The organism is Marisediminitalea lipolytica, assembly GCF_001758465.1.
Taxonomy (GTDB): domain Bacteria; phylum Pseudomonadota; class Gammaproteobacteria; order Enterobacterales; family Alteromonadaceae; genus Alteromonas; species Alteromonas lipolytica.
This window is the reverse complement of sequence record NZ_MJIC01000009.1, coordinates 288,358-346,028: the sequence shown is the minus strand read 5'-3', so window position 1 is coordinate 346,028 and position 57,671 is coordinate 288,358. Positions and strand designations below refer to the sequence as shown.

Genomic DNA, 57,671 nt, shown 5'->3' with positions numbered 1-57,671 from the left:
AAAGACGCCCGGCAATAACGCTAATTCCTACTAATCCGGCATAACCAGCAGCTTCGCCAACGGTCAGACCTTTATCCGTTAAAATTGGCACAAGGTTGGTGATCACACCGGAAATCCCTACAGCGACACATAATAAGGCAATACACAGCGCCCAAAGCTTGTAGCCTTTTAATGCTTGTTTGAGCGTTAAGCCAGTTTTAGGCGCTGGCGCACTTTCTGACTCACGACTTTGCTGCTGAGGCTTACCTGCATGACCAAATTCAAAGAAAAACAGCAAGAGTGGAACAAAAGAAATAACCAGTACTGTGACGCCTAATAATGCGTAAGCATTGCGCCAGCCATATTCTCCAATGAGCCAGGCAGCGTATTTAGGCGCAACGGCTGCGGCGATACCCGTTCCCATTAACGTCAGCCCTAAAGCGAGTCCTCTGGAGCGATCAAACCACTGATTAACCACCTTGGTCCAGGTTATAGGCAGCGTGCCTGCAGCCAATACAGACATCACAACCCACCCGGCATAGAAGGACCGCACGTCGTTGCCGACAAAAGATAATCCGACCAGGCTTAATGTGAACAAAGGCATTGAAGTAAGTGCAACGGCTCTTGCGCCAAATCTATCTATCAGCATACCTGTCAAAGGGGCAGTAAAAATAGCTGCTAATATCATGATGCTGATACCGATTTGAATTTCTCCCCGCGACCACGGCATATCAGTATCAATCGCTGCGACAAAGACGCTGTTGGTATAGAAACACACTGACGAAATACCGCATCCGGCACCAATCAATGATGCAATCAACGCTTTGTAGCCCTGTTTAAACTCTTGCAGAGATGACGATGAGTCCGGCGCAATTGCAGTGCTTTCAACCGACATGGCAAATCCTTCTAAGCAATTCAGATAGGCGGGATCCGGTGGTTAGAACCGAAACCATAAAACTTTTAAGTTATCGAAACCACGTCTGAAGTCTATGACATTTGTCAGAGTGTCCACTATTGAGACAACTATTTAAATTCCGCTTTCCGAATCACTTTTCGGTGATATGTTTTTTACTCACTGACATTGCACTTGTAACACTAGCTACCGGACAGGTGCACAGGCACCTTCCGGCATCATCGGGTTTAAGAGGTTGGAAATGCGCATCATTTTAAGCGCTGTTGATTAATCCAGCGCGCCACCGGCCCACTCAATTCCGGCTTTCATATGGTCGCGGAAAATCGGATCCGTAATGGTGGAATCGTTGTGGCCAATGGCGGAATACCACATGCGGCCACCTTTAATATGGCGCCGCCAGGTAACCGGGTGGCCGGTTTTGAAATCCCCATAATCCCAGTCGGCAATGCCGCTGGTAAGTACTTCAATTTGGTCTTCAGGGCTTAGTTCGGGTTGTTCGGCCCGTACATCACGAGACATGGAATAAAACTCGTCTTTCCAGATGGTCCCTTTCGATACCATTGCCGTTACCGGCGTTTTTACATCGGCGTAAATGCTGGCTTCTTCGCGCCATACACCTTCCCAGTTGCCATTTTTGTTGATTTCCCTGGCGCCTATAAGCTCATCGATGTACCAGTCCCAGCGCGGCGTAAAGTTCATCCAGGCCGCACCATGAATGCCGGCATAACCGCCGCCATTTTCCACATAACGCTCAAACGTCTGGCGCTGTTCTGTAGTCATAATGGCGTAATCTGCACAGGTATTATTCCAGAACACCACATCGTAATTAGCCAGCCCTTCTGGGGTGAATACCTCGCTGCCACGGGTAATATCAACTGTCCAGCCATGGCGTTCACCCAGTTCAGCGATAGTCTTTTCAATCACATTGATACTCTGATGGAAGTAACCGGTCGTTTTACTGAACACCAGCACCCGCAATGGCTTTTGCTGCGGGGTTAAATCCTTTATCTGAATATCCTTAAATTTGATTTTCATGATGTCTTCTTTGTGGATTTGCAGCGCAATATGGCCAGTAATACCAACACCCAAATCCTGATGATTGGCATCATCAAGCACGCCGGTACCGTCGTACTGACTGATTTGCTCACCGTTTTGTATTACCGTAATCAGGTTACCCTGGGCGATGATTTCAAGGTCATTCCAGCCTGAGCCTTCATCACTATAATAAAACGGCGCCTCAGTGTATTTCTCGATGAGCCAGCGCTGATTGTTGCGGGTTTCGTCCCACATACTGCCATTTCGGTCGGTAAAGCCTACATCGACCTGCGGGCCATTTAACCACCCGCCCTCGTCATTGTGATCGTAGCGACTGCGCAATTGCACACCGCTGTTGGCATGGTCACCACGGTCGCCCTGAAATTTTAGTTTTAAGTGAAAATCGCTGTACTGCTTATCGCTGTACAGCCAGATGTAATCGTGTTGCTTGTCCTTAGCCTCGGCAACAATGACACCCTCTTCGACCCAAAAGAACGTTTTATTTATGTCATTGGGTTGCGCTTTAACCGTCCACCCGTTAAGACTCTTACCATCAAAAAGCGAATGCCAGTGATTTTGATTAACGTCCTGATTATTTGAAGTTTGCCCTGTAGTACTACAGGCCTGCAAAACCAATAAGCTTAACAGGGTAACCATTAGCAGTTTCCGGCCTTGGCGAGAATAGTGTCTGAACTGTTTCAGTGAGGCCTTTCTCATGATTCATCCTTTTATTATTAACGAATACAAAACATTACAATTCATTAACAAAATACAAATTCCATACCACATTAAGAAGAATCAAAATTATAACTAACCAATTGTTTTAAAAATACTTATCCCACCACATGTCATTTTAGAAAGCCACTTAGGCAGTAGGTTATTTGTTGCATAACGGTAATTGTCGCAGTCAACGACACACGTCTTTAACAACGACATCGCCAGTAAACTTTTATGACATCGCGCACCGTATTTTCTGCATCAAAAAAGCAGAAAAACGGCGCTAATAATCACGCCCGTGATAATCAACTGTACCAGACAAAATCCCATCATATCCTTGGCTTTTAATCCTGCGATAGCCAATACCGGCAACGCCCAGAAAGGCTGGATTAAATTGGTCCAGGCATCTCCCCAGGCCACCGCCATGGAAACTTTACTGACATCCGCGCCTAACTCAATAGCAGCCGGTAATACAACCGGCGCCTGCACGGCCCATTGACCGCCACCGGAAGGAACCAGCATATTCACCAGCCCCGCACTTAAAAAACTGTACAAGGCAAGTGTGTCAGCCGTAGCAAAACTAATCAGCCATTGGGATAAATCCCGCGCCAGACCCGATTGAACCATCACCGCCATAATGCCGGCATAAAACGGAAATTGCAGCACAATGCCGCTGGCCCCCTGAATAGCCTGCTGCAAACTATGCAATAAACGCTCAGGAGTGCCGTGCAGCGCAATGGCCATAAACAAAAACAGAAAATTAATAATATTCAGGTTAAGGCTGCCACCATCGCCAAAGTACATCACCAGATAGGCAATCCCGGCAAGTCCGGTAACGACGGTCAAAATTGGGTTTCTTTCCAACTTTTCTGCCGGAGGTAAATCGTGATATTTTGGTTCGGGGACCGACTCGGCAAGGCGTTTAGGATCCACATACACCCGATCATGTGCAGCAGGCATCATAGCGCGATTGACCAATGGGATAACCACTATCATTATCGCCAGTAAAGTGAGATTTAAAGCCGAAAACAGTGTTTCACTGGTACCCACTACACCAATCAAATCTTCGGTAAAATGGCCGGGCGTGGCAATAGTTAAAGGGATAGAGCCCGCTAATCCGCCATGCCATACCACAAAACTGGAATACGCGCTGGCCACCAGCAGGCGGTAATCCACCTGCACTCGTCTGGCAATAGCTTTGGCAAACAACGCCCCCACCACCAGGCCGAATCCCCAGTTGAGCCAGCTTGCCAACATGGACACCAAAGTCACCAGAATGATTGCCCGGCCGGGTGTAGCGGCTAGTTTAGCAATGTTATTTAATGCTGATTTCACTATTGCGGTACTGGCCAGCATATGCCCCGACACCAGTACCAGTAACATCTGCATGGAAAAGGTCAGCAGGTTCCAAAAACCGCCGCCCCATTGCTGTAAAACAGTGCCGACCGATTGTTGCTGGATTACCACAGCAGACCCCATCACCAGCAGGGTCAGAATCAAAACAAATACAAAGGGATCGGGCAGGTAGCGCTCAACCAGTTTTACAAAGGGTTTAGAAGCCGTGGCTAGCATGGTAGCAATGTCCTTATGACCTTGTTTTTATTGTTATTAACTGTAGTCGTGATTATTGATAAAGGCTACTTTGCCTCACCCTCAGGCCGAAAAGCTTTGTATAAATTTACATAACCCCGCTCAACCCGCTTTGCCGCATGACTTTTGGCAACTTCCGGGTCTGGTGTATTAAAGCCATGCCCCTGAACCAGTCGTTGCATAAACGCCGCTCGCGCGGTGATAAGTGCTGTACTATGCACCGCGTCAGCATCCCAGCCAGCGTTGAGTATGGCGCTCACGTGCGCCTGACTGACCAGTTCCGGCGATTTACTCAGTACCTTCACATATTCAAATACCGGTTTTAGCTCAGGTTCAATGTCTGCCGTATCGATACCGGCAAGCAGCTCGTCCATCAAACCCGTTTTAAGCCCATGCGCATAAGCCACTTCGGCATGGGCGCAGCTGACAAATTCGCAATCAGCCACGGCGGCGGCATAGGCAAGGATCAGCTCCCGCACGCCGCGGGAAAACGGCGACGGGCCATTCATCATGGCTTCACTCATTTCGGCCCAGGGGCGGTAAACATCCGGATACTGTTTAAACAGGTTTGGCGGGCCGGCATTCTCAGCAAAGTCTTTGATAAATGGCATAAAGCGTCTCTTAAAAGTTATTCACTGTCTACGGCGAGGCGCAGACTTAATGCAGCCCGATAGCGCGGATCACGGGTCAGGCTATAAACGCCGTCCAAAACGTCAAGCACTGTGCTAAGGCCAATCTCATTAGCCCACTCTATCGGCCCTTGCGGGTAATTAACACCATATTTCATGGCATTATCAATGGCCTCGGCAGAGCCAACCCCTTGCATTTGGGCTTCAAAGGCTTCATTAGCCAGCATAGCCACTGTCCGCATTACCACTAATCCAGGCCAATCGGGTAATTTCACCGCCTTCACTTCCCGTGCAGCAAGGCCTTTCACTAAAGAAGCAACCACACTCTCTGGCAATGCTTTAGAGCAGCTGAACGCCACCACACTTGCGCCTTCCTGTTTGGTAAGATCAAGCAGGATTACCGGTTGCCCTAAGGCTTTTGCCCGCGCGGTTGCGGTTGCTCCTGTTGTGCGTTCTACGGCTACACCACCAATAGTAAAACCGCCGGTTAGTTTCACGTCGATATCGGCTGCTGAGCTGTCGACAGGCTCAAATACTGGCGCAGCGGCTTCGGCTCCGTCGGTATAGCTATAAAAGCCCTGACCACTTTTGCGCCCTAAACGACCGGCATTAACCAGCTCTAACTGCATAATCGACGGGCGAAAACGCGGCTCCTGATAATAGGCCTTAAACACCGACTCACTAACGGCGTAGTTAACGTCGTGCCCAATTAAATCCATGAGTGCAAATGGCCCCAGGCGAAAGCCGCCTGCGCCGGTGAGTAACGCGTCCAGGGTTGCCGGGTCTGCCACCTGTTCTTCGCACAAGCGTAAAGCCTCGGCGTAGTAAGGGCGGGCTACGCGGTTAACAATAAAGCCCGGCGTAGACTTGGCGTGTACGGCAATCTTGCCCCAGTTTTCAGCGGTGGCAAACACGCACTCAGCGACGTCTTTATCCGTTGCCACACCAGAGATCACCTCAACCAGTTTCATCACTGGTGCCGGGTTAAAAAAGTGCATTCCGACAAAGCGTTCCGGATGCTTGAGATCACGGGCAATAGAGGTCACCGAAATCGATGACGTGTTGGTAGCCAGGATCGCATCACTGGCCACCATGCTTTCTAAGTTTGCAAACAGCTCACGTTTAATATCAAGGTTCTCGACGATGGCTTCTACCACCAGCGTTGCTTCGGCCACATCGTGAATATCCGTAGCCAGACGAATGCGCGCTAATAATGCCGCTTTGGTATCCGCGGTCATTTTGCCGCGGGCCACCAGTTTCTCCAGGCCTTTATCAATCCCAGCCTTGCCCTTTTCGGCCGCGCCATCAAAGGCATCAAACAGGACGACCGGATGGCCGGCAGCCGCAGCAAGCTGCGCAATACCTGCGCCCATGGTCCCCGCGCCAATTACGGCAACGGTAGTGTTTGTCTCTAATGCACTCATAAATTAGGTCTCTGAAATAGTCAGTACAACACGCCCCTGGGCTTCACCGGAGCAAACCGCGTTAAGCGCGGTGGCAAACTCAGCCAGCGGGTAAGTGTTATGAATTCGGGGAGCAAGCAGGCCGGTTCGGCACCACTCAAACAATTTATCCTGGGCCTGCTGAACCGTTTCCAACTGGCGAGCGAGATAATCAGTCCACTGCAGACCACTCACTGAAATGTTTTTAACCAGCAGGTAATTACCGGCAAATTTGGGAATATCGCCACAGGCAAAACCCACCACCACAAAGCGACCATTCCAGGCCAGCGCGCGCAGGGCAGCTTCGCCAAGGACGCCGCCCACAGTGTCAATCACGATATCCACGCCATAGCCGTCGGTGGCGTTTTTAACCGAGGCGGCCAGACTACGTAAATCCTCCGGCGCGGTATCAACAATCTCGTCCGCGCCCAGCCAGTACTCACCCAGCTTATTGATACCACCACGCGTACCAGCGAGCACTTTGCCAGCACCCATGGCTTTAGCCAGTTGCACCGCTGCCATGCCAACACCGCCAGTAGCGCCTAAAACCAGCACGTTATCGCCGGGACGAATATTGCCCCGCGCGGTTAAGGCGAAATAAGCCGTTTGATAGGCCAGCCCAAGCGCAGAAGACTGAATACTGTCCACCCCATCCGGCACAGCAAAACAGTGTTCTGCCGGCAGGCTTACCTTTTCGGCATAGGTGCCGTATTCGGGTAACGCCAGCACGCGCTTGCCGATGAGTGACTCATCCACCCCGGCACCAACGGCGCAGATCACACCGGTACCAGCCAGGCCCGGCGAAAAGGGGAAGTCGAGTTGTTTCTGGTACTGCCCTTCTATGTAAAGCTTATCCGGAAAATTTACTTCAGCGGTTTCAAGGGCCACCACCACTTCGCCACTGCCGGCTTTGGGATCCTTAATCAACCCAACCTGGGCTCGATCAAAGTCGCAGTATTCATTTACCACTACGCCTTGCATAAGCTGCTCCTGCTATCAGGCTTCGTTCTTGCTGGCAAGCTGACGCGAATGGCTAACCACCGCCGCTCTGGCAGGCGAATAGCCCACCAACCCTGTCGTATCCAGAAGGGCCTTAGAGACCTCATAATGACGGGCCAGTCCACCAGCGGTAACCCGTGCTACCGGACCGACCGGGTAACCCAGTCCCATACAGCAGGTTTTATCCATATCGCCCGGAGACGCTAAGCCTTCATCCACAAAGCGCAGGGCGTCGTTATATTTCGGGCGTACCAAGCGGTCGATAATACGGCCTGGCAAATCTTTACAAACCACCACATCAAAACCGGCCACTTCGAACACCGCGCGCGCCGCCGCAATGGCGTCAGCAGAGGTGTGCGGTTTATACACCAGCTCGATTAACGGCGAAGGGGCTTCATCACCATTGCGATAACGGGCAAAGCCAACGGTATTTGCAGTGTCTTCGGTCAGGTCTTCACCGGTGTGATACCCCAGACACTCGGTATCAAGCTCTACCAGCACAGCGGTTTTTTCTGGCGCTTTTACATAGCCGCCACCAAGGTGAACAGCCACCTCAGCAGATACTGCCGCATGTTTTACAAAGTCATCATCGTTGGTAAAGGAGCGGCCCTGACCGTGATGCACCATCTCATAAGCCGGTGCCGAGGAGGCTTTTTCACTGGTTGCGCCGGTTAAGAAGCCGCCGCCGGATTTATTCCCCAGTTTGCCTGCGGCCACCATGCGACGCAGTAGCGGTGGCACCGACGCGCGTACATCCAGAGTGATTGGATAAAATGCTTCGCCCAACAGGATTTGGGTATCAAGGCCCACTAAGTCGAGCAGCGTGCAAGGGCCCATTTTATAGCCCAGGCCTGAGCGAATGGCTAAGTCGATATCTTCAGGGGTTGCCAGGCCGGCATCAATGGCGCGAATGGTATCGTTGTTAAACGGTACTAACAGCGCGTTCAGGATAAAACCCGGTTTGTCCTGGGTTTCCACCGGGATCTGGCCGGCGCTTTCGGTCCACTGCCAGGCGGTTTGAAAGGTGTCTTCTGAGGTATTGATGCCCTTGGACATTTCAATCAGCTTCATCACCTGGGCGGGCAGACAAAAGTGCATGCCCACAACTTTGTCTTCACGACCACAGCCACCGGCAATTTGCGTAATGGAAAGCGTAGACGTATTCGAAGCGAAGATTGTTTCTGCTTTACAGATGTCATTGAGCTTGCCGAACAGGTCACGTTTGGCATCCAGACTTTCAAATACGGCTTCGATAACCAAGTCGCAGTCAGCCAGATCGTTGAGGTCTGTTGTGCTGTGCATGCGGCCAAGGGCGGTATCTCGGTCGGCCTGACTCATGCGACCTTTATCTACCGAGCGGTCAAAGAATTTTGCGGCCGCTTGTTGCTGTGTTGCCAGTCGATCGGCGTTTAGGTCAAAACAAATGGTGTCGAAGCCACCGCGGGCCGCCACCAGCGCAATACCAGCACCCATAGTGCCACCAGCACCGCATACAGCGACTTTCTTAATTGATGAGCTCATTGTTAACTCCTGTTAACCCGCGGCAGCACTGCTGCCACGAAAATATAAAGAAAATTGAAAAACACTTAGCGAGCGCGGAAACTGCGACCAATTAGCTGACGGTGAACCTGATTGGTGCCTTCCCAGATTTGGGTTATCTTGGCATCACGCATCAGGCGCTCAGCCCGGTAATCACGGCAGTAGCCGTAACCGCCGTGGATTTGCACGCAGTTGTCACTCATCTTCATGGCTAAATCACTGGCGCGCATTTTCGCCAGCGAGGCTTCCAGACCAATGTCGTTTTCGCCGCTGTCGACCATGTCAGCCACGTAATCAATCCACTTTTCTACCATGGCCAGTTCACCGGCCAGATCGGCGATTAAGAACTGAATCCCCTGAAAATCGAGTACCGCGCGATTAGACTGTTTACGGTCGTTGGCATAGGCCACCATGTCGCGGAACGCAGCACGGGCGATACCACGGGCATGGGCAGCTACCGATGGACGGGATTTGTTTAACGACGCTAGCAAGATTTTGAGGCCGTCACCGGGTTCACCGAGCAGGTTAGCCCGCGGCACGCGAATATCATCAAAGGCCAGCGCACAGGTAGAAGAACCATTGTGGCCCATCTTTTTCTCTTTAGAGATAACTGAAAAACCTTCAGCGCCTTTTTCCAGAATCAACGCACTGATTGCGCCTTTGGGGTCGTCAATTTCGGTCCACTTACCAAACACCAGGTAGCGGTCGGCCACGTCGCCGTTACTGATAAAGATTTTAGAGCCGTTAATGATGATGTCGTCACCGTCCGGGCGGAACGAAGTTTTCATACCGGTAGCATCAGAGCCGGCAGACGGTTCGGTAATGGCCAGCGCGCCTAAGCCGCCTTCAGCAATACAGGGCAACAGGCGTTGCTTTTGTTCTTCGTTACCGTATTCAATCAGCGGTTTCATACCGTGATAGTTGGTCGCGTAGATAATCCCGGTAGAGGCGCAGGCTTCCGAAATCATGGTTACGATTTCAAGATACAACCGATAGGACATGGGCATGCCGCCATATTCTTCCGGCACGAAGATAGTGTTTAAACCCAGCTCATTAATGGCGTTGACGTTTTCCCAGGGAAACTCGCCGGTGGCATCAACATGCTCGGCATTGGGTGCAATCACCTTATCAACCATACGCTGAACCTGGTCCAGGATCATGCGCTCTTCTTCGTTCCACTGGCGGGACGCCAGTACTTTATCAAACATTTTCATTAGTGATTAATCCCCTGACCACCGTCGACATAGATGGTTTCGCCGGTTAAGAATCCGCCTGGCTCGGTACACAGCCAGGCCACCATACGGGCAATATCGTCTGCTTTGCCGGGCTGTCCCAGCGGAATACGTTCGGCCATCCAGGCTTTCACTTTTTCGCGGGCCAGATAGTCGCGGTTGAGGTCGGTTTCGATATAACCCGGCGCGATATTAATGGCGCGAATATTATCCGCCGCCCATTCCACCGCCATACAGCGGGTCATCGCGGCCACGGCGGCTTTAGAGGCACAATAGGCCAGATTATGAGGCACACCGAGCTTGCCAAAAAACGAACCCATGTTAACCACCACACCGCCGCCATTGGCTTTAAGGTGCGGGTAGGCTTCGCGGGAGGCGACCATCACCGCTGTGGTATTAAGCTCAATGGTCTGATTAAACGACTCAACGGTCAGGCTTTCGATAGCGCCAAGAATATGCACCCCGGCGTTATTAACCAATCCAGCAATCGGGCCGCGTTCGGCGACTTTGGCAAAGGCATCACGTACCGATTGTTCGTCTGTCATATCACAGGCAATGCCGGTGCCCGCTGGCACGGTGCCAGTGCGCGAAAGGCCGACTACATCAACGCCTTTTGCCGCCAGTTGGTTGACGATTTCAGCACCAATGCCTTTTGAGGCACCGGTGACTACGATTTGTCCCTTACTCATCCTTAAACTCCGCTTTACGTTTTTCCTCAAAGGCGGCCATGCCTTCTTCGGCATCATTTAAGCGATAAGCCAGTGTGGAGAGATCCGCTTCAACCTGCAGGCCTTCATACAGTGTCGTATCGCCAGCGCGCTGCACAGCCCGGCGGGCAAACTCGAGCACTGGCAGGCTGTAACGGGTAAAGCGGGCGGCAAATTCTTTGCCTGCCGCCATTAAATCGCCCTCAACCACCTGATTAACCAGACCTATGCGCTCGGCTTCTTCGGCTTTCACGTTGCGACCGGTCATGATGATTTCCAGCGCCCTTGACTCACCAATTAAGCGCGGTAAACGCTGGGTGCCGCCATAGCCAGGGATCAATCCCAGTTTGACTTCGGGTAAGCCAAATACCGCATTGGGCGATGCCAGGCGAAAACTGCAGGCGAGCGCCAGCTCTGACCCGCCGCCAAAGGCGTAACCGTTAACCAGCGCCACAGAGGCGACCTTGAGGCGATCCAGTTTGGCGAATACTGCCTGGCCCAGCTCTGCGCCGCGCTTTTGCTCAGTGAGCTTGCGATTACGCAGCTCTTTAATGTCAGCGCCGGCACAAAAGGCTTTATCACCTGCGCCGGTAATTAACAGCGCACGCACGCCCTGCATGGCATCCACTTCATCAATGGCATCGCCAATTTGTTTCAGGATGTCAAAAGACAACGCATTAAGTGCTTCAGGACGGTTGAGCGTTAGTATCGCGATATCGTCTTCTCTGCTGAGTTCTACATTCATTCTTTTTGCCTTGTTACGCCTTGAATTGCCTGATAATCAGGCCTTAAAACGAACTGCTTCAGGGCTGATTTCGCCCCGGGCAACCATGGCCTGCAATTCACGTTTGAGGATTTTGCCACTGGCGGTCAGCGGCATTGCGTCGAGGGCAATAAACCACTCGGGCATGTCATATTTGGAAAGCCCTTCACTGTCTAAAAAGCGCAGCATGTCATCGGCATTGAGCTCGCCAATCACCGCCAGACAGACCTTCTCACCCAGGCGGTCATCCGGAATACCAAAGGCGGCAGCTTTAGCAACGGCAGTATGTTTTACTGCTGCAGCTTCGATATCAGCCGGATAAATATTGTGGCCACCGCGAATTATCAGATCCTTGGCCCGCCCCTGAATATGCAGGTTGCCGAGGCTGTCAAAGTAGCCAAGGTCGCCTGACATCAGATAACCGTGCTTGTTAAAGGTCTTTTCAGTTGCGCTTTGGTTATCAAAATACCCCAGCATCTGACAGGCACCGCGGCCACCGATTTCGCCGGCCAGGCCTTGCGGCATTTCTTCATCCGGGTATTCCGGGTTCCAGATCTTCACTTTATACGCCGGGCCACCGCGACCACAGGTGGTGGTCCAGACATCCATGGAGTCATCGGGATGGGTGTACTGGTGCGAGGAACATTCGGTCATGCCATATACGTTTTGCGGGGCAATACCCTGTTTAACAAACGCCTGCGCCACCACTTCCGGTATCGGCGAACCGGCCATGTAGAAGGTTTTTACACTGCCCAGATTAGGCAGGTTACGACTGCGCTGTTCATCCAGAATGTCCATGGCATGGGTTGGCACTCCCAGCACATAAGTAGCTTCGGTTTCCAGCAGCCAGTCGAGGGTCGTTTTGCCTTTCGGCAAATCATTCATCACCAGTTGTCCACCACACACCACCCATTGGGAAAAAGCCACCCAGGCGATATGATGAGAGAACGGGCTTAAGGATAAAATGACTGACGTAGCATCGAGCTTCCAGTCACGCGCCAGGTCGCGGGCGTTAGCCAGCAGTGTATTGGCCGAATGCATTACGCATTTTGGCCGACCTGTGGTACCTGAGGTAAATGCCAGATACGTGACCACATCAGGGTTACTGACAATTTCCGGATCCGCGTTAGTGATATGCCCCGGAAAGGCATCAGGTTTATACACCTTTTGCACAAAGGGTAAGGTATCAAGCATGGCGTAGAAATCGTTGGTTTTACGATCGGCACCCCAGCTGTCTTCGGTCACAATGGCTTTAGCCTGCAACTCTCCGAGTAGCTCAATGACTTCTTTACAGGTATGGCTTTTATGCAGCGAAGGGTTAACGGCAACCCCTTCGCGAGACGCGCCTAGAAAGGCAATCACACATTCGACCCGGTTAGACATCCAGATGGAAATGCGATCGCCGGAGCTGATGCCCTGTTCGGCCAGGTCATCGGCAAAGGCGTCTACCCGAGCTTTCACCGTACACCAGGATAAGGTTGAGCGTCCGTCTCTGAGCGCCGGAGCATCAGGACGGGCCGCCGTATGCTGACACAGTAAATCGTAAAATGTCTCACTCTGCCACAAGCCCTGGTCATAGTAGGACCGGGCTTTAGCCGGATCATGGGTGGTTAGGTACGGGAGCATCTGGCCTCCTAAAATACGAAATTAGTTACCAAATTTGCTGCTGTCTGGCTTACGACGTTCTTTAAAGCTGGCGCTCAGCTCTTTCGATTCATCGGTTTCCAGATAGCTGCGCAGCAGTAAGTCGTGAGTAACACGAGACAAACCGCCCACCCCGCCATGACGGGCGTTAAAGGCACCTTTAATGGCAGCCAGTGCCATCGGACCACGATCAGCCACTTCCAGGGCGAATGCCGTAGTCGCTTCGGCCAGCTCTTCATCCGGCACAACGCGGTTGATCATGCCGATCTCCATAGCTTCCTGTGCCGACATTTTCTTATTGGTGTACCAGATTTCCTTAGCGCGTTTTTTACCGACCAAGTCTTCTAAATACCAGGTGCCGTAGCCTGCGTCGTAGGAGCCCATCATCGGGCCAACCTGACGAAACACTGCGCTTTCCTTGGCGATGGTCATGTCACACACCACTTGCAGCACGTTACCGCCGCCTACGGCAAAGCCGTTAACACTGGCAATTACGGGTTTTTGTAATTTATCGATGGCTTCGTACATCTCCAGCGTGGGCAGTACGCCCGCGTACAGCTGGGTTTTTTCCATGCCGTCTTTTTCGCCACCAATACAGAAAAACTTGTCGCCGGCACCGGTCAGTACCACCACCCGGGTGCGGGATTCACGGCGAATGCCTTCGATACAGTCACGTAGCTCGTGGCACATGGTTTCGGTAAACATGTTGCCGTTATCCGGACGATTCAGGGTAATGCGCGCAATAGGGCCGTCTTCCTGATAGATAATCTGGGTAAATTCTTGAGTCATTGTTGGGTTCCTTATTCTTATCCTGTGCTCTGGTCAGTTACTTTTGCTGACGCAATGCATTTAAAATTTCGTCGTTGTGCTCACCCAGTTTGGGCGGTAACGAGCTGGCGATAGATTGCTGGTCATTAATATTGATACCCAGACCGATTTGCGGCACACGACGACCGTCCGCCCCTTCAAGGGTGTAGAACATGCCGCGGTCCTTCAAATGCTTATCAGCACACACCTGATCAACGCTGTTTATTGGCCCGGCCGGAATGCGCGCAGCACCAAATACCTCTAGCCAATGGGCACGAGGCTGAGAAATCAAAACAGATTGAATTTTGGCGACGATATCAGCGCGGTGTTCGCGACGCTTAACGTTGGACCCGTATGCTTCATTGGCACCGTAAGCTTCATCGCCAACGGCCTGCCAAAAACGCTGCCAGATCGCATCAGAACCCAGGCCCAGGGTGATAGGCTCATCGGCTGTCTCAAATGCCTGGTAAATGGCGATGACCGAATCAGTACCGCCAGAGCGCTTAGGCACTTCACCGGCGCCCAGATACGGCGAAATACGGCAAGCCAGAAAACGGGTCATGCTCTGAACCAGGCTGACATCGATTTTGGCGCCTTTACCGCTGCGCTGCTTTTCAAACAGAGCTGCCATAGTCGCCATGGCGGCATCCTGTCCGGCCAGCATATCGGCCGCCGGCGCGCCTATTTTTTGTGGTGCGCTATCCGGCGCACCGGTGATATCCATGATGCCCGAGTAACCTTCAGCAATCAGGTCATAACAGGTCAGGTCGGCGCGCTCGCCGTCCAGGCCAAAACCTGAAATAGAGACAAAAATAATGTCATCCTTCAGGCCCTTAATGGCATCGTAATCGAGCTTTAATTTCTTTTGCACATTGGGCGGCTGATTGGTGACCACCACATCAGCGGTTTTAACCAGCTCATCAAACATGGCGCGCTGATCCGCGTCGCGCATGTCCATCGTGATACTTTTCTTGTTGCGGTTCATGGCCACAAACCACAGCGCCTCTCCTTCAAGGAAGGGAGGGCCCCAGTGGCGCGCATCATCCCCATTAGGTCGTTCAACTTTAAGCACTTCAGCGCCAAAGTCGCCAAGCAACAGGGTGGCGTAAGGGCCGGCAACAGAGGTGGTCAGGTCAATCACCCGGATGCCTTGTAAAAACTGGATCCCGGTAGCACATGCGCGGACAGGCAGGTCTTCAAACGGTAGACGCGACATTCATTAATTCCAAATAACCAGATTATTGAGGGCAAATTGCAACATGTATGCCACTGGCCGGAATGAAGCTACAGGCCAGAATTTACAAGGGATTAACATGACTGTGGGGCTGTCGGGAGTGTCTTTGTGGGAGTCGCAGGCGGTGGAATTGTGTTTGCATTAGGCAATGTGTCTGCCTCAAATACACACTTATTCCCGCTAAGAATAAGAGTTAATCCTAAATAGTGAGACACCAGTATATTAAAGCCATATAATACCGGCTTATCACCAACTACCTTCAGCCGGTCTATTATTATTTTTGTGAAGTAAGCCGAGCAGAGCATCAAACATCATGCAAAATTCCGATAATCCGTTGTCTACCCCCGTCTTTCGACGCGCCTGGTTTTCCAGTGTTTTCAGTAATATCGGGTTACTGATACAAGGCGTGGGCGTGGCCTGGGCAATGGTAGAAATCGCCTCCAGCGATGCCATGGTGACCTGGGTACAGGCTGCAACGTACTTGCCACTGATGTTGCTATCCATTCCGGCCGGGGCCATTGCCGATGTGTTTAATAAACGAAGTGTAGCGACCTTAGGTCTGGCTATTTCTTTTGTGGCAGCAGCCGGATTGCTTACGCTGGCACTGCTGGATGCAGTAACGCCTTTCTATCTGCTGGCGCTGTGTATGCTAACCGGTGTGGGCATGGCGATTTACGATCCGGCCTGGCAAACTGCTGTGCCTAATCTGGTGCCCCCCAAACAGTTACCCTCGGCGATAGCTTTACGTTCCATCAGTCAAAACCTGGCGCGGGCTATTGGCCCGGCAATTGGTGGTGTGCTGGTTGCCTGGGCCGGGGTATCGGCGGCCTTTTCGGTGGCGGCGCTGTCGTTTTTGCCGTTCTTGGTTGTCATGTGGCTGTGGCAATATCAGCCCACACCGCCACGCTTGCCGCCAGAGCGGGTCGACAAAGCCATCGTAACCGGTCTGCGCTTTGTGTTTTACTCCCCTGCCAGCCGGGTCATCGTATTTCGCGGCTTTATCGTCGGTGCGCTGGGTATCGGTTTGCTGGCGCTCATGCCACTGGCAGCTAAGTACCTGCTCAAAGGCGATTCGGTAGAATACGGAATTATCCTGGCCTCCTTTGGTTTTGGTGCAGTGGCCGGTGCGAGAGCCCTGCCAGTATTGCGTCAGAAGGTGGGCAGTGAGAGCATGATTAGCCTCTCTGCAGCAATGCTTGGTATCGGCGCATTAAGCCTGGCGCTTATTCCTTACACGTTTGTTGTCGCACTTATCATGGTGATATCCGGCATGGGCTGGCTGATCACTTTTGCCACGTTAAACACCTGTATTCAGACTGTCTCACCACGGTGGGTAATGGGGCGGGCGCTGGCCACTTATTCGGCCGCCACTACCAGCGGAATAGTGCTGGGCAGCTTGCTGTGGGGCGAACTCATTGAGCTGTTCGACGTACACACTACCCTGCTGGTGATTGCAGTAAGCCTGATGTCTTCAGCCTTGCTGGGTAAAATTCTGCCGATCCCGGATTTTGAAACCACCAAAGAAATCCCGGAGCCACCGACCAACCTGTCGGTATCGCTGAATATTACTCACCGTAGTGGCCCTATTTATCTGGAAAAAGAATACAAAGTCTTCCCGGTGGATGCGCGGAAGTTTTACCGCGTTATGCATAAACTGGAACGTCAGCGTAAACGCAACGGTGCCTATGACTGGTCTTTATCGCGGGATATTTCCGACAGTCGGGTATGGATAGAGCGCTACCATATGTCCACCTGGCTCGACTACCTGCGCATGCAGGAGCGCTATACCGAGCGGGATGATAAAACCCAGCAGGAAGTGCAGGCCATGCTTATTCCCGGCGAGCCAATTGTGACCCGCCACCGCCTGGAGCGCCCGATCGGCTCAGTGCGCTGGACCGAAGAGGCCATCGATTCAGGGGATATTGCCCAGGACGGTGCAGATCGTCACTAAGCGTTATTGACGGCTTTTACGCTATCACCAGACGGCATTGTTTACTGCGATAAACAAAAAGATTAAAAATGCCCCTTTATGTTTGCTTGAACAAACAAATAATGCTTAACTGCTTATTAATGTTTGTTTAGGTAAACAATAAATGCTGACAGTTACAGTACAAACGCAAATTAATGGAGCCTGGCACGATGCTGCCAGGCTGACACTGCATGAGTCAGATAATTCAGTTCAGCAAAAAACGGCCTATCTTACAGATTATGCTGTAGAACATTTAGGTTCAAAATGGGCGCCGGCCTGCAGTCTCAGATATCCAGTTGAATTAGCGCTGACCTATTCAGAAAAGCCCTGGTTTGGCTATCTGAATGACATACTGCCTTCAGGTGCCAGCTACCGTTGGTGGATAGAACACCTGGGGATTGCTGACCTTCCCTTCTACGAACAAAAAGTAGCGTTACTAAAAAACGCCGTAATTGCGCCCGTGGGTAACTTACGCATTAAAGAATGTGTGGAAAAAGCGAACGAGGGAGCTCTGTCGGTGCAATTTACCGAGCACGATGTGACCTCTTACAATCGTGATTTTCTCTCTTATGCCCAGCAGATTGGAGCCGCTAGTGGCGGCGCTACTGGTGCAGGAGGAGAAGCGCCGAAGTTATTACTGGTTCAGGATGGCAGCGGAAACATCAGCATTGATACAACACAAAGCCAGATTTCCGCTGATAGCATTTATTATCTGGTGAAGTTTCCCAGAGGGAACAATACCCGGATAGATCAAGATATTTTGCGAGCTGAATATCATTTTTACCACGAATTGGAAGCTCTCAGTGTCGATACCATTGCCACCAACTCTATGCGTTTAATAGAGAGCGAGCAAGGTCCAAGCCTGTGGTTACCGCGGTTTGATATTGCTGTGGGTAATAACGGTAAACGTCGCCAATATGGCCTTGAGTCCATTTATTCTTTGATTGGCAAAGCATCTGGCGCACTAAAACATCAGGACGTCTTCACTTGTCTGTGTGATGCACTGGAGCATACCAGCACAGAAAAGCGCTCTATTTTTGCTATCGAATATATTTGGCGGGATCTGCTCAACATCGTGTTTGCGAATACCGACAACCATGGTCGTAATATGGCGGTCTTAAAAACTATGACACAGACCAGACTCGCTCCTGTTTACGATTTCGCTCCGATGAAGTTTGATCCTGAAGTCATTACCCGCACAACCACCTGGGGACATCCATTAGAGGTTGGCGGAGAATTTAATTTTCCGGCAATTGTGGCCAGCCTGAGCAACATTAACACCGACCATGTGCTCAACGCGTTAATTGGCAAAGCACAAAGCTTAAAAGGACTGTATTCACGTTTGCTTCAAAGAGGCGTACCAACAACTATATTGCACGCGCCAACTGCCCGTTATCAAAATATTGAAGAGAAACTGCAACAATGGGGACTCAGTTAGTGGATGCATCTGATATTGAAAAGCAACTCATACAGCTCACAGCCGAACATCTGCGTGGTAACTTATCCCGTGGCCAGTTACTTAAAGCACTACGCAAAAACGTACTCAGAATGACACAAATTCGCTATTGCAAGCTCACGGGTATAGGCAGAAATGCCTTAATCGACATAGAAAGAGACCAGGGCGAACCAACTGAAGCCATCGTGAACAAAGCGTTTGCGCCCTTTAAGCTCCAGCCTGTTATGGTAAGGCCCGATATCGAATTTCTACGTCGATGCATTGATTCAACTGCTGCATCATCGCCTGACAGCGAACAGGTGATGTAGGCTTTAGCCCGACTTTAGCTATTCTCGTCCTGCCAGGCGTTAATGGCTTCTTCAGCGGCGCGGAAGGCTTCTATGCCTGCTGGCATACCGCAGTACACGGCAGAGTGCAGTAACACTTCCTGTATTTCAGCCACAGTACAGCCATTACGCAGCGCGCCGCGCACATGACCTTTAAGTTCGGTAGATGCCTTTAACGCAGCCAGGGTGGCAATGGTCACCAGACTGCGGGTTTGTTTACTGATACCGTCCCGTACCCAGGTTTCGCCCCAGGCATTGCGAATAACCATATCCTGCAATGGCTGGCTGAATTCAGATGCATTGTTCAGCGCGCGGTTAACATGGGCGTCGCCCATGACTTCCCGTCTGATTCTCAGGCCTTGCTCATAGGTTTGCTGATCTTTACTCATAGTGCCTCCTGTTTCACCAGTTCAATATCGGTCTCTTTGTACAATAAGCCAAAGCGGTGGTTGCCCCCAATAGCACGTTGGTACAATATCGCTGAGGTTAACAGCAGCGCGAGAAACTCTGCGGCAGGCCCGGCATACCAGATACCCCATTCGCCCCACGCCAGAGGCAATATAAATACCAGCGGCAAGGCAAACAAATAGGTTTTGGCAATACTCAGTATCCCGGCGCGTCTGGCGTCACCAATACTCTGAAAGTAAAAGTTGATCATCATCAGTGGCCCTAGTAAAAACAGCGCCAGGCTAACCGGAGGAAGTAGACGCGCCACTTCATCAGCAACAGAGGGGTCGGCAACAAACAGCAAGCCTATATCTGCGCGTAACCACCACAGTAATGCCTCGGTCAATAGCCCGTAACTCAGCGCCACCGCTAAGGCGATACACAGGCTGCGATTAGAGCGTTGATAAGCCCCTGCCCCTACGTTATTGCCTACGATGCTTTGCATGGCCAGACCCAGTCCCAGCAGCGGCAGAAATATAAAGGTCATCACCCGGGTAATAACCCCATAAGCGCTAACCGTGACTGCATAACTATCCGGTAACCATTGCTGCAGACTAAACAAAATGGCCGCAGAGGTTAATGCTACGCCGATGTAAGTAAGGCTGGACGGTGCGCCGAGCGAGAGAAACTCCGGCCAGCGACTACGCTCTGTGGTAATGGCAAACAATGGCACTCTTAACCGGTTACGGTCACTGCGACGAAAAAACCAAATCGCACCAAGCGCTAGCACCTGTGCCGCAATGGTTCCGTAAGATGACCCGGCAACGCCTAACTCCATAATAACGATAAAGACATAGTTCATCACGCCGTTACCCAGCGTGGTAACCAGCGAGACTATGGCCATAAATCCAACATGCCCCTCACTACGCAGGCTGTCTGCGCCTATGCCCAGCCAGAAAATAAGTGGTGAGCCCAGTATGATGATGTTCATATAGGTAAAGCTCATGGCGGCCAGCGTTTCATTGCCGTTATTACTCATCAGCGCCAGTGATTGTCCGGTAAGGCTAAACAAAATCATCAGCACGACCGCAATAAAAAGCGACAGTGTAATAGCCTGACCGTAAGCGTTACGTGCGGCCTCATGATCGCCGGCACCGCTTAATCGTGCCATCACGCTGGCAAAGCCACTGGCAATCCAGGTGGATAGCGCAATCAGCACCATAAACAGCGGAAACATTGCGGTAACAGCTGCAAGTCCATCCGCACCAACAAAGACACCAATAAAGTACGCATCAACTAAATTAAGCGAGCCACTTACCAGCATCATCAGAATGATAGGCAGCGCCGTTTTTAAAAATACCCTCGGCAACGGCGGGGTTACATACGGGTTTTCGTGGGTTTGCTCAGTCATGGTTTTCATTCCCTGATGTCATTAAAGCGCTGAACTTTTGTTTATAGATATCCTGCAGTGCCTGCGGCCAGCCTGCGATTGCGTTCAGGAATGCTTGTTCTTCCAGCCTGTATAATGCGCGCGAGGCGGCTTCAAAACCAGCTTCGTCCTCAAATACCCGCATCATACTGTAAAGCTGATCCTGCTTGATTCGCCGTTGCTGGGCTGGTGTGGTTTTTGTCATCGCCGTATCGATTAACCGACGCAGCGTGGTTGAAGCACCACCGCGCTGAACAGCAAGCCACTCCCAGTGTTCCGGCAGTAGGGTCACTTCTTTTGACAGTACACCCAGCTTAGGTCGCCCCCGCTTTTTCACCGGCGGTAACAATGAGACCGGTAAACCAGCGATAACTTTTTCAACGTCGCCACGCCAGTCAATATCTACCCGCTTGCCGTTTTCCAGGTCAAACAAATAAGGTTCGGCATCGGGTTGCTGTTGCTTCACCGTGCGAACGACACTGTGCAGATCGCCCTCGGCGAGCAGTGCTTTATTGTGCACTGCAATATAGGTTCTGGACATGATTAATTTCCTCATTAATTTTACCAGGGTAAAAATAACACAGCTCAGGAATTAAACAATATTACCCGGGTAAAATAAGGGTGAAATCTGATATTTTAATTTCCAGAGCAGAAAATCAAACTTCCAATGAAAATAGCTTTGCGTTTACTTCCCGGAGGAAGCTTCATTTACATCGAAGAAAGAACAATCATTCGCCCTTCTTCAGTGTTGTCATCTTCACTGGCATACATAACAAACTGGAAGAATCCTCACGGATGAGGATTCAGTCGATGCGGCACAGGGATGTGCCGTCATTGACGGTCCAGTTTGTTCTGCCAGGGACGATGACGCTTTTCACTGATAAGGGCTGCGGGGAGTCCAGAGGGTGTCGCACAACACCCTCTGGTCGCTGTCGGCGACGCAGACAACAATCTTGAATAATCTATGTTTGCTAACCGATAACAATCCGAACTAAATCACTCCACGAAAAGTAACCATGTTGTGCAATGAGTGATTCAGAAATAAGGATACAAAAGAGTCTGTAGCGGGTTAGCCCACAGCCCGCGGGCGCAACACTTTGCCCATGCTCCGGTCGCGCATACGGGCTGAAATTTCCCGGCCGGCACGTTTAACCGACAGCGCAATACGGGCAATGTCTACCTGTCCCATTTCGCTTTTTTCCCAGGCGACACCCACAGAGCCAATGACTTCATCACCGGCATTAAATACCGGCGCGCTGGCGCCAATCATGGTTTGGGTAAATTCACCACTGGAGCTGGCATAGCCATCATTTCGAATAGCAGCCATATTGGCACGAAACTCGTCCCAACTACCGCCTAGTCTGGATTCGAGGATTTCATCCTGACGGCGATTATAAATACTGCGAAGGCGATGAGCAGATAAATGGGCCAGAATCACTTTGGACATGGCACCGCGTAATAACGGACGACGTTGTCCCCGGCCCATCAAATCAGCCGGGCTGAATGGCGCGAGAGATTCCCGCACACACAAAACAGAGTTCTGAAAAAGAGTACACAGAAGAGCTGAATGGCCGGTGGTATCACAGAGTTCCTCCAACACGCCTTCGGATGCCTGTAGCAAGGGGTCGGTGTTTCTGATTTGCAGGTCCAGTTCAATAATGCGTGGGCCAAGAATGTAGTAACCATTACCTACTGCGCTGATAAGGCCAGCACTGGCCATTGAGCGAATATAGCGGTATCCGGTTGAACGAGACACTTCCAGAGCTGCCAGGATTTCGTTGGTAGCCCACAGCGGATTATCTTCGGTGAAAAGATCCAAAATGCTGAGCATACGGGTAAGACTGTTGGCACCGGCGTCACGTTCCTGTTCGCCTGTGTCATTTATCTTATCGTTACTTATTGTCTCTTCGTTTGTATTCATTGTTATCGTCGACCCCTGAACAAGGCAATATACTACCTCAAAGGTTGATTGCCGTGCAAAATAACCACGCGTATTTTATCGCAAACTCGTTGCGACTTTAGTCGTCATTTCAGAGAAACAGACTTCCTCGATTTGCCGTTTACTCAGGCAACACCAACTCTACTACCTTACGCGTTTCAAGGCTCACGCAGAGTTGCACCATCTGGATATGGACCACAGGTGTACCATCGTGCGTGGTGAGAAGGTGTTCAATGTTCAGACTTTTAGGTTTTTGTTCGGTAATTTTGGAATACGCCTGCAGCACCATACCCGGCATCACCGGTTCCAGTTCGGTGTAACCCATTTCCGCCGCCATAAAACCGTATTTTTTTTCCCGGCGCCAGTCCGCTGTCAGGCCCATTTGGTTCATAAAAACCGTATTGGAAATAGCGCAGTGGCGCACCAGAATTTCCTGTCGGATACCCAGTTCATCGTCCATGTCTATCTGGTTTACCCGGCCTAACTGTGTGGGCTGCGTGGTAAAGTCCGCCACTGCATCCACATTGGCAGGAAACACCGTGCCGCGAGGTAACACGCTGCTTAAATCATCTTCACCAATCTCAGGTAGCGCTTCACAGCTAAAGGTGTAATCGATACCAGCCGCCGCCAGGCGACCCGAGCAAAACAGCAGATGGATGGTGCAGGACTGGTATCTCGCACTGCGAACCTCAATCAGATCCAACACCCGAAGTTCGCGAAAATAGCGGATGTTAAAAGTTTTACCCGCATGTTCTGAATTAGGCGACACCGCAAACCTAGCTTTGAGCGTCAACGACGCTTCCTGCATAGTACGGGCGTAAAAACGCGTGTTCCAGTGGTCATTGTGATCACATTCCCAGCGTTCAACCCGGGTATATAGTACAGAAATACCAGTTTGTGGCTCCATCAGCCCCTCGCAGTAAAATAACGTCAGTGCTTATGTTTACCCATAAGCACTGAATAATCCAAGCTTTTATCAGAAAGAAGGTGACCCTGCGGTTACACCACCATCTACCGACAGCACGGTGCCGGTTATAAAGCTGGCATCATCCGACAGCAAAAATACGATGGCTGCAGCTACCTCTTCCGGACGACCTTCGCGACCGATTGGGTGCGCGCGATGAATTTTCTCGATATTTTCATCGGTAGCAAACATCACTTCGGTCATTGGCGTGCGGATCATGCCCGGCGCAATAACGTTGGCACGAATACCCTTGGCCGACATTTCCAACGCAATACCTTTGGTTAAACCAATCACGCCATGCTTGGAAGCACAATAAGCCAGTCGATTAGGCACCGCTTCAAGGCCCGCTGCTGAAGACACATTAACAATCGCACCTGCGCTACCCGCTTCGGTAGCATAACGGCAGAATGCCTGGGATACGTTAAACGCCCCTTCAAGGTTAGCGTTCATGTTGCGGTCCCAGGTTTCATGAGTAGTATCGAGGATATTACCCACACCGCGTACGCCAGCAGAGTTGGCTACACCATCGATAGCGCCAAAGGTGGCTGCCACGTTGGTAACCATTTTTTGCACTTTATCTTCATCGGCAATGTCAACGCCATAAGCCATGGCGCGGTCGCTGGCAGCGCCAAGCTCGTCGATAGTTTTCTTCGCTGTGGCCTGTTCCAAATCCACCACGGCAACATTGGCACCTTCCTGCAACAAGCGGGCAACCGTTGCCTTGCCGATGCCAGAACCGCCACCGGTTACGATGTACGTTTTACCTTCTAACCCTTGCATAGGATCTCCGTTTTATTCTGTTTGAATTATTTCACTGACCTTACAGTGACGACACTAAGTGACCGCCATCCACCACAATTTCCGAACCGGTCATAAACTTGCTTTCATCACCGGCCAGTAACAATAGCGGGCCGGTTAAATCGTCCAGGTGGCCTAACCGACGCTGCGGGATACGTTTAATTAACGCCTTCCCTGCATCAGAGGCAAAGAAGTCACGGTTCAAGTCGGTCTCGATATAGCCGGGGCACAAAGCATTCACACGAATACCGTAACGTGCCCATTCCAGCGCCAGACTTTTCGATAACTGGACCACCGCCGCTTTAGCGGTGGCGTAGGCAGAAAGCTGCCCCGCAACTCTAAGACCTAAAATAGAGGCAACATTAATAATACTGCCGCCACGCTGCTCGCTAACCAATTTCTTCGCGGCCGCCTGAGCAACCCGGAATACCCCGGTTAAATCGGTATCCAGTACCCATTGCCAGTCGCTGATATCAGTGTCGATTGCCGCACCGTTGTGGGTGACACCGGCGTTATTGACCACAATGTCAAAGGTCGCATCGTTAAAGGCGGCGTCGACGCTGGCGTCATCGGTAATATCCAGCGCAACGGCATTAGCCACGCCACCAGCAGCACGAATTTCCTCGCACAGGGCTTCGAGTTTATCTACCCGGCGCGCTCCTACGGTAACATCAGCGCCAGCCGCTGCCAGCTCTTTAGCGAAATGCCAACCAAGGCCGGAAGACGCGCCGGTAACCAGCGCGGTTTTTCCCAGTAACTTTTTCACCTGAGGCATAACAGCTCCCGCTTAGTAAGACTTAGGCAGTTCGAGTACGCGCTCAGCGATAAACGACATGATGAGCTCACGGGTAACCGGCGCAATACGCGGCAGCATGATTTCGCGCAGGTAACGCTCTACGTGGTATTCCTTGGCGTAACCAAAACCGCCATGGGTTCTTACTGCACGGTCACAGGCGTCAAACGCTGCATCAGCAGCAAGGAACTTCGCTGAGTTAGCCTCAGCGCCACAAGGCTTGCCATCATCGTATAAACGCGCTGCATGCCACACCATTAAGTCAGCGGCTTCCAACGCCATCCAGCTTTGTGCCAGCGGATGCTGAATTGACTGGTTTTTACCAATCGGACGACCAAATACCACACGCTCACCGGCATACTGCACGGCTTTTTCCAGCGCGCGACGGCCAACACCAATGGCTTCAGCCGCTACCAGAACCCGCTCCGGGTTTAAGCTGTCGAGCAGCAGTTTAAAGCCCTGACCTTCTTCACCGATACGGTCTTCCACCGGGATTTCCAGGTTGTCGATAAAGATGGAGTTAGAGTTAACTGCGTTACGGCCCATCTTATCGATAGGGGTAACTTCGATACGATTGCGGTCGAAATCGGTATAGAACAATGTCATACCGTCAGTCGGTTTAGCACATTCTTCAATTGGCGTGGTACGGGTTAACAGCAGGATTTTATGCGCCTGCTGCGCGGTTGAAGTCCATACTTTCTGACCATTCACCACATAACGGCCTTCCTGAAACACTGCACGAGTGGTGATGTGAGTGGTATCCAGACCAGCATCCGGCTCGGTTACACCAAAACACGCCTTATGCGTACCTTCAACCAGAGGCGGAATCATCCGCGCTTTTTGTTCGTCGGTACCGTGCTTGATTACCGGGTGCGGGCCAAACAGGTTAATGTGAATGGTAGAACAGGCCGACATAGCGCCTGCCGAGTTACCAATGGTCTGCATCAACAGCGCCGCATCGGTTACGCCAAGGCCGGCACCGCCGTATTCTTCGGGCATGGTAATACCCAGCCAACCAGCTTCGGCCATGGCGGCATGGAATTCATGCGGGAATTCTTTTTTGTTCTCTTTTTCAAGCCAGAATTCGTCATCAAACTTTTCACAGGTACGACGTACGGATTCGGCGATCTGACGACGCTCTTCGGTATCGATGATGCCTGCTGGCAATTCACTCTTTTTCATAATGGATGATCCTGTTCTAACGTGTCTTAAGAATTAAATAAACCGGATTTAAACAGCTTGCCGGGCAGGCTATGGCCTACAATGCCCTCTGCCAGCACCGCTGCATCAATCAATTTGGCTAAGTCGATACCGGTTTCGATGCCCATGCGCTCGCACAGCATCACCAGTTCTTCGGTGGCAATATTGCCCGCGGCGGCCTTGTTACCGGCGAACGGGCAACCGCCCATGCCGCCCACAGAGCAATCGAAGCGGGAAACGCCTAGTTCGAGCCCGGCCATGGCATTGGCAATACCCAGGCCCCGGGTATCATGTAAATGTAGTGCGACCTGATATTCCGGCCAGCGCGTACGCACGGCGTCGACCAGACGACGTACGCGCACCGGATCGGCGGCGCCAACGGTATCGCACAGGTAAATACTGCTCGGCGGCGTACCATTCTCTTCGCAAATAGCTACCAGCTCAGAGGCGCGTAGCATGGCTTTTTCTACCGCGATTTCACCTTCATAGTTGCAACCAAACGCGGTAAATAAATACACCGGTCCGCTACCGATTCCATTGTCGGAATACAGTTTGCGTAGCAGGCGCTGGGTATCCACCTGTTCTTCAGGCGTACGGCGGTTGTTTTTACTTAAAAAGGTATCGGATGCACTGCCGCTGGTTAGCGCGGGCAAATTAAAGCGGCTCTGTTGCGCCTGAAAAAAGCCTTTTTCGTTAAGCCACATACAGCTGTAGAGCACGTCATCACGCATGGTCAGCCCGGCAGAAATATCCAGCGCATCCGCCATTTGCGGTGCCGCTTTAGGACTAACAAAGGATGCACAGTCAATTTCCGGCACACCGCTGGCGGCCAGCGCTTCAATCAGCTTGATTTTTTCGGCCGTCGGGATCCCCGCAGGCTCAGACTGAAAGCCCTCGCGAGGGCCTTCTTCCACAATGTGCACGCGGGCAGGTAAATCACTCATAAAATGCTCCTATTTTCCTGTCCACTGAGGGGCGCGTTTTTCGGCAAATGCTGCTAAGCCTTCCTGGGCATCCTCAGTCAGCGGCATTAAGCCTACCTGACCTTCCATAAAGGCAATTGCTTGCTCAAAGGTCATGCCTTCCACGGCATGCAGCGCGTATTTACCGCGGCGGATTGCCGTTGGCGAGTTCTTCACGACACGCTCCGCCAGCCAGGCGACTTTATCGTCCAGTTCGTCCATGGGCACCACATAGTTAACCAGGCCAATCGCCAGCGCTTCATCAGCGGTAAGCATATCGCCGGTTAAACACAGCTCGGCAAATTTGCGCGGTGGTAACATGGACTGCATGAGCGCTGCTACCTGCATGGGGAACACGCCCACTTTTACTTCGGGCAAACCAAATTTGGCTTCGGTTGCGGCTACCGCCATATCACAAATGGCCAGCAAGCCCATACCGCCTGCCAGGCAAAAACCATTAATGCGGCCAATGATAGGCACCGTGCAGGTTTTGGCGGTGCGCAATAAGTCGGCGTAGAGCACATTGGGCTGGGCGTAATCAAACCCAAATGTGTTGGCATTGGGATTTAAATCGGCACCGGCACAAAAGGCTTTTTCCCCGGTAGCGCCGAGCACAATAAGGCGGACATCCGGATTCTGAGATGCGTCACTGAAGGCGGCTTTAAGCTCATTAATCAGGTCGTTATTCAGCGAATTGCGACGCTCCGGCCGATTAATGGTCAGGCGCAGGATATTGTCGCTTAATTCGCTGTACAGAATGGTTTCAGAAGTTGACATTGCTACCGCCCTTTAATGACAGAATTTCACGGGCTTCATCCGGTGTTGCCACCTCAAGCCCCATACTTTCAACCATGGCTTTGGCAGCACGGACCTGGTCGGCATTGCTCTTAGCTAACTTGCCTTTACCCAGCCACAAGGAGTCTTCCAAACCAACCCGTAAGTGACCGCCCAGCTGCACAGACTGCATGGCGATATTCATTTGCTGACGACCGGCACCCAGTACGGACCACTCGTAGTTATCACCAAACAGGCGATCGGCGGTGCGTTTCATGTGCATAATGTCTTCCGGGTGCTGACCAATACCGCCCAGAATGCCAAATACGCTCTGAATTAACACCGGCGCTTTAATCAGGCCACGCTCAACAAAGTGCGCGCAGGTGTATAAATGGCCAATGTCGTAACATTCAATTTCAAAACGGGTGTTGTTATCTGCACACTTAGTCAGGATCATTTCGATATCTTCAAAGGTATTTTTGAAGATGCGATGTTTAGAGCCTTCCAGATAATCTTCTTCCCAGTCATGCTTAAACTCTTTAAAACGCTTAAGCATAGGAAACAAACCAAAGTTCATCGAGCCCATGTTGAGTGATGCCACTTCCGGCTTGTAGTGCAGCGCCGGGGCCAGTCGCTCTTCGGTAGTCATGGTGGTAGCACCACCCGTGGTAATGTTAAGCACCGCATTACTACGGGATTTAATCACCGGCAGAATATCGGTGTAGGCTTCAACTGACTGATCGGGAAAACCGGTTTCAGGATTACGGGCATGCAGGTGAATAATCGCGGCACCGGCTTCGGCAGCCTCAATGGCTGACTCAGCAATTTCTTGCGGCGTCACTGGCAGATAAGGCGACATCGACGGGGTATGAATCGACCCGGTGATGGCACAGGTAATAATGACTTTACGGTTCTTTTTAGGATTCGCGCTCATAACGTTTCTCTCTTTTTCCAGACAATGCGCTGACTAGCGCAGAGACTCCGCCACTTCAAGCAACGCAGCCCGATCATCAGGATGGGCAATGGCTGCCAGCGCAATGGCGCGCTCGTAAACAGATTTATTGCGTAAGTGGGCAATGCCGTATTCGGTAACCACGGTTTCCACAAAGGTGCGCGAGAGCGACACAATGTCACCGTCGAGTTTGGCGACAATGCGTGGCTTACCGCTATTAGTTTGTGAACGCAGCCCCAGGATAAACTGGCCGCCTTCCACCTGGCCGCCCACCGCAAAGTCCACCAGACCGCCCATAGCGCCCGACTGCTTATTGCCGATGGTTTCAGCATTCACCTGCCCCAGCAGATCCACTTCCAGTGCGGAGTTCACCGAGTACACGGTTTTCCGTTTTACAAAGGCTTCCGGGGTGTGGGTGGTCAGCGCATCAGCCAGTTCGATGGCCGGATTATCAGCGACCCACTCATACAGCGCCTTGGTACCAAAAATGTCGCCGATATGACCTTTGGGGTTTTCTTCACAGGCACAACCGGCTTCAATTAATTCCATGACCGGATCGGTGAAGGTATTAATAAAATGCAGATCCTTACGACCAGCTTTAATCAACGCCCGTGCCGCCGAGGCCGGAATACCGCCCACACCAAAGCTTAAGGTCGCGCCATCAGGAATGAGCTCGGCTACCTGACAACCAATCACATCGTCGATTTCTTCGATGTCACGGGACGGGTATTCCAACAGTTCTTCCGGCGCATCCACTAAAATATCGAACTGCGAGGAATGCACCAGCGAGTCTCCCAGGGTACGCGGTACGTTAGGATTAACCTGCGCAATAACCAGTTTGGCCCGTTCAATCATGGGCTTACTGGTAGTGCAGGTTAAACCCAGGCTGTGATAGCCGTTTTCGTCCGCCGGTGATACCTGCACCAGCGCAACATCCATTGGCACTTCATTTAAGTAACGGGCAATCTGCGCGTAGGTGAGCGGCAGATATTCGGCTTTTACATCCCCCGTGGTTTTACGCAGCAAGGTGCCGGGCATAAACCAGGTTTTAAAGCGGATTTTTGAGGCCACCGGCCCCATTAAAAACTTGTATCCGGACAGCAGCATGCCGCTGACCACGGTGATCTCATTAAGCGCTTCGGCGCGCTGCCACAGGGCACTGGTTAACGCTCGCGGCTCGGCACTTAAGTGCGGAAAGCCTATTTGCATACCGTCATCAATGGCAGCAACAGCCTCTTCGGCGGTCATCCACTTTGGCGATTTAGCGGGTTTATTCATTTTTCTGACTCCTTAAACCGCAGCCGGTTTTTGCGCGGCTGCCGGTTCGGCCAGTACGCCTTCGGCAATTAAACGCTCAATATCACTGTCGGATAACACTTCGCTGGCCACCGCCCGGGAATGCTGCCCGATACAAGGCGCTGAAAAATTGCGGTGCGGGCGCTCGCCCTCAAACCGCCATGGTGGGCGCACCAGACGTAAACCATCACGCTCAGGTTCGTACATATCCAGGTGTTTCATTTGCGGATGCTCGGGTAACTCTTTGGCGGATAACAGGGGGGCGTGGGGCACGTCCATTTCCACCAGACGGGCATCCCAGTATTCTTTGGTCCCTTTTGCAAACGCTTCTTCTACGATGGGGCGCAGTGCAAAATAGTGTTCTTTGCGCTGCACATAGGTGGCAAAACGCGGATCGTCGAGTAAGTCTTCGCGGTTTAAGGCTTTGGCAAAGTTCTGCCAGAATTTTTCAGAGCCGGATAAATGAATGGCAAAAGCGCCGCCATCGGCGGTTTTTAAGCTAAAGCTCTGCGCTACCGGATGACGGGTTTCGCGGCTGGGTACATTGCCGGTTTCAAACATCTGCGTCATGGCATCGATAGTGATGGTAGACATGGCTTCCAGCAGTGAGGTTTGTACCACGGTACCTTTATTTTCCGGGTGTAGTTCACGGCCCACCAAAGCCGATAAAATACCGATAACCAGTACTAACCCGCCGGTGAGGTCGCCTACACAGGTGCCGGCAAGCTGGGGTTTATCCGCATCACTCATGATGGACAGGAAACCGCTCATACTCAGGCCAATGGTGTCGTAAGCCGCGCGGTCCTGCCAGGGGCCGCCTTCACCAAACCCCGATACCGAGGCATAAACCATCTTCGGGTTTAAGGCTTCAACGGCTTTTGGGCCAAGACCCAGCGCTTCCATTTTGCCCGGACGGGTGTTCTCCACCAGCACGTCAAATTTAGGGATTAAGGATTTAATTAAATCCAGCCCTTCCTGAGACTTGAGATCCACCGCTAAGCTACGCTTACCGGCGTTCATCTGAATAAAGTACGGGTCCTGGGTGCCCTGACCGCGACGGAAAGGGTCGCCACCACGGGCAAACTCTACTTTAACCACATCGGCACCAAGAGCGGCGAGCATAGACCCCGCGTATGGGCCGGCCACATAGTTACCAAAATCCAGCACGCGGATACCGCTTAGTGGTTTTGGTTGGGATTGCGAATTCGTTGTCATTGCGCCACCCCTTACGCTTTATCTGCGTCGACAGGTACAAAGTATGGCAAAGCAAAGTCTTCATCTTTCTGAATCACTTTACACTCAAGGGCCATACCGACTTTAAGGTCAACCTCCATACCAGCAGGGATCCCGCTGACCAGACGCACGCCTTCTTCTAAATCCACCAGCGTAACGATGTAGGGTACATCCTGCTCTAAGTGGGGATGTACTGCATGGCGTACCACGGTAAAGGAATTAAGGGTTGCCTTACCGGAAGCTTCTTTCCAACCGGTGTTAAATGAGCGACATTTCGGGCAAATCGGCGACGGCGGATGGTGGGACGAACCGCAGTCGTTACAGCTGTTTAAAAACAGTTTGCCCTTGGCCAGATGTTGCCAGTAAGGCTGTTCGAGAAATTGCTTAGCGGGTTTGATATTCATTATGCACGCCCCATAATCATTGAACTCGCCCCTCGCAGGGTCATAAATACGGTGTCGGCTTTCATTTGATTCGACGATTCACCGCGTAACTGTCGTACGCCCTCGGCGATTGAGTTAAGGCCATGGAAGTAGCCTTCAGATAAGAGGCCGCCGTGGGTATTAACCGGCAATGAACCGTTCGGACCATTCTGACCACTGATAAGGAAATCAGCAGCTTCACCACGGCCGATAAAACCAAAGTCTTCCAGTGCCAGCGGCACCATCATGGAGGTGGCGTCATATACCATAGCCACATCGATATCTGACGGTTTTAGCCCGGCGCGACCAAACAGCACCTCTCCTGCTTCTGGCGGAGCCAGGCTGTAAGTGTCTTTGGCATAAAGATACATGGGCACTGAACCCGGGAAGATATACTGGCTGGCAGAGAGCACATCCACGGCTTTCGCGCTCATGCTGCGTGCACGCTCCTGCGACACCAGCACGATAGCCATAGCGCCATCGGTTTCCAGGCAGTAATCAAAAATACGCAACGGCTCACTGATCACCCGGGCGTTTTTGTAATCGTCCATGGTCAGCGAGCGGTCTTTCATTAAGGCACGAGGATTGTTGTTGGCATATCTACGCTGGGTCACAGCAACAGAGCCAAGCATTTCGGTAAAGCGCTCGTCGCTCAGGCCATAATGACCTTTATAACTTTGTGCATACAGCGCGTGGTGCTGACCGGGCACTAACAAACCAAAGGGCGCCGAGTAAATATCTCCCGGTGGTTCCGGCTGGTGACTAATCAGCGCGTCGCCGTCTTCGCTCAGTACGCGCTCACCGCGGCCAAAGCGAACACCCGACCGTGCATTCAGTGCGCGGTAAAACACCACACAGGAAGCCAGGCCAGCCTGAATGGCCGCCGACGCCTGAGCGATGGCACCACAGCAGTTAACGCCACCAAATTCGGTTTCACCGTAGTATTTCAATGAAGGCAAGCCCAGTGCATTAACAATGGCTGCTTCTGAGGTGTTGTCCCAGGTGTAGCGAACTAAACCGTCTATATCGTTTACTTCCAGTCCGGCATCGTCCAGCGCACTTAAAATGGCTTCGAGGGCGAGCTTTAACTCGCTACGTCCGGAATTGGTTGAGAACTCGGTTTGCCCTATCCCAACAATACTTGTCTTCATTGAATAACCTCGTTGTTTTCTTTGGCTGGATCTAGCAACGATCACACCAATTTAACTGTTTCTCATATTATGAGATTTATAAACAAATACAACAAAGGAACGTGAAATAATTATTAAAATATTGTTTTTATTTAACAATTAATTGGACGGATGGTGTATTTCCGGCCTCAAAATGCTGAAATCAGGCCAAATTTTTTCGCTGAAACACGAAAATTTGCCGAAGAAATTAGGCAGTATAAGGATATTCGGGGGTTAAAATGGCATTATCAGAACAGAAGTGTTCATCGAAAAGACGTTTTTGTGTAGTGCAAAAAGACAGTATTTTGTTAACAACTAAAAGAAACCATTAACGGCCTGTGGCTGCACTGAGCAAAGGCCGTTAACGCTAACTTATGTTTTATAGCTCACCGCTATTCCTGCACCACTTCCTTAAGACGCTGAATAGCCGACACCGACGTTGGCCAGCCGGCATAGAACGCCAGGTGAGTGATCATTTCGGCCATTTCCTCCTGACTCACGCCGTTCTCCATAGCCTTAGGAAAGTGAACAGGCATCTGCTCTGTGCGGCCAAGAACAACTAATGCGGCGCAAGTGATTAAACTCCGATCGCGTGGTGACAGGGTATCGTTACCCCACACTTCTTTATATAAAACGTTATCACTGAAACCCGCTAGTCTTGGCGCAATATCGCCATATAACAACTGGGCTCCGCTAGGCTTATCACTCATTTAAATTCTCCTGTATCAAAAATCAGAATGCAGTATGCACTGGCAAATTCACCAAATTTTTACAATAATCAAAAAAATACTATTTACAAGTTAACTCATATTTTTACAAATTATTAAAAATATGGCGTTCTTTTTGCACTAGCTTCAAAACGCAATCTTGGTTGGGTGCAGTCAGATAATTCTTTCTGCTTTTATTTATCTCACTATTAGAAATTAATTATCTCTTATGATCAACACAGCTACCAACTCATCATCGATTAACCGCCCTGGCGGGAAGCAGCGTGTCACAAATGGAGTAAACGCCGTGGATAAACCTCGAATCATCACCGAAGAAGAAGCAAACAATAAGTGGACCAGAATGCAGGCGTTCACCATATTTTTGTGTTTTATCCTGATGGCGTTGGATGGTATCGATGTACTGGTAGTGTCTTTTGCAGCACCGCTATTAATTGAACAGTGGAATGTGACCGATGCCGCATTTGGCATGGTGTTCAGTGCGGGCCTGGCCGGCATGACCATTGGCTCGATGTTTTTGGCCCCGTTTGCCGACCGTATAGGTCGTAAACCCATTTTAATGGCCGCAACTATGGTGATTGCGATTACCATGCTGGCGGCAACGTTGTCGCAGAATCTGACCCAACTGATAATTCTGCGCCTGCTAACCGGTGTCGGTATCGGTTGTGTACTGGCCACAGCAACCTCCATGGGTTCAGAGTTTTCACCTAAAAAATATGTTGCCGCCGGCGTAATGACCGTGATGTCTGGTTATCCTGCCGGTGCCATGCTGGCTGGCGTTGTCGCCAATGATCTGCTGGTGAATTACGGCTGGGAATCGTTGTTCATTGTGGCTGGTTTATTATCGCTGGCACTGTTTCCGATAATGTATTTTCTGGCTCCTGAGTCGGTGCACTTTTTACTGGAACGTCGCAAAGAAGGCGATTTAGAGCGCGCTAACAAGTTACTCAGAGCTCAGGGTTTAAAAGAACACGACGACTACCCTGAGCGTGAAGAAGTCTTTGCCAAAACGCCTGCGGTGCCGTTTATGCACCTGCTGAAAAAAGAAGTTCGTACCACAACATTGTTGTCGTGGGTCAGCTTTATGGGCGCATTTTTTACGGTTTATTTCCTGCTAAGCTGGATCCCGCGTATCGCCAGCATGACCGGCTATCCGTTAGAGGTAGGTATTAAAGGCAGTGCACTGTTTAATGGTGGTGCGGTGATTGGCTTATTTATTGTGGGCTGGCTTACTGCCCGCTGGAACCTGGGTAAGGTTATCGCCTGTCTGTACGGTATTGCTACCATCATGATGGTGATGTTCGCCGAGTGGAACACCCCGGTCATCATGTACTACACCCTGTTATTTGGCATCGGTTTCTTCCAGCAAAGCGGTAATGGCGCACTGTATGCCACCGTGGCGCAGATTTATCCGACTAACATTCGTACCACCGGTATTGGCTGGGCAATTGGCATGGGTCGCCTTGGCGCTGTGCTTGGGCCTGCCGCTGGCGGTCTGGCACTTACCAGTGGCATGAGCGTGGCCTGGATGTTCGTGCTATTCAGTCTGCCGTTACTGGTAACGGCACTGTGTGCCTGGACCATTGGTGTGAAGTATTTCATCAAGCCTGCTAAACCGGCCATCAAAGCATAAGAGTTTTTGCTGATTAGCTTTTTTCACAATGAAAGTGTGTTTCGTGTTGTGTGATTGGTAAATAAGTGAAAAGGCTAATTCAGCGAATTAAAGTTGCCACCCTATGGGTGGCAATTTGTCTTTTGCGGCGACACATCGTTATTTTAAAACACACCCGCCTGCCTGATAGACTCTTTAAACCGGTTAATCAAACCAGTGCCGGGTACGATTAGCAAACCACACCAGCGAAAGCATCACCGGTACTTCCACCAGCACGCCCACTACGGTAGCCAATGCCGCCCCTGAATGCAGGCCAAACAAGGAGATTGCCACGGCAACCGCCAGCTCAAAGAAGTTCGAGGTGCCGATCATACAGGCTGGCGCAGCCACGTTATGGGGCAACTTCAATTGTTTGGCGATGAAATACGCAATGGCAAAAATACCGTAAGTCTGAATCAGCAGCGGTATTGCAATTAACACGATAGCCTGAGGCTGGGCCAGAATGGTTTCTGACTGAAAACCAAACAATAGTACTACCGTAGCCAGTAACCCAATGATGGACCAGGGCTTCATGGTGGCTAAAAACTGATTCAGTCGAGAATGATCATCGGTTTTATCCAGCTTCTTGCGTGTAACAGCACCGGCCACCAGCGGAATAAGCACATACAGCACAACCGATAAAAACAGCGTATCCCAGGGCACGGTAATATCGGTTACACCCAGTAATAAACCGGCTATGGGGGCAAATGCAAATATCATGATGATATCGTTAATAGACACCTGCACCAGCGTATAGTTGGCATCGCCCCTGGTTAACTGACTCCACACAAACACCATGGCGGTGCACGGTGCGACGCCCAGCAAAATCATACCGGCGATATATTCACTGGCTGTTTGCGGCTCGACCCAGTCGGCAAATATGCCCTTAAAGAATAACCAGCCCAGTACGGCCATAGTGAAGGGTTTAATTAACCAGTTGATGATTAGCGTGAGCACCAATCCTTTCGGCTTTTTACCTACACCCTTTAAGGCGCTAAAATCGATTTGCACCATCATCGGATAAATCATCAGCCAGATGAGTACAGCAATCACCAGATTGACGTGGGCATACTCAATGCCAGCAATCGCGGCAAATACGCCCGGCGTAACGCTGCCCAGCAAAATACCCACAACAATGGTAAGCCCAACCCACACCGATAAATAGCGTTCAAACAAGCCCATGGTACTGCTCCTTAAATAGACCGCTGATTAACGCGTTCACTGAGTTTCTCTGCCGACTCCACCCGCTCTGAGTAGCGATTCACAAAATAGTCTTTATTGTTGCGCAGCAACAGGGTGAACTTCATCAGCTCCTCCATCACATCCACAATGCGATTGTAATAGGGTGATGGCTTCATTCTGTCGTTATCATCAAATTCAAGAAACGCTTTGGCCACACTGGATTGATTCGGGATCGTCACCATACGCATCCAGCGCCCCAGTACCCGCAGTTGATTAACCACGTTAAACGACTGTGAGCCGCCACATACCTGCATGACCGCCAGGGTTTTACCCTGCGTCGGGCGCACACTGCCCACACTTAGGGGCACCCAGTCAATCTGGCTTTTAAAGATGCTGGTCATGGAGCCGTGACGCTCCGGAGAACACCAGACCTGCCCTTCGGACCACATCATCAGTTCGCGCAATTCCTGTACCTTGGGATGGGTGTCATCTTCGGTATCGGTTTGCGGTAAACCGGTGGGATTAAAAATCTTTACTTCTGCGCCCATACGCGTAAGCAAGCGCGCACATTCTTCTACCACTAAACGACTGAAAGAGCGTTTACGCAGCGAGCCGTATAACAGCAGAATACGCGGCGCATGTGCAGCATCAGCACTCTGGCATTTATCAAAGGTAGGGATATCCAACTGAGTTTCGTCAATATTGGGTAACGACATATCCATTAAACCTGCGCTCCTAATGCTGCCAGTTGAGATTTTAATTGTTCAGGCGATAAGGACTGCTGAGCCAGTGGCACCAGTTGATTGACCCTGTCGGTAATCTCAACGATACAGGCGCGGAAGGCAGCCGCTTTTTCTTCATCAGAACCTTCAATTTTTGATGGATCGGATAATCCCCAGTGCACTTTTACCGTTTGGCCAAACCACACCGGGCAGGCCTCTCCGGCCGCCGAATCACATACCGTAACCACTACATCCGGCGCAAAAGTTTCAAACTCATCCCAGGACTGACTGGCAAGGCCGTCGGTACTAATACCGGCTTCCTGTAAATACTGTAGTGACAGGGGATGCACCGCACCGGATGGCTGGCTGCCCGCGCTTCTGGCGGTAATGCTGTCGCCCGCATTGTGATTAGTAATAGCCTCAGACAAAATACTTCTGCAGCGGTTGTGCGTACAAATATAGAGAATTTTCATAGGTGACCTTTGGATTAGCAGGCAGCGCCCTGCTGTTTATAAGCGCGTAAGTTGGCCAGCGAGGCAGCAAGGTAGTCCGGGTTGCTGTCGCGGGTTTGAAGAATAATGTGTTGTGCCCAATCGGGCAGTGCCGGATGGAGCTGGTAGTACACCCATTTACCCCGCCGGGAGTCCTGCACAATACCGCATTTACGCAGTTCGGCCAGATGGCGGGATACCTTTGGTTGTTCAAGCTCCAGTGCCGCGATGAGATCGCACACACAGGCTTCACCTACCTCACTAATTAGCAGTAACGATTTAAGCCGCGTATCGTCGGCCAGACATTTGAATAATTGCAGCGGTGACATTACTTACTCCCTGATTAACACATACGAAATATCATATATATGAATTTTCATATGTCAATCAAATAGCGTGTAACGCGCAGGTACAAAAAAGCGGTAGCAGGAAAACCTACCACCGCTTTAAAACAATCAGTTTGTTTGTGAGAAAACGATGCTAAATCAGCGCAACCGCTTTTTCTGCCAGGGGTTTTACCAGTTCACCTAACTGTAAACCCTGAGCCGCATTGGAGGCATTTCCGTCCAGAGCCCGCTTCTTAACGCCTTGCAAAATAGCGGCAAAGCGGAAGAAACCAAACACCAGATAGAAGTTCCAGTTCTCTATTTTGTCGATGCCCATATGCTTGCAGTACATGGCCACATATTCTTCTTCGGTGGGAATACCCAGCGCCTCGCGATCCAGCCCATCCAACCCTGGTAATACGCCGCCGTCGTTGGATAAATGCAGCTGCATACACTGATACGCCAGATCCGCATAAGGATGGCCTAGGGTTGAGAGCTCCCAGTCTACCAGTGCCAGCACTTCAGGCTTGTCCTGAGCAAACATCATGTTATCCAGTCGGAAATCACCATGGGCTAAGCATACCTGGCCATCATCGGCCACGGTATTCGCCGCCAGCCAGTCGATAAGCGTATCCATCTCAGGAATCGTTTCGGTTTCGGTAGCACGATACTGTGTTGTCCAGCGGCTGATTTGACGCTCGTAGTAGTTACCCGGGCGACCATAATCGCTCAGGCCCACGGCGTCCACATCCACCTTATGCAGTTCTGCCAGTACGCGGCTCATTTCGGCATACATCTGGCTGCGCTCTTCTTTACTTACCTCTGGCAATGCCGGGTTAAAGAACACGCGACCATCGATATATTCCATCAGATAGAACATGCTGCCAATCACTTCAGTGTCTTCACACAGGTGATACACTTTGGCCACCGGCACCGGGGTGTCAGCCAGGGCTGAGAGTACACGGTACTCACGGTCTACCGCGTGCGCGCTTTTCAGCAGCTCACCGGGTGGCTTACGACGCAGCACATATTTACCACTGGCCGCTTCAATTAAAAACGTCGGGTTAGACTGACCACCGGGAAACTTCTCGGCGTTAATCGGGCCCCTGAAGCCCTCGACATGCTGCTCCAGATAGGCGCTCAGCACCTCGGTATCCAGCGTAACAGGTGTAGCTGTTGACATGAAAGGCTCCTCGTTTACTTACTGTAACGGTCGATAATTTGTTTGCCCAGTGCCATCTGATGCACCTGATCCGGACCATCCGCCTGACGACACCAGCGGGCATAGTTAAAGCCTTCGGCCATCATGTAGTCTTCGGTCAGTCCGCCTGCACCGTGCATTTGCATACAACGGTCAATCACGGTTTGAACCAGTAGTGGAACCGTGGTTTTGGTGGCAGCAATCATATCAATAGAGGCCATTACCCCTTGTTCATCGATTTTGCTGCAGGTTTTCAGTACCAGTAAGCGCGCCATCTCGATCTCTGAGAACGAACGGGAGATTTCCTCGCGCACGCTTTGATGTTTACTCAGCGGGCGGCCAAATGTGGTTCGGCTGTTGGCTCGCTTGCAGGCCAGCTCCAGCGAACGCTGCGCGGTACCAATGAGGCGCATACAGTGGTGCATACGACCCGGTCCTAAACGTGACTGGGCAATCTCAAAGCCCCGGCCCTCACCGGCCAGTACGTTTTCATAAGGCACACGGACGTTTTCAAACACCAGCTCGGCATGGCCAATTGGCGCATCATCAAAACCCAGCGTCGTTAACGGACGAACAATAGTCACGCCAGGAGTATGCTTAGGCACCAGTACCTGGGTTTGTTGCAGGTGACGGCTGGCGTTGTCCGGATCGGATTTACCCATCACGATAAAGATTTTGGTGCGCTCGTACATGGCATTGGTGATAAACCACTTACGACCGTTAAGCACCCACTCATCACCTTCACGCTTAATGCTCAGCTCAACATTGGTGGCGTCACTACTGGCCACCTGCGGCTCGGTCATGGCATACGAAGAGCGAATTTCGCCGTTCAGCAGGGGGGTTAACCATTTTTCTTTTTGCGCATCGGTGGCAAAATTCATGAATACTTCCATGTTGCCGGTGTCCGGTGCGTTACAGTTGAACACCTCTGGTGACCAGATCACCCGGCCCATGGTTTCGGCCAGCGGCGCATAATCAAAAAACGACAGACCGCCATGTTCGCTGTAATGGCCGTGGTCTTCCGGTACAAATAAATTCCACAGGCCGCGCTCTTTGGCTTTAAGCTTGAGCTCGTCCATGATGGCGAGCGGAGCAAAACGATTTTCAGCATTGTGCAGTTCTGTCGCATAGCGCTTCTCGTTGGGATAGATAAACTCATCCATAAACTTCAGCAGTTCGTTTTGCAGGCGCTGCGACTTTTCACTAAATTGATACATTGTTTATAACCCTATGCGACAGTGATTAATTGGCAGTGTTCAGCCGTCATTAAATGGCTGACATCGTTAACCGACTCCACAGTAAAATCGGTTCGGTTGGTAATAATGGTGCTGGTACTGGTGTTCTTAATACGCAAACTCAGATTAATGGTGCGTGTTGCATCAAGCCCTAAGAAATGCCCCAACAACATAGAGGTAGGGCCGCCGGACGTTACCAGCACAAGGCGGCGAAACGGCGAAGCCATCGCGCTTTCCAGCGCGGTTAAAATCCGTGATTTAAACCCTTCCCAGCTACAGTGGCCATCATCGGCAATATCGCCATTGGCCCAGTGCAGTAATGCGGCTTTGATATTGTGATAATAATCCCGTGGGCCATTGCCGGTGTCATGCCAGCTTTGCGGATACTGCGCCTTTAAACTATCCAGCAGATTTTGAAAGTCATATTCGTTTAATCCGCCATCCACGCAAACCTCTGGCTGCGTTACCTGCGTTTTCGTACTTAAGCCTTTGAGAAATGCCGTGGCGGTTTGCTCATGGCGCGCCATTGAGCCTAAGACCAGCTTATCTGCACCCAATGCCAGATTAGCCCACTGCCTGCCAAGCAGCTCCGCCTGTTGGTAGCCAACCGGGCTAAGCTGGTCGTAATTTGCAGCACCTAATGAGGCCTGGCCATGTCTGAGTAATATGATTTCTGCCACGATACGTTAACGATATGTAAAAAGATTTAACTTGTGTACAGTGTAGAAGTTATATCATAATCATCAAAGTTTATTTTTATGATGAAGTAAAATCACCAAAATCTATTAAGGTTTATAACGATGCGGTTAGATAAGCTCGATCTCAATTTGTTTGTGGTATTCGACATGATTTACCGGGAAGCGAGTGTGTCAAAAGCAGCGGAACGGCTGAACATGACCCAGCCAGCTATTAGTAACGCACTGGCGCGGTTACGTGATTCCCTGGGCGATCCGCTGTTTGTAAGGACTTCCGAAGGCATGCAGCCTACGCCAGTGAGTGACAGCATTATTGGTGATGTCCGTCAGGGGCTCGATTTACTGGGGCGCTGTAAAGCGGAGTTTGCCCAGTTTGACCCGCGCACCGCCACTAAAACCTTTCGCCTGGCCATGAATGATTTGGCAGAAGCGTTGCTGTTACCGCCACTGATTCAGCGCCTCAGCGAGGAAGCACCGGGCGTACGCATTACCTGTTACTATCACGACAGGGATACTGCGGTGGACGAGCTGAAATCGGATAAATACGATTTACTGATAGACACGCCTACCTTTAATCCCAAAGAACTGGGATCAGAGCACCTGATGACACTGGATTATCTGGTTATGCTGAATCAGGAACATCCACTGGTATCCGGGATGTTAACCCTGAAGGATTACCGCAGAGCCGAACATGTGCATGTTTCGAGTCGTCGTCGCGGTCGCGGGCACGTGGATATTGCGCTGCATAAGCTGGGCGAAAGCCGCACTATCAAAACCCGTATTCAAAACTATCAGGTGGCCGCCAGAATAACGCAGAACACCGATTTACTGTGGACAGCACCAGCCCCCGTTGCCAGACTGGCCAACCTGGCCACTCAATCTCCCCCTTTTGATATCGATCCCCTGATCTGGAATGTATTCTGGCAGGAGCGCAATGAAGACGATCCTGCCACACTCTGGCTGCGGGATATGGTTAAAAAAGCCGCTTTCGATTGTCATGCAGGGTAATCAAGCCTTAATCCGGAGCAAAATAGCGTGAAGTATTTGTTTTCAAGTTTACTGGCTCTCTCAATAAGTGCTCTAGCAGGACCGGTAGTAACCACTCACACCGGCAAAGTAGAAGGTAACACTACCACCAACCACATCAATGTGTTTCTGGGTATTCCCTATGCCGCCACTACCGCAGGTGACAACCGCTGGCAACCACCACAACCGGTAACCCCCTGGCAGGGCGTAAAGCCCGCAACGACCTTTGGTGACATCTGTATGCAGCCTCAGCCTGGCCCGTACGGCCCCTGGACTACCGAGTTTCAGCCCCAGGGGAACATGAGCGAAGACTGCCTGTCAGTAAACGTGTGGACAGCTGGTACCGATAAATCAAATCGACCGGTACTGGTCTGGGTGCATGGCGGCGGCCTGACAACCGGCTCGTCGGATGTACCCTTGTACAATGGAGAAGCCCTCGCCGAACAAGGCGTGGTGGTGGTATCACTGAATTACCGGGTAGGTATTTTAGGCTTTTTAAGTCACCCGGCATTACAAAAAGAAAATGGCATGAGCGGTGAATACGGCCTGCTGGATCAGGTTGCGGCGCTTAAATGGGTAAAACAAAATATCGCCAGCTTTGGTGGCAACCCTGACAATATCACGCTAGCTGGCCAGTCGGCAGGCGCTGCCTCAGTGCAGTGGCTCATGTCATCGCCCCTTACCGCAGGGCTGTTCCACAAAGTAATCGTGCAAAGCGGCGTGGCCGCCGGTGGCTTTTTACCCAAAGATCCTCACGACCCCATGGACATTGGTCGCGCTGCCCAAGCGCGGTTAGGCGCTGATACGCTGGCACAAATGCGAGCAGCGCCTGCCGCAGATGTGGTTGCCGTAGGTCGCTCTCTGAAACTGGAAGAACAAGGCCGGCCGGTGCGCTTTGATCCGCGCATGGGCGTTAACTTTTTCCCGACTTTTCGTGATGCATCAATCCCGATGCTGACTGGTTTGAATGCGGATGAAAACTCAGCCTTTTTACGCTCCCAGGAAGTAGATAAAGACGGATTTAACCACTTTTTACAGCGCCATTATGGAGACGATGCTGACCTGTTTACCAGCTTGTATTTAACCGATGACAAAACTTACACCCAGGCTGTGCGCGAGATTCGCCGCGATGCCGGGCTGGCCTCCATGCACATTCGCCTCAACCAGCAGGACACCCCGGATACCGTATTTGCGTACCTGTTCAGTTATGAGCCACCGGGCGAACCTAAGGGCTTTGGCAGCTTCCACTCCGGGGAATTACCCTACATGTTTGGTAACCTGGATAGCACACTGCGCCCTTATGACAAACAGGACCAGGCATTATCAACAACCATGATGCACTACTGGCTGCGCTTTATTAAAGCAGAGAACGTGGGTAAATCGCTGGAAGACTGGACAGCTTACGACAGCAAACAACAGATTATGCATTTTGCTGATGAACCGCTGGCCAATATGCAAACACTGCTACCAGCAGAAAAACTCGAGGCGTTTTTACACACCTATAAAAACGGCCACCGGGTTAGTATTGTTTCACCCTAAGGGGTCGCCCTAAGGGAGCACCCTGACTTAAGGGGTCGCCCTGAGGGATCGCCCTGACTTAAGAGTCGCAGCCGGAACACTTCGGCTGCGCACTGCTTGTTTTACAAACCTTTACGCTGAATCGTCCAGGTAGGGTCCAGACACATGCGGCAGGATCGGCCGGTAAAAGTGCGTCCTGCGGCTTCATCACCGTATAACTGCCATTGCAGCCAATCCAGCGTTACCTGCGCCACACGCCCACCGTTTGCCTCATTAAATGTACCAAGATGACCAACCTGTAAATTTGCCATAACCGCTGGGACATGATCTATTTTACTAAAATCATCCAGTGCATTTTCATAAGCAATATCTTCAGGCCCGCCAATCAGGTAAATCACAGGCGTATGAATTGAAGCCAGTGCTTGTTTGGAAATATCCATGCGTTTGGCAAAGGGATGCGAATCAGGGAAGGTGCCGGTATTATGCAAAACCACGGTTTTAATGCGTGAATCAGGCGCTACTTTTATTGCCTGCACTCCGCCGCAACTCCAGCCACTCACAGCAACGGCCTCGGAGTCCAGCTTGGCATACAGCTCGCTCTCAGGATCCTGATTCTGCGCCAGTGCCCAGTCGAGCGCCGTGAGCAGGTCCTGATAAGTGGTTTCTTGCTTGGGTAAATTCATCACCGGATCAATAACCGGCGCAGGGCGAGGCTCAGACCCCGGACCACTGTAAATTCGCCCCGGCGCAATGGCCAAAAAGCCATGGGAGGCAATTTCCAATAAATGATTTCGGGAGCTGGCTCCGTTACCGGAACAACCGCCGTTGCCAAATAACAAAATACCCAGTTTTTTGTCTTGCAGGCCAGCAAGATCTTTGGGCAGATACACCGTATGGGTATCAAGAGAGGCCATTATCTTCTTTTCTGCCGGATAGGCTCCTGTGCCCTCAGTATCCGGCAGCACCTGCATATAGGCTTCCCGGGCTAGTTGTTCCGGACTCAGTTGAAAGCGCTGACGTTCTGGTGGTTGCTGGCCCTGTGCTATGGCACTGAGTAAAGTGCTGGCAATCAATATGATGGAAGAAACTAATAGAGACAGACGCATCCTTATATCCTTATTTAAACAACAGAAAAACCGCCAGAGCTAAACGCGCCAGCGGTTAATTACAGTTACAAATCAATAAGTTTTACTTCACCACCGTTTTGATAATGGCGTTCAAACAGTGCCAGCTTTTCCTTACTCAGCAGCGGCCGAACCGACTTAACACCGCTTTCGCCAAACACCATTATCTGGTTAGTGTCATCAAGCAGCGGCCAGTCCAACAACTTCCCTTTTAAGGATTTCGCTTTGATAAAGGCAACCCAGTAATTCACCATGGTGTCAGACAATGTCTGGTCATAACCGGAATAAGGGCGCTCACCAGGTTCAAGATTGCCAAACATATAGGGCAGTTCGCCGGAGTGAAAACTCGCGTAGTCCTGTGGCTCGCCTGGCGGTTCGTGGGCAAACAGATAACCATAGGCAACCAGCGGGGCATCATGCTGTTGTAAACGCAGTTTGGTCGATACCAGCCCTTCATCACGACGTAACGCCAGCGACTCATTCAGGTAGTTATCATCATCGCTGGTATACAGCGCTTTAAATTGCTCGGCGAGTTCGCCATAACGTCGCTCTACATAGGCGTTAAAATCGGCTTTACTTAAGGTTTTCATTGGCCGGAATGCCGAGGCTTCTGCACCGGTGATCCCCGTGAGTACCGGAATGGTGTTATCCAACAAATCCTCCCCAAAGGTTTTCCCCTGACGGACCGAAAAACGAATACGGCCGCTTTCACCAGGTAATTTCACCTTTGCCGCTGCTGCCAGCACCTCGTTAGTAGGTAATTCGCGCAAAGCCTTTAAACTACTGGCGTTCAGGTCTTTTTGCAGCTGCTCACCAATACGCAGCGCCCGTTCAAAATTGCCCGGCGGTGCAAACCCGGATAAACCAATCCCACTTTGAATAATCGCTTTGTGATAAAGCCCCCGGGAGGCCTGAGTAGACATCAGTAGCTTAACCGATGCAGCCCCGGCCGACTGACCGGCGATAGTGACGTTGCCGGGATCACCACCAAAGCCGGCGATATTATTGTGTACCCATTTAAGTGCCGCAATCTGGTCGAGCAGGCCATATTCACCGCTGAAGCCATTTTCGGCTTCCAGTTCAGGATGCGCCAGAAAACCCAGCACGCCCAGGCGATAGTTGATGGATACCACAACCACGCCTTTGCCAGCCAGATGCGCGCCGTCGTAAACAGGCACATCCGATGAACCTGTGGTTAGCCCGCCACCGTGGATCCATATCATCACCGGTAACGATCTGGCTTTGGTATCGGGGGTCCAGACATTCAGCGACAAGCAGTCTTCACTCATCTTGCCCTGGGCCAGAAATTCGTCGGTCCAGGGGCCAAATTCCACCGGTTCTGGCTGCACACAGACAGGACCAAAGTCAGTGGCAGATTTAACCCCCTGCCAACTAGTTACCGGCTGAGGTGGCCGCCAGCGATTCTCCCCAGCGGTGCTTGCTGCATAAGGAATTCCCAGAAAAGCATCGACATTGTTACCCAGTGTTTTCCCCCTGAGCTTACCAGCATGAGTGGTCACTACTGTGCCTGCCATCGCGTGAGCTGTGAGACCGGCGAGTAATAGTAAAGCGGCAATGCATTTCATAGTTGTTCTCTTATCAGCTTGTTATTGCAGTGGGTCTATAGCTGTCATACGGGTTTTATGCGGTAGCGTCACCGCCATAGAACCGCCATTTTCAAACAGCAGGACCTGCTCGCTCTGCTCGTTGTACTCCGGCCACGACGTCAATTTACTGCTGTTGGGATCTAAGGTTTTAATAAAGTTAGTCCAGTAACTAATCATTAGTGCCGACATGGCTTTATCATCCGCAGTCCAGCCAATGTCGCGGGTGTGCTGGGTACCTAACATGTAGGGCAGTTCAGCACCGTGGATAGCACCTTGAGGTACGCCGGGACGCACCGGTGGATTGTGGTTGAAGTGGTAGTAGTATACCGGCGTATCACCATGGCGCTTTTGTAAGCGCGCCCAGCTCCAGGCCTGAATGGCAAAAGTGCTGTCGGTGCCGTAATCAATGGCAGAAGCAACCGCCTGGTTATCATCTTCTGCCGGATAGGCGGCCAGCACCTGTGAAGCCTTATCACCGTAGCGCTGATTTACCATGGCTTTAAATTCATCGGCCGTTTTAATGGTATTAAACAGCGCGCCTTCATACTCGTTAAGTCCGATGAGCAACGCCACATCATTTTGCTCCCCCTGCTGATAGAGTGCAGTGGGATCTTTAGTGATGACGTAACCATCAATGGTTGGCCAGGAACTGCTGCGGGTAAAACCACTGGTTGCCGTGGCCGCATTGACAATCACTTCGGCAGGCAGTTTACGCAGCTCAGCCAGCGACGATGCCCCGGCGTTTTTCATCAGCGTTACCCCGGCTTGTTCAGCCTCTGCAAGGCTTGCCATCATGCCGGTATTGACGACCGACGCACCACTTTGCGAGATAACCCCGCGAAACAGTCCTGAGGCCAGTGGCGTTTGCGCCATTAAACTCACCGACATTCCCCCGGCTGACTCCCCCATGATAGTGACTTTTTGCGGGTCTCCGCCAAAGGCCGCAATGTTTTCCTGTACCCACTTCAGTCCGGCCACCTGGTCCATCAGCGCATAATTCCCTGACGCATTATGTTCTGATTCTGCGGAGAGTTCCGGATGACTGAAAAAGCCCAGCGGCCCCAGGCGATAGGCAATGCTTACAAACACCACGTCGCGCTCTGCGATGGCTGTACCGTCAAATAATGACATGGCGGTGGAGCCATAGGAAAAACCACCACCGTGTATCCAGACCACCACCGGCAGATTATCGGCGGCCTTTTGCGCCGGCGTCCACACGTTAAGATACAGGCAGTCTTCGCTGACCGGCTGACCCGGGTTACTCATGATTGGATGAATTGTCTGACTGCAACCCGGCGCAAATTCCGTGGCACTGCGCACGTTTGCCCAGGCTTCGACAGGCTCAGGCGCCTGCCAGCGGCGCTCGCCAACGGGTGCTTTTGCAAACGGAATTCCTTTAAATACACGCAGCGAGTTTTGCTGGCTGCCTTTAACCTTACCCTGTGCAGTTGCGACTACCAGCGGATCGGCAGGTTCCGACCCGCACCCTGACATCATGACACTGGCTACAATGGCCAGCGCCAGGCGGGAGGCATACCTGACTGTTTTGCCCAGACGGTTAAAAGGCATTGGCAACATTAACGTTTTTTGCATAATGTGGATTCTTCTTAGTAGTGGCGAAAGGTGATTGAAAACAGACATTATTTATCTGTTTCCGGAGCAAAACACACGCCAATGTGGTTCAAACTGCCAGCAATTCAGCCTGGCGACTGCCGCGCAGATGTTAACAGGATGTATACAGGTTAGTTGAACGACCTCGTTAAGCCAGGCCCTATGACCGCTAAAACGACAGAGTGTGCATAGTATAGGCACTATCGTCTCTGCCCGGGTTTGCCGGCATGGCTCCAACATCAATAGGCCAACGACCTCGCAAAGTACTCCATTTATTGAAGCAAACAGAGTAATTTACGGTGGCATAACCTGATATCAGGGCGATTGTTTAAATGAGTCGCGCGCTCAGCGCCTTTAATACCGCGCGGGTGCGGTCCCGGGTATGTAATTTGGCCAAAATATTCGACACATGATTCTTCACCGTGCCTTCAGCCAGAAACACCGTGTCGGCGATTTCCTTGTTGGAATAGCCACCGGCGATCAGTTTCAGAATATCCAGTTCGCGTTCGCTTAGCGGCTCGATATCCGGATCGGCAAACGTTGAAAGCTGCTCCTGACTCAGTTGATTTAACAGTACCGGCTCTGCCAGCATACCGCCGCCATACACGGTAGTAATAGCATCATGCAACTTAGCGGTATCCACATCCTTTAATAAAAAACCGTTGGCGCCAGCGGCCATAGCCTGGGTAAATAACCCCGGATCATCAAAGGTCGTCAGCACAATCACTTTGGTCTCGTCGCCACGCTCGCGCATTGCCTGCACGGTCTCGATGCCGTTTTTTACCGGCATACGGATATCAGTAAGCAGAATATCAACGGGTTGCTGGGCCAGCATGGCCAGCGCCTGTTCACCGTTGTCGGCCTGCCAGCTAATGACGATATCCGGGCGTAACGACAGTAAACTGGCAATACCCTGACGGACCATAAGTTGATCATCTGCAATAGCTACCTTAATCATATTGTTGTTCCTTGTAGGGGAGACTGACGGTGACTGTCCAAATCTGATGGTCTGAGGTTAGTGTGACAGCACCATCCAGCTGCGCGGCACGCTCGCGCATATTGGCCAGGCCCGAGCCGTCCGAAGCAGCTGGCGAGCCGGAAAACGAATTGCTCACGGTCATAGTGAGAGATTCTTCATCCTGCTCAAGGGCAATAATCAAATCTTTTCCGTTACCGTGGCGCAAAGCGTTGCTCACAGCTTCCTGACAGATTCGTAATAATACTTCAGCGTGATGACTCGACTGTAAAGGACCGCTTAACCGCCGTTCAAACCTGGCCGATACCTGAGGTAAATGGCTGAACAAAGAATCGATAGCGGCGTTCAGGTCAAGCTGCGCGCTTTGTTTGTTTTCCCGTACCACACTGCGGATCTGTTCCAACAAATCTTTGGCGATAGCTTTGGTTTCATTAACGTCAGACTGTTTTTCTGCGGGCACCGTCTGACTTAAAAACTCCAGATTGAGTAGCAGAGCGGTAAGCTGGTGACCACAAATATCGTGCAGATCACGGCTCAGCTTCAGCCGCTCAGACTGGCGCGATGCCTGCTCCAGTAACGCCCGGGTGGACATCAGTTCGGCATTCGCCTGTTCCAACGCCAAACGGGCCTTGCTTTCCCGTACGGCAATATCCGCCACCGTAAGCGAAAAACACTGAAATGCCAGGTTTAAGGCAATAGCGATAAGCGATGGAGACAGCCCCTGATTCCACCCCACGTGGTACAGCAAAAAAGCAATACCGTTAATGGCCAGCAGGGTAATGATCGCCTGATGACGGTTCACAAAAAAGGGTAATTGCCCGGCAAAAATCACCAGCAGGATGAGGGCGTCGGTTGACTGGCAGGTAATAAACACTGCAAAGAAACCGCACACCTGAACCAGCATTAACAGCAAAGATAAACGATGGTTAGCGGTAACTCTATCGCTAAGGTTGATCAGCAAAAAGCCGCCGAGAAACAAACCAAAGCCGCCATAATAGGCCAGCGTGGCGCCGGCGAATTCGGCCCGTTCGCGGGTAATCAGCATAACGGCCAGCCAGCCCAGCACGCCGGCCAGTAATAAGGTACGATTTCGTTCGGTGGATTTCATGTAGTTGTGCCCTGATTTTCCCTGGGTCTGAACAGTATCTGCCCTGAAGCAGTCCGACAGGTGCCAGAAGTCATGATTTTACCATGCATGACTTTTGGCACCTGTTATCCGTGAGTGCGTTTCGTAAAGTGAGCTTACATCACTTACGGAGAGTTACCATGAAAACCCTGTTACCCGCACTAACCTCTTTATACTGTATCAGTGCCACTGCAGCAAACGTCGAGATTGTGTTCAGCGATATCAGTTCACTCCGCGGCGAATTGTATATAGCCGCCTACAATTCTGCCGATGCCTTCACGCAAAAGCAGGCATTTCAAAGCCAGATTATCCGTGTATACAAAAGCAATCAAACCGCTGTGCTGGCCGATTTGCCCGCCGGTGACTACAGCGTTATGGCGTTTCAGGATCTCGACGCTAACCGTACCTTAAACTCAAATATGATGGGCATACCTACCGAGCCCTATGGCTTTAGCACTAATCCGCACCTGATGGGTCCGCCGTCATTCGATGCCATCCGTTTTACCGTTGGCGAAGATGATATGTCTATTACGATTAACATGGAGTAGCACATCATGGATCGTCGCGATTTTCTTAAAAATATGAGCATGGCGGCCTGCGGAGCGCTGGTCAGCAGCGCCGGCTTTAATGCCCTGGCTGCCGACAACGAATCCTATTACCAGCAGTTTAAACGCCAGTTAAAAGCTAACCCGATATTGCGCGGATGGGAGGGTTTATCGGCAGATATTGCGCCGCGCGAATTTACCTGGCAGGGCAAACTACCTGATGCGCTGGTCGGCAGGCAGTTTTACCGAAATGGCCCGGCACGAGCGGTGCTGGGTAACCAGCGCTATACCCACTGGTTTGACGGTGACGGTTTTGTTCATCGCTATGCCTTTGGCAAGCAGGCCGTTACGCATTCAGGGCGTTTTGTGCGAACCAAGAAATTTAATGCCGAAAGCCGCGCCGGGCGTTTTTTGTATAACGGTGCCGGTTCGGTGATTGAAAACGCCAGACCTTCCAAGAGTGCAGAAACCGTGAATACCGCAAACATTGCACTACTCCCGGTTAACGGCGACTTATGGGCATTGTGGGAAGCCGCTATGCCTTACAATCTTGACCCAACCACGCTGGAGACCAAAGGCCAGGTTTCACTGGATAACGCACTGGATGGCGTGCCCTTTTCAGCCCACCCCCATGCGGACCGATTTGGCAATATATGGAATTTTGGCGATCTCTCTTTTTTTGGTCAGCCAGCGATGGTCATTTATCAGCTTAATTCTCAGGGTAAACTTCTGCAGTATAAAATGGTGTCGGCACCCGCAAGTTACGTACACGATTTTGCCGTGACCGATAACCATCTTATTTTCTATTTTCCGCCCATTACCAAACAACACGGCGCCGAAACGCTTATCGATAGTATGCAATGGCATAAAGACCAACCCGGCCAGTTATTGGTGATTGATAAAAATACCCTGACCCCGGTGATGCAGGTGCCCTTTGACAGCGGCTTTGTATTTCATTTTGGTAATGCCTGGCAACAGGGCCAGCAACTTGTGGTTAACGCCTGCTGGTACAATAATGCTGATGTTATGCTCAATGGCGTAAATTCCGTCATTGCAGAGCAGGCACAGCAGCACCACAGAAGCACTGCTGCGCAGATTCATATCGACTTATCGGCTAACACCGCGCGATTGCAAAGTACTAATCACGAGATGGAGTTTGTGCAGTTTGACGGGCGCTTTACCGGCAAACCTACGGCACAACAGTTTGGCGTGTATGCCGCTAACACCGCCGGCAGAGCAGATTACAACAGTATTGCTGCGCTTAATACCGAGAGTGGCGTGCTGGATTTGCACCGGCTGGGAAATGACTTTTTAACCGAAGAACCGCTGTTTATTCCAACCGGCAATAAGCCCGGCGAAGGATATCTGGTAAATACCGCACTTAATTTTAAGGAAGGTGCCACCTACTGCATGGTGTTTAATGCGCAGCATGTCAGCGATGGTCCGGTTGCCTGGGTAAAGCTCGACAACTACATGCCAATGGGATTTCATGGCGCGGTGATATAAATTTTGCCACGCACAAGCAGAAAAGCTGAGAATTACTCTCAGCTTTTCAGAACAAGTGATGGTCTTTGGCTTAGCCGAAAAAGTTTACCCGCTGGTTAAACACCAGCTCATGCATAATCGGAATCACATCCACCGGCATATAGGTGCCTGCCTTGCTTTGCACATCAAGATGCATGGTAGCACGGTTAGCAGTGGAATATTCAGGCCAGGCTGGCAGCGCAGCAACCGATGGGTTACCGGTTTTAGCAAACTGTACCCAGGCACTGGAAATATCCGACGCCAGCTTTTTCACCTCTTCACCGCCGCCGGTAATCACTTTACCTTCCTCATTTGCGGTATCAAACACAAACGGAATTTCCAGGGTATGCGGTGAGTAGAGTTTACCTTCCATAATCGGCGATTCCATCTCAAACCGGTAGGTATACACCGGCGCACCGCCAGGGACCATTTTGGCATCGGCAATGGCCACTAACAGAGTGCCCATAACGGCATCAGAGATCATTCTGAACCACAGGAAAGACGGTGTTTTACCGGCAAAAGCCTGGCGATAACTACTTAAAACCGTTGGCGCATACTGCTCACCAAACTTGGCGGTAACGCGGGCGTCCAATTGCTCGTCGGTAAGGTTATATGCGGCCTTATCCGGGATCATAAACAAGCTCATTTCGGTGCCTGTCTGGCCAATAAGTAACGACACCCCTTTAGCTGAGGCATTGGCTACCGGGTCAAATACATGATCGACAATAAATTCGCCATCTACTACCGGCCAGAAGCCAGCTGGAAAGCCCGGGGCAGCGCGGCTAAAACGGGCACTGGCGCGTTTCTCGGCCGCCACAATATCCTCGAAAGACATATCATGGATTTTATGTGCGGTTTCTTTGGTTACCCCTAATTCTTCGAGCATAATGTTGGCGACTTTGTCGGCTTCTTCCTGGCTCATAAAGCTTAACAACGGGCCACTTTGAATAGCCGCTCGCTGGAACAGGCCTTTTGCAGATGGCACGCCCATCAGGGTAGACACCTTCCAGCCGCCGCCGGATTCACCAAAAATCATAACCCGGTCAGTATCACCGCCGAACGCTTCGATATTGGTATTCACCCATTTAAGGGCGGCCACCATGTCTTTGGTTCCCAGGTTATCTGAGTCAGCGAAATCACCGCCCAGTACCCGTGAAAAATCAACATAGCCCGAGGCTGCCAAACGATGATTAACGGTGACCACAATCACATCACCGCGACCGGCCAGATTAGTGCCATTGGTGAGGGGCGATGAACCACTGCCGCCAGAAAAGCCACCGCCATGGAACCACACCATCACCGACAGCTTGCCTTTAACATTGGCAGGTGCCCACACATTAAGTGCTAAACAATCATCACCGCGGGAAACCGAAGGGTCGTCGGCAAACGCAACGCCCACTGGCGTTCTGCCGCCGCCTGATGAAGGCTGCTGTGGTGAGGAATTGGCAAAGGTATCGGCTTTCTTAACGCCCGACCAGGCTTTTACCGGTTGTGGTGGCTTAAACCGGTTTTTACCGGCAATCGGCTGACCATAACGAATCCCATAAAAGCAGTTAACATTGCCACGGGTAAAGCCTTCCAGCTTTCCGTACTGGGTTTCAACCACGGGTCCTTTCGCCTTTGCGTGCACGCTCATTCCTGTTAGTAGCATCCCGGCACCAACCGCTTTTATAACGGCACGGCGGGATTTGTCTTCGATATTATTGGTTGTCATTTTGTACTCCTAATCACAAACCCAAAGGCTGTTTTTGAGCCTTTTCAATATAACGCTCAACCTGAGACTCCAGGATAAACCCTTGCTTTGCTGCTTGTTTGGCGGCGCTGGTGACTTTGGTCACATAATCCTTACGTGTTGGATACAGCTGTTGTAATTGTGCTTTGTCAAAGGGTTCGCTTTTTCCTCGTAAACCGAGTGGCGAAGCAAAACCAAGAATCGCGGCGGTGTGAGTTGCCGTTGGTACTGTTATCTCAGGCAGACGAATGCCACCTTTAGCATTTCCCAGTTCATCACGAACAACTTCGGGCATTTTCTTCTCGCCTATGACGACTTCAATTTTATCGGCTTCTGGCGGTAACGTGCCTTTTTGTGCCCAGGCAATAAGATCGATAAGCGCAACATCAGAAACCGGACGCCATGGCACAAAACTACCATAGTTAGGATCAGCGCCACTTAAGCCATCGCGCTCGCGCATTGCGTCCAGCACTTTAGCGTAGGGAGCGGGAGCATGAGAGGCACCAGCCACTTCCCAGTAGCGGAAATAGCGGCTGTCCGGTTGACGACTGCGGAAGTACATTAACGACTCTGTTTCAGAATTCACCACAATAACCGGGGTTTTAATGTCTGAGCGGATAATGGTTGGAATAAACCGTACACGAGCAGCGCCATCGGTAGGTGATGACAGGTCAAAATCGTCAAAACCAAAGCTCATGCCAAAATCGATGGTTGGCAGGAAGCCGTGATATACATTAACCAGAGGATGCACACCGTTTATGTAACCACGTAAACGACCCGCAGACTGCGACGCACCGGTAGCCAGAATGGTGACCGGTTTTAAACCGTTAAGAGGATCCTTACCGGTAAATTCACGCTTCGGCCCAACGGCACGCCCCACCTGGGTAAGAATATCAAAGGATAAAGAATCACCGCTGATATCCAGGCTACCGTAGCGCTCAGGATCCCACTGATGTAAACCCTGTTTGTTATCACCGGCACCTACTACTCCAACACGCTGACAGGAGGCCATCACATACACACAGCCTGCATCATAAATCGCATTACTCATCGCACCGGTGACTTCGATGTCATGACCAAGGGTAACGTTTAACCATTCAACCAGCACTACACCATTAAAATCCGCAGCATTTTTAGGGCGGCGCACCAGAATGCGGGTGCGGTAGTCTTTTTGTGAATCAGGAGCCAGTTGCCATTTACCGTCAAAGCCTAACTCGCCATCTACCTTGTAGGTAGTGGCTTTACCTTCAATAAAGAATTCTTCTTCAACGTAGCCGCGTTTATCCAGGTCGCCCATGTAGCTCGAAAAAGGATAACCGCGCTTACCGCCAGAAACAGGCCCGGTAATTTTTGGAGAAGCCATTGTGTTCGCCTGAAGAACACATGGTGTTGTTGCAGCAGCCATTCCTAACAGCACACATTTATTAAAATCACGTCTTTTCATAGTCATCATTCCCGCACCAAATTGTATGGCACCTATTATATTGAACAATAGCGCGCATTGTTACCACTTTGTTAACGGCAAACTCAAATGCGCACTATTACAACCCGTAACAGACAAAACAAACAGCCTTTCATTTTATGCTTTGCGCTCAGAAACTCGTTGCTGCAGTATTTATTCCAACATTCGGTAAAAACCACACAAAAACCAATTTAAATAGACGGTTAAAAGTAACAAAATGTAAAAAACAGGCTTTTAAAAGCAGCTTTTTCGTGGCTGACGTAGCCTTTATATTGCTATTTTTTTGCCAGTAAATCTGCCACAGCGCAGGACGCACAATTAAAGACTCTTACACATAAACCTGGTTAAGCAAGAAGTTTACAAATGAGCCACAAACGCAAATTTGTAATGCTGCAATACCAGAAACCTTATTGTTACGCCGGCCAGCGGTTATACTTTGATGGTACGAAATGGCTCCTGCGAATTGATGAAAGTCACCGGTAGTTCTGTCACGATGCTACTGAGCCAGGGCACGATGTATTTCATACCAAACTGCTCGCCTCTTTCGTGAGCAATCAGCACCAGACCTTTGTTCAGACCCAGTTCATTAGCGTCTCTGGTGTATTCGACGCTATCCCATTCTCTGACTTCGGCACTGACACCCGCATCACTTAGTTTAAAGGTATTAATTACGCCGCTAATGGAATGACTGGTGAGACTGACACGACTGATCTTTTGGCTCGGATCACCCACAAATCGAACACTGCCAGAAGGAAATTGCCGGGCAAAGATGTCTGCCAGCTCTTTTAAAGTCACCTCAGGATGCTCAAAGCTGCGGCTAAAGCCTTGACCTTGCGAAGGAAATTTGTCCCAACCCAACCTATTGTATAAGACAGTAGTGACCGGCTCGGGCGTGAGTCGATGAAAATGGTCGTGAAAGCGCCAAACAACCAGATTATTCGCCTCGGCAAAGCCTGTCTTAGCTAAATATACGGGATCCTGACGCGCCTTAAGCGCCGAAGTATCATCCATGTGGTTATAAAAAATGGGCTCATGACTAATAATAAAATTGGCACCTTTAGCCACCGCTTGTCTCATCACATCAATGGTGGCGCTAAACGTACTGATGACACCAGTAACTACGGTATCGGGATTACCCACTTTAAAGGTATCGATGGATTTATCTGACCAATTTATGCCTTGTTCGGCACAGGCCTTTTTTATCCGCTCCACTATGTCTCTTGCAGTGAGGGCCGGTGATGCCTGCGCAAGACCCGGCGCAGTGAGAAGTAACCCGCTTAATAAACTTTGCACTAAGAATTGGCGGCGACTAATTGGCCACATGGTATTTTCAGACATGGTAATTCTCCTTGTTATACCGCATGGATAGGATCAGGGTCGTGAAGGGCAGTGACAGCTATGCCTTGTAGCTCACCGCTAACCCAGTCAGCCAGCGTCTGCGCTATGGGCTCCCGGGACGAAGCAAAGCCGGTAAGCATTAAGCCTGCTTTTCGTCCTGAGCCAATCACATCTTCAAAATAAGGGCCGCCTTCCCATTCCACCACTTCACCGCCGATCACGGCATCTACAGCAGGGTCTTCCAGCATGGCTGCGATACCGGCGGGCGATAACATACCGGTACTGATGGCGACCGTAGACACTTGCAACTGGGGTTTAGCAATCACCCGCATTCCGCGGGTAGCGGTATTTACCGCAACCAGTTTGGCGAGGTTATCGAAGGATTGCTGACGAATCTTCGAGGTCACAAAGGGTTTATCCGCAGAAGTGTGTAAATCGGTAAAGCCACAGGCCTTAGCCAGTGCTTGAGCAGCGGCATTGGGGTAGCGCTTATCAAAAGCAGAAGTAAAGCGCACAATAATCAGCTTATGCTGTTCGATATAAGCGGTTTTGGCT

Annotated in this window: 53 protein-coding genes (2 of these 53 only partly in view); 8 read left to right on the top strand and 45 right to left on the bottom strand. The window is 51.1% G+C overall.

What is annotated here, in order from left to right; genetic code table 11:
- The 13 genes from BFC17_RS05260 to BFC17_RS05200 form a co-directional block, all read right to left on the bottom strand.
- Positions 1 to 874, bottom strand: the 5' portion of a protein-coding gene (locus BFC17_RS05260; RefSeq protein WP_070175402.1) for an MFS transporter. Its footprint begins 398 nt before the window's first position; the window shows 874 of its 1,272 coding nt (coding positions 1–874); its start codon is at positions 872 to 874; its stop codon lies off the left edge, out of view.
- Positions 875 to 1,159: 285 nt separating this feature from the next.
- Positions 1,160 to 2,584, bottom strand: a complete 1,425-nt coding sequence (locus BFC17_RS05255) for a ThuA domain-containing protein (RefSeq protein ID WP_175439528.1) — start codon at positions 2,582 to 2,584, stop codon at positions 1,160 to 1,162.
- Positions 2,585 to 2,905: 321 nt separating this feature from the next.
- A complete protein-coding gene (locus tag BFC17_RS05250; RefSeq protein WP_070175400.1) occupies positions 2,906 to 4,216 on the bottom strand; it encodes a short-chain fatty acid transporter in 1,311 nt (436 codons plus the stop codon).
- 65 nt (positions 4,217 to 4,281) lie between these two features.
- Positions 4,282 to 4,845: a carboxymuconolactone decarboxylase family protein gene (locus tag BFC17_RS05245; protein WP_070175399.1), complete on the bottom strand. Its 564-nt coding sequence runs from the start codon at positions 4,843 to 4,845 to the stop codon at positions 4,282 to 4,284.
- A 17-nt stretch (positions 4,846 to 4,862) separates the two neighbouring features.
- Positions 4,863 to 6,287: a 3-hydroxyacyl-CoA dehydrogenase gene (locus BFC17_RS05240; RefSeq protein ID WP_070175398.1), complete on the bottom strand. Its 1,425-nt coding sequence runs from the start codon at positions 6,285 to 6,287 to the stop codon at positions 4,863 to 4,865.
- A 3-nt stretch (positions 6,288 to 6,290) separates the two neighbouring features.
- Entirely contained in the window at positions 6,291 to 7,286 is a 996-nt protein-coding gene (locus BFC17_RS05235; protein ID WP_070175397.1) for an NADPH:quinone oxidoreductase family protein, read from the bottom strand.
- Between the two features lie 15 nt (positions 7,287 to 7,301).
- Positions 7,302 to 8,825, bottom strand: coding sequence for a 3-hydroxyacyl-CoA dehydrogenase family protein (locus tag BFC17_RS22505; RefSeq protein WP_070175396.1), 1,524 nt, complete (start codon positions 8,823 to 8,825; stop codon positions 7,302 to 7,304).
- A 65-nt stretch (positions 8,826 to 8,890) separates the two neighbouring features.
- A complete protein-coding gene (locus BFC17_RS05225; protein ID WP_070175395.1) occupies positions 8,891 to 10,057 on the bottom strand; it encodes an acyl-CoA dehydrogenase family protein in 1,167 nt (388 codons plus the stop codon).
- Positions 10,057 to 10,764, bottom strand: a complete 708-nt coding sequence (locus tag BFC17_RS05220; protein WP_070175394.1) for an SDR family NAD(P)-dependent oxidoreductase — start codon at positions 10,762 to 10,764, stop codon at positions 10,057 to 10,059. Before BFC17_RS05220 ends, BFC17_RS05225 begins: the two co-directional genes overlap by 1 nt.
- Positions 10,757 to 11,527: an enoyl-CoA hydratase/isomerase family protein gene (locus BFC17_RS05215; protein ID WP_070175393.1), complete on the bottom strand. Its 771-nt coding sequence runs from the start codon at positions 11,525 to 11,527 to the stop codon at positions 10,757 to 10,759. The genes BFC17_RS05220 and BFC17_RS05215 overlap by 8 nt, the downstream gene beginning before the upstream one ends.
- 36 nt (positions 11,528 to 11,563) lie before the next feature.
- On the bottom strand, positions 11,564 to 13,171 hold the full coding sequence (locus BFC17_RS05210; protein WP_070175392.1) for a class I adenylate-forming enzyme family protein: 1,608 nt from the start codon (positions 13,169 to 13,171) through the stop codon (positions 11,564 to 11,566).
- Positions 13,172 to 13,192: 21 nt separating this feature from the next.
- Entirely contained in the window at positions 13,193 to 13,978 is a 786-nt protein-coding gene (locus tag BFC17_RS05205; RefSeq protein ID WP_070175391.1) for an enoyl-CoA hydratase-related protein, read from the bottom strand.
- 37 nt (positions 13,979 to 14,015) lie between these two features.
- The gene (locus BFC17_RS05200; RefSeq protein WP_070175390.1) at positions 14,016 to 15,212 is read right to left on the bottom strand and encodes a CaiB/BaiF CoA transferase family protein; all 1,197 of its coding nucleotides are present in this window, start codon (positions 15,210 to 15,212) and stop codon (positions 14,016 to 14,018) included.
- A gap of 331 nt (positions 15,213 to 15,543) precedes the next feature.
- On the opposite strand from BFC17_RS05200, the gene BFC17_RS05195 reads away from it, so the two are divergent.
- The 3 genes from BFC17_RS05195 to BFC17_RS05185 all read left to right on the top strand — a co-directional run bounded on the left by BFC17_RS05195 (position 15,544) and on the right by BFC17_RS05185 (position 18,963).
- A complete protein-coding gene (locus BFC17_RS05195) occupies positions 15,544 to 17,181 on the top strand; it encodes an MFS transporter (protein WP_070175389.1) in 1,638 nt (545 codons plus the stop codon).
- A gap of 142 nt (positions 17,182 to 17,323) precedes the next feature.
- Positions 17,324 to 18,637 carry a type II toxin-antitoxin system HipA family toxin gene (locus BFC17_RS05190; RefSeq protein WP_070175388.1) on the top strand — a complete coding sequence of 438 codons (1,314 nt, stop codon included), beginning with the start codon at positions 17,324 to 17,326 and terminating at the stop codon, positions 18,635 to 18,637.
- Positions 18,637 to 18,963, top strand: coding sequence for a helix-turn-helix domain-containing protein (locus BFC17_RS05185; RefSeq protein WP_175439527.1), 327 nt, complete (start codon positions 18,637 to 18,639; stop codon positions 18,961 to 18,963). The genes BFC17_RS05190 and BFC17_RS05185 overlap by 1 nt, the downstream gene beginning before the upstream one ends.
- 14 nt (positions 18,964 to 18,977) lie before the next feature.
- Here BFC17_RS05185 and BFC17_RS05180 read toward each other — a convergent pair whose 3' ends face one another.
- From BFC17_RS05180 to BFC17_RS05105, 16 genes are all read right to left on the bottom strand, one after another.
- Complete coding sequence (locus BFC17_RS05180) at positions 18,978 to 19,370, bottom strand: carboxymuconolactone decarboxylase family protein (RefSeq protein ID WP_070175386.1); 393 nt, start codon at positions 19,368 to 19,370, stop codon at positions 18,978 to 18,980.
- Positions 19,367 to 20,779 (bottom strand): MATE family efflux transporter, encoded by a 1,413-nt coding sequence (locus BFC17_RS05175; RefSeq protein WP_070175385.1) that lies wholly within the window; start codon positions 20,777 to 20,779, stop codon positions 19,367 to 19,369. Before BFC17_RS05175 ends, BFC17_RS05180 begins: the two co-directional genes overlap by 4 nt.
- On the bottom strand, positions 20,772 to 21,338 hold the full coding sequence (locus tag BFC17_RS05170) for a DUF2239 family protein (RefSeq protein ID WP_070175384.1): 567 nt from the start codon (positions 21,336 to 21,338) through the stop codon (positions 20,772 to 20,774). Before BFC17_RS05170 ends, BFC17_RS05175 begins: the two co-directional genes overlap by 8 nt.
- Positions 21,339 to 21,866: 528 nt before the next feature.
- Complete coding sequence (locus tag BFC17_RS05165; RefSeq protein WP_070175383.1) at positions 21,867 to 22,718, bottom strand: IclR family transcriptional regulator; 852 nt, start codon at positions 22,716 to 22,718, stop codon at positions 21,867 to 21,869.
- Between the two features lie 139 nt (positions 22,719 to 22,857).
- Positions 22,858 to 23,643 carry an acyl-CoA thioesterase family protein gene (locus BFC17_RS05160; RefSeq protein WP_070175382.1) on the bottom strand — a complete coding sequence of 262 codons (786 nt, stop codon included), beginning with the start codon at positions 23,641 to 23,643 and terminating at the stop codon, positions 22,858 to 22,860.
- Between the two features lie 69 nt (positions 23,644 to 23,712).
- The gene (locus BFC17_RS05155) at positions 23,713 to 24,480 is read right to left on the bottom strand and encodes an SDR family NAD(P)-dependent oxidoreductase (protein WP_070175381.1); all 768 of its coding nucleotides are present in this window, start codon (positions 24,478 to 24,480) and stop codon (positions 23,713 to 23,715) included.
- A gap of 40 nt (positions 24,481 to 24,520) precedes the next feature.
- The gene (locus BFC17_RS05150) at positions 24,521 to 25,273 is read right to left on the bottom strand and encodes an SDR family NAD(P)-dependent oxidoreductase (RefSeq protein ID WP_070175380.1); all 753 of its coding nucleotides are present in this window, start codon (positions 25,271 to 25,273) and stop codon (positions 24,521 to 24,523) included.
- 12 nt (positions 25,274 to 25,285) lie between these two features.
- A complete protein-coding gene (locus tag BFC17_RS05145) occupies positions 25,286 to 26,473 on the bottom strand; it encodes an acyl-CoA dehydrogenase family protein (RefSeq protein WP_083271595.1) in 1,188 nt (395 codons plus the stop codon).
- A 26-nt stretch (positions 26,474 to 26,499) separates the two neighbouring features.
- The gene (locus BFC17_RS05140) at positions 26,500 to 27,435 is read right to left on the bottom strand and encodes a hydroxymethylglutaryl-CoA lyase (RefSeq protein ID WP_070175379.1); all 936 of its coding nucleotides are present in this window, start codon (positions 27,433 to 27,435) and stop codon (positions 26,500 to 26,502) included.
- A 9-nt stretch (positions 27,436 to 27,444) separates the two neighbouring features.
- A complete protein-coding gene (locus BFC17_RS05135) occupies positions 27,445 to 28,230 on the bottom strand; it encodes an enoyl-CoA hydratase/isomerase family protein (RefSeq protein WP_070175378.1) in 786 nt (261 codons plus the stop codon).
- Complete coding sequence (gene kce, locus BFC17_RS05130) at positions 28,217 to 29,161, bottom strand: 3,5-dioxohexanoate:acetyl-CoA acetone transferase (RefSeq protein ID WP_070175377.1); 945 nt, start codon at positions 29,159 to 29,161, stop codon at positions 28,217 to 28,219. The genes BFC17_RS05135 and kce overlap by 14 nt, the downstream gene beginning before the upstream one ends.
- Positions 29,162 to 29,194: 33 nt before the next feature.
- Positions 29,195 to 30,457 (bottom strand): acetyl-CoA hydrolase/transferase family protein, encoded by a 1,263-nt coding sequence (locus BFC17_RS05125; RefSeq protein ID WP_070175376.1) that lies wholly within the window; start codon positions 30,455 to 30,457, stop codon positions 29,195 to 29,197.
- A gap of 12 nt (positions 30,458 to 30,469) precedes the next feature.
- Positions 30,470 to 31,690, bottom strand: a complete 1,221-nt coding sequence (locus BFC17_RS05120; protein WP_070175375.1) for a CaiB/BaiF CoA transferase family protein — start codon at positions 31,688 to 31,690, stop codon at positions 30,470 to 30,472.
- Between the two features lie 11 nt (positions 31,691 to 31,701).
- Complete coding sequence (locus BFC17_RS05115; protein WP_070175374.1) at positions 31,702 to 32,112, bottom strand: Zn-ribbon domain-containing OB-fold protein; 411 nt, start codon at positions 32,110 to 32,112, stop codon at positions 31,702 to 31,704.
- On the bottom strand, positions 32,112 to 33,281 hold the full coding sequence (locus BFC17_RS05110; protein WP_070175373.1) for a thiolase C-terminal domain-containing protein: 1,170 nt from the start codon (positions 33,279 to 33,281) through the stop codon (positions 32,112 to 32,114). The genes BFC17_RS05115 and BFC17_RS05110 overlap by 1 nt, the downstream gene beginning before the upstream one ends.
- Positions 33,282 to 33,691: 410 nt before the next feature.
- On the bottom strand, positions 33,692 to 34,009 hold the full coding sequence (locus tag BFC17_RS05105) for a carboxymuconolactone decarboxylase family protein (RefSeq protein WP_070175372.1): 318 nt from the start codon (positions 34,007 to 34,009) through the stop codon (positions 33,692 to 33,694).
- Positions 34,010 to 34,313: 304 nt separating this feature from the next.
- On the opposite strand from BFC17_RS05105, the gene BFC17_RS05100 reads away from it, so the two are divergent.
- A complete protein-coding gene (locus BFC17_RS05100) occupies positions 34,314 to 35,657 on the top strand; it encodes an MFS transporter (protein WP_070175371.1) in 1,344 nt (447 codons plus the stop codon).
- A gap of 183 nt (positions 35,658 to 35,840) precedes the next feature.
- Here BFC17_RS05100 and arsB read toward each other — a convergent pair whose 3' ends face one another.
- From arsB to BFC17_RS05065, 7 genes are all read right to left on the bottom strand, one after another.
- Positions 35,841 to 36,857, bottom strand: a complete 1,017-nt coding sequence (gene arsB / locus BFC17_RS05095) for an ACR3 family arsenite efflux transporter (RefSeq protein ID WP_070175370.1) — start codon at positions 36,855 to 36,857, stop codon at positions 35,841 to 35,843.
- A gap of 11 nt (positions 36,858 to 36,868) precedes the next feature.
- A complete protein-coding gene (arsH, locus tag BFC17_RS05090; RefSeq protein WP_070175369.1) occupies positions 36,869 to 37,579 on the bottom strand; it encodes an arsenical resistance protein ArsH in 711 nt (236 codons plus the stop codon).
- A complete protein-coding gene (locus tag BFC17_RS05085; protein WP_070175368.1) occupies positions 37,579 to 38,052 on the bottom strand; it encodes an arsenate reductase ArsC in 474 nt (157 codons plus the stop codon). Before BFC17_RS05085 ends, arsH begins: the two co-directional genes overlap by 1 nt.
- A gap of 14 nt (positions 38,053 to 38,066) precedes the next feature.
- The gene (locus BFC17_RS05080; RefSeq protein ID WP_070175367.1) at positions 38,067 to 38,399 is read right to left on the bottom strand and encodes a metalloregulator ArsR/SmtB family transcription factor; all 333 of its coding nucleotides are present in this window, start codon (positions 38,397 to 38,399) and stop codon (positions 38,067 to 38,069) included.
- 151 nt (positions 38,400 to 38,550) lie between these two features.
- Complete coding sequence (locus BFC17_RS05075; RefSeq protein WP_070175366.1) at positions 38,551 to 39,579, bottom strand: phosphotransferase; 1,029 nt, start codon at positions 39,577 to 39,579, stop codon at positions 38,551 to 38,553.
- Positions 39,580 to 39,593: 14 nt separating this feature from the next.
- Positions 39,594 to 40,814, bottom strand: a complete 1,221-nt coding sequence (locus BFC17_RS05070) for an acyl-CoA dehydrogenase family protein (RefSeq protein ID WP_070175365.1) — start codon at positions 40,812 to 40,814, stop codon at positions 39,594 to 39,596.
- Positions 40,815 to 40,825: 11 nt separating this feature from the next.
- On the bottom strand, positions 40,826 to 41,512 hold the full coding sequence (locus BFC17_RS05065; protein WP_070175364.1) for a histidine phosphatase family protein: 687 nt from the start codon (positions 41,510 to 41,512) through the stop codon (positions 40,826 to 40,828).
- Positions 41,513 to 41,632: 120 nt separating this feature from the next.
- Here BFC17_RS05065 and BFC17_RS05060 point away from each other — a divergent pair, with 120 nt between their 5' ends.
- A complete protein-coding gene (locus BFC17_RS05060; protein WP_070175363.1) occupies positions 41,633 to 42,535 on the top strand; it encodes a LysR family transcriptional regulator in 903 nt (300 codons plus the stop codon).
- 27 nt (positions 42,536 to 42,562) lie between these two features.
- Positions 42,563 to 44,092, top strand: coding sequence for a carboxylesterase/lipase family protein (locus tag BFC17_RS05055; RefSeq protein WP_070175362.1), 1,530 nt, complete (start codon positions 42,563 to 42,565; stop codon positions 44,090 to 44,092).
- A 101-nt stretch (positions 44,093 to 44,193) separates the two neighbouring features.
- On the opposite strand, the gene BFC17_RS05050 is transcribed toward BFC17_RS05055, so the two are convergent.
- The 5 genes from BFC17_RS05050 to BFC17_RS05030 all read right to left on the bottom strand — a co-directional run bounded on the left by BFC17_RS05050 (position 44,194) and on the right by BFC17_RS05030 (position 50,497).
- Complete coding sequence (locus BFC17_RS05050) at positions 44,194 to 45,177, bottom strand: dienelactone hydrolase family protein (protein WP_083271592.1); 984 nt, start codon at positions 45,175 to 45,177, stop codon at positions 44,194 to 44,196.
- 65 nt (positions 45,178 to 45,242) lie between these two features.
- On the bottom strand, positions 45,243 to 46,781 hold the full coding sequence (locus BFC17_RS05045) for a carboxylesterase/lipase family protein (RefSeq protein WP_070175361.1): 1,539 nt from the start codon (positions 46,779 to 46,781) through the stop codon (positions 45,243 to 45,245).
- 21 nt (positions 46,782 to 46,802) lie between these two features.
- Positions 46,803 to 48,395 carry a carboxylesterase/lipase family protein gene (locus BFC17_RS05040; RefSeq protein WP_175439526.1) on the bottom strand — a complete coding sequence of 531 codons (1,593 nt, stop codon included), beginning with the start codon at positions 48,393 to 48,395 and terminating at the stop codon, positions 46,803 to 46,805.
- Positions 48,396 to 48,741: 346 nt separating this feature from the next.
- Positions 48,742 to 49,371: a response regulator gene (locus tag BFC17_RS05035; RefSeq protein WP_070175360.1), complete on the bottom strand. Its 630-nt coding sequence runs from the start codon at positions 49,369 to 49,371 to the stop codon at positions 48,742 to 48,744.
- Positions 49,364 to 50,497 (bottom strand): sensor histidine kinase, encoded by a 1,134-nt coding sequence (locus tag BFC17_RS05030; protein WP_070175359.1) that lies wholly within the window; start codon positions 50,495 to 50,497, stop codon positions 49,364 to 49,366. Before BFC17_RS05030 ends, BFC17_RS05035 begins: the two co-directional genes overlap by 8 nt.
- 158 nt (positions 50,498 to 50,655) lie before the next feature.
- Between BFC17_RS05030 and BFC17_RS05025 the strand changes: the two genes are divergently transcribed.
- Positions 50,656 to 51,063, top strand: a complete 408-nt coding sequence (locus tag BFC17_RS05025) for a DUF2141 domain-containing protein (protein WP_070175358.1) — start codon at positions 50,656 to 50,658, stop codon at positions 51,061 to 51,063.
- 6 nt (positions 51,064 to 51,069) lie between these two features.
- Positions 51,070 to 52,566, top strand: a complete 1,497-nt coding sequence (locus BFC17_RS05020) for a carotenoid oxygenase family protein (RefSeq protein WP_070175357.1) — start codon at positions 51,070 to 51,072, stop codon at positions 52,564 to 52,566.
- A 70-nt stretch (positions 52,567 to 52,636) separates the two neighbouring features.
- Here the strand turns inward: BFC17_RS05020 and BFC17_RS05015 are convergent, their stop codons facing one another.
- The 4 genes from BFC17_RS05015 to BFC17_RS05000 form a co-directional block, all read right to left on the bottom strand.
- Entirely contained in the window at positions 52,637 to 54,298 is a 1,662-nt protein-coding gene (locus BFC17_RS05015; RefSeq protein WP_070175356.1) for a carboxylesterase/lipase family protein, read from the bottom strand.
- A 13-nt stretch (positions 54,299 to 54,311) separates the two neighbouring features.
- Positions 54,312 to 55,679: an alpha/beta hydrolase domain-containing protein gene (locus tag BFC17_RS05010; protein WP_070175355.1), complete on the bottom strand. Its 1,368-nt coding sequence runs from the start codon at positions 55,677 to 55,679 to the stop codon at positions 54,312 to 54,314.
- Positions 55,680 to 56,207: 528 nt separating this feature from the next.
- Positions 56,208 to 57,116: a Nif3-like dinuclear metal center hexameric protein gene (locus BFC17_RS05005; protein ID WP_070175354.1), complete on the bottom strand. Its 909-nt coding sequence runs from the start codon at positions 57,114 to 57,116 to the stop codon at positions 56,208 to 56,210.
- A gap of 14 nt (positions 57,117 to 57,130) precedes the next feature.
- On the bottom strand, positions 57,131 to 57,671 hold the 3' portion of the coding sequence (locus BFC17_RS05000; RefSeq protein ID WP_070175353.1) for a Nif3-like dinuclear metal center hexameric protein. The gene runs 266 nt beyond the window's last position; only the last 541 of its 807 coding nucleotides appear in the window; the start codon falls outside the window, past its right edge; the stop codon is at positions 57,131 to 57,133.

Excerpts from the sequence above, each read along its gene's own strand:
- BFC17_RS05255 (WP_175439528.1), bottom strand. The coding sequence starts at position 2,584 with ATGGTTACCCTGTTAAGCTTATTGGTTTTGCAGGCCTGTAGTACTACA.
- BFC17_RS05250 (WP_070175400.1), bottom strand. The coding sequence starts at position 4,216 with ATGCTAGCCACGGCTTCTAAACCCTTTGTAAAACTGGTTGAGCGCTAC.
- BFC17_RS05245 (WP_070175399.1), bottom strand. The coding sequence starts at position 4,845 with ATGCCATTTATCAAAGACTTTGCTGAGAATGCCGGCCCGCCAAACCTG.
- BFC17_RS05240 (WP_070175398.1), bottom strand. The coding sequence starts at position 6,287 with ATGAGTGCATTAGAGACAAACACTACCGTTGCCGTAATTGGCGCGGGG.
- BFC17_RS05235 (WP_070175397.1), bottom strand. The coding sequence starts at position 7,286 with ATGCAAGGCGTAGTGGTAAATGAATACTGCGACTTTGATCGAGCCCAG.
- BFC17_RS22505 (WP_070175396.1), bottom strand. The coding sequence starts at position 8,825 with ATGAGCTCATCAATTAAGAAAGTCGCTGTATGCGGTGCTGGTGGCACT.
- BFC17_RS05225 (WP_070175395.1), bottom strand. The coding sequence starts at position 10,057 with ATGAAAATGTTTGATAAAGTACTGGCGTCCCGCCAGTGGAACGAAGAA.
- BFC17_RS05220 (WP_070175394.1), bottom strand. The coding sequence starts at position 10,764 with ATGAGTAAGGGACAAATCGTAGTCACCGGTGCCTCAAAAGGCATTGGT.
- BFC17_RS05215 (WP_070175393.1), bottom strand. The coding sequence starts at position 11,527 with ATGAATGTAGAACTCAGCAGAGAAGACGATATCGCGATACTAACGCTC.
- BFC17_RS05210 (WP_070175392.1), bottom strand. The coding sequence starts at position 13,171 with ATGCTCCCGTACCTAACCACCCATGATCCGGCTAAAGCCCGGTCCTAC.
- BFC17_RS05205 (WP_070175391.1), bottom strand. The coding sequence starts at position 13,978 with ATGACTCAAGAATTTACCCAGATTATCTATCAGGAAGACGGCCCTATT.
- BFC17_RS05200 (WP_070175390.1), bottom strand. The coding sequence starts at position 15,212 with ATGTCGCGTCTACCGTTTGAAGACCTGCCTGTCCGCGCATGTGCTACC.
- BFC17_RS05195 (WP_070175389.1), top strand. The coding sequence starts at position 15,544 with ATGCAAAATTCCGATAATCCGTTGTCTACCCCCGTCTTTCGACGCGCC.
- BFC17_RS05190 (WP_070175388.1), top strand. The coding sequence starts at position 17,324 with ATGCTGACAGTTACAGTACAAACGCAAATTAATGGAGCCTGGCACGAT.
- BFC17_RS05180 (WP_070175386.1), bottom strand. The coding sequence starts at position 19,370 with ATGAGTAAAGATCAGCAAACCTATGAGCAAGGCCTGAGAATCAGACGG.
- BFC17_RS05175 (WP_070175385.1), bottom strand. The coding sequence starts at position 20,779 with ATGACTGAGCAAACCCACGAAAACCCGTATGTAACCCCGCCGTTGCCG.
- BFC17_RS05170 (WP_070175384.1), bottom strand. The coding sequence starts at position 21,338 with ATGTCCAGAACCTATATTGCAGTGCACAATAAAGCACTGCTCGCCGAG.
- BFC17_RS05165 (WP_070175383.1), bottom strand. The coding sequence starts at position 22,718 with ATGAATACAAACGAAGAGACAATAAGTAACGATAAGATAAATGACACA.
- BFC17_RS05160 (WP_070175382.1), bottom strand. The coding sequence starts at position 23,643 with ATGGAGCCACAAACTGGTATTTCTGTACTATATACCCGGGTTGAACGC.
- BFC17_RS05155 (WP_070175381.1), bottom strand. The coding sequence starts at position 24,480 with ATGCAAGGGTTAGAAGGTAAAACGTACATCGTAACCGGTGGCGGTTCT.
- BFC17_RS05150 (WP_070175380.1), bottom strand. The coding sequence starts at position 25,273 with ATGCCTCAGGTGAAAAAGTTACTGGGAAAAACCGCGCTGGTTACCGGC.
- BFC17_RS05145 (WP_083271595.1), bottom strand. The coding sequence starts at position 26,473 with ATGAAAAAGAGTGAATTGCCAGCAGGCATCATCGATACCGAAGAGCGT.
- BFC17_RS05140 (WP_070175379.1), bottom strand. The coding sequence starts at position 27,435 with ATGAGTGATTTACCTGCCCGCGTGCACATTGTGGAAGAAGGCCCTCGC.
- BFC17_RS05135 (WP_070175378.1), bottom strand. The coding sequence starts at position 28,230 with ATGTCAACTTCTGAAACCATTCTGTACAGCGAATTAAGCGACAATATC.
- kce (WP_070175377.1), bottom strand. The coding sequence starts at position 29,161 with ATGAGCGCGAATCCTAAAAAGAACCGTAAAGTCATTATTACCTGTGCC.
- BFC17_RS05125 (WP_070175376.1), bottom strand. The coding sequence starts at position 30,457 with ATGAATAAACCCGCTAAATCGCCAAAGTGGATGACCGCCGAAGAGGCT.
- BFC17_RS05120 (WP_070175375.1), bottom strand. The coding sequence starts at position 31,690 with ATGACAACGAATTCGCAATCCCAACCAAAACCACTAAGCGGTATCCGC.
- BFC17_RS05115 (WP_070175374.1), bottom strand. The coding sequence starts at position 32,112 with ATGAATATCAAACCCGCTAAGCAATTTCTCGAACAGCCTTACTGGCAA.
- BFC17_RS05110 (WP_070175373.1), bottom strand. The coding sequence starts at position 33,281 with ATGAAGACAAGTATTGTTGGGATAGGGCAAACCGAGTTCTCAACCAAT.
- BFC17_RS05105 (WP_070175372.1), bottom strand. The coding sequence starts at position 34,009 with ATGAGTGATAAGCCTAGCGGAGCCCAGTTGTTATATGGCGATATTGCG.
- arsB (WP_070175370.1), bottom strand. The coding sequence starts at position 36,857 with ATGGGCTTGTTTGAACGCTATTTATCGGTGTGGGTTGGGCTTACCATT.
- arsH (WP_070175369.1), bottom strand. The coding sequence starts at position 37,579 with ATGGATATGTCGTTACCCAATATTGACGAAACTCAGTTGGATATCCCT.
- BFC17_RS05085 (WP_070175368.1), bottom strand. The coding sequence starts at position 38,052 with ATGAAAATTCTCTATATTTGTACGCACAACCGCTGCAGAAGTATTTTG.
- BFC17_RS05080 (WP_070175367.1), bottom strand. The coding sequence starts at position 38,399 with ATGTCACCGCTGCAATTATTCAAATGTCTGGCCGACGATACGCGGCTT.
- BFC17_RS05075 (WP_070175366.1), bottom strand. The coding sequence starts at position 39,579 with ATGTCAACAGCTACACCTGTTACGCTGGATACCGAGGTGCTGAGCGCC.
- BFC17_RS05070 (WP_070175365.1), bottom strand. The coding sequence starts at position 40,814 with ATGTATCAATTTAGTGAAAAGTCGCAGCGCCTGCAAAACGAACTGCTG.
- BFC17_RS05060 (WP_070175363.1), top strand. The coding sequence starts at position 41,633 with ATGCGGTTAGATAAGCTCGATCTCAATTTGTTTGTGGTATTCGACATG.
- BFC17_RS05050 (WP_083271592.1), bottom strand. The coding sequence starts at position 45,177 with ATGCGTCTGTCTCTATTAGTTTCTTCCATCATATTGATTGCCAGCACT.
- BFC17_RS05045 (WP_070175361.1), bottom strand. The coding sequence starts at position 46,781 with ATGAAATGCATTGCCGCTTTACTATTACTCGCCGGTCTCACAGCTCAC.
- BFC17_RS05040 (WP_175439526.1), bottom strand. The coding sequence starts at position 48,395 with ATGCAAAAAACGTTAATGTTGCCAATGCCTTTTAACCGTCTGGGCAAA.
- BFC17_RS05035 (WP_070175360.1), bottom strand. The coding sequence starts at position 49,371 with ATGATTAAGGTAGCTATTGCAGATGATCAACTTATGGTCCGTCAGGGT.
- BFC17_RS05030 (WP_070175359.1), bottom strand. The coding sequence starts at position 50,497 with ATGAAATCCACCGAACGAAATCGTACCTTATTACTGGCCGGCGTGCTG.
- BFC17_RS05025 (WP_070175358.1), top strand. The coding sequence starts at position 50,656 with ATGAAAACCCTGTTACCCGCACTAACCTCTTTATACTGTATCAGTGCC.
- BFC17_RS05020 (WP_070175357.1), top strand. The coding sequence starts at position 51,070 with ATGGATCGTCGCGATTTTCTTAAAAATATGAGCATGGCGGCCTGCGGA.
- BFC17_RS05015 (WP_070175356.1), bottom strand. The coding sequence starts at position 54,298 with ATGACAACCAATAATATCGAAGACAAATCCCGCCGTGCCGTTATAAAA.
- BFC17_RS05010 (WP_070175355.1), bottom strand. The coding sequence starts at position 55,679 with ATGGCTTCTCCAAAAATTACCGGGCCTGTTTCTGGCGGTAAGCGCGGT.
- BFC17_RS05005 (WP_070175354.1), bottom strand. The coding sequence starts at position 57,116 with ATGTCTGAAAATACCATGTGGCCAATTAGTCGCCGCCAATTCTTAGTG.